This window comes from Polymorphobacter sp. PAMC 29334 (assembly GCF_019431245.1).
GTDB classification, from domain to species: Bacteria; Pseudomonadota; Alphaproteobacteria; order Sphingomonadales; family Sphingomonadaceae; genus Polymorphobacter_B; species Polymorphobacter_B megasporae.
Map to the genome: position 1 here is coordinate 173,015 of NZ_CP080245.1, position 56,887 is coordinate 229,901.

Below are 56,887 nucleotides of genomic sequence, written 5' to 3' on the forward strand. Positions count from 1 at the left end.
GTCGACAGAGTTGCAGCCTGCAAAGCAATGGACGAGCAGGGTTTTGTCGCCCACCCTGATTGATAGGCTCGGGCTCCCATCGTCGTGGGCCGGGCAACGGCACATGCCGCCGCGCGGGGTCCACTTGCCGTCGAGCTGTTCGACGAGCGCCCTGCCCTGCTGTTCGAGCTCGCTGCGCGACACTGTCCGGGCGGTCATGACGGCAGCCCCGCGCGGGCCAGTTCAAGTTGCAGCCGGGCAAGCCATGCTTCAGCGGCGTACTCGCTCGTCCAGGGTTCCCAGGCGACGTAGTCGTCGCGATCCGCGCCGTACATCAGCGGGTCACGCATGAGAGGCGTATCCTCGATCGCCAGCGTGTCGCGGATCTGTTCTGCCGACCATCGAACGACATGGAGCGCCTCGCTGGCCGCGGCGATGCGGTCGGCGGCTTTGTGTTGCTGCCATTCTTGGGGTGACAACGTCGGCAGTTTGTATCGGTCTGCAACCGCGCGCGCGAGGCGGCGGCATAGCTCGCGGAACGGTTCGCCTAGAAACGCCTTCAACGGTGCAATGCAATCGAACGCGATGAGGCCTTCCTCGGCATCGTGCAGAAGTTCGTAGAGAGCTAGGGGTGGCTCAAGTCTGGTGTCGCGCTCGCGTATCGCGAGGACGGTCAGGCTGTGCTGTGCAACCGAAAGCGGGCGTTTCCATGCTGAGTGACCGCCCCAACGACATGTTCTCGCCAGTCCGATCGCCAGATCAGTGTCGGTCCAGCTTGTCGCCAACGGTGCGGCCAAATCGATGATGCTGCCGCTCGGCAGGAGCACGAACGGGCGTAGATGCTGGTGTTTGATCGTGGTGGTCATCATTGGACGCTCCTTGAGTATAAACGCTTCGTCCATCTTCCGCCCCCTCCCCTCCCAGGCCATATCGCGCCTGCCGCAATTTGGTGGCTGTCCGTCGCTTCCGGGTTGACGACGGTACCGGATCGGCGGAATCTTCACCCATGATCGCGCGGCTTTTTATCGTCGGATTGTTGTCGGGCGTGGCGCACGCTGGGACCGTGACGACGGTAATATTCGGCGAGACGACACCTGCCGACGTCATCGTCTCCGACGGCGTCGAGGCGCGGTCGACGGCAGGATTTGTGGTCTATGAGCATGGTGCCTGGGCACCGCGACTATCAGCGCCGCTGTCAAGACCAGTGGTCGACGCCCGGCCTTTAGCGCTCGCCGTTACCGGCTGTGGCTCGGCGACGCCGGCAGCTCACCGCGGTCTTGCGGCAGTGACGTCGGCTGCTCGTGTAGCCTACTGGCCGCTGATCCGTGATGCCGAGTGTCGCCACGCTCTGCCACCTGGCCTGCTCGACGCCGTGGTTTTCCAAGAGTCGCGCTACCGAAGGTACGCCGTTAGTCCCGCGGGTGCCGGCGGGCTTGCCCAATTAATGCCACGGACAGCAAGCGTGCTTGGTGTGGTCGACCGCTCCGATCCAGAGTCGAACATCGACGCTGGAGCTCGATATCTTCGGTCGATGCTCGACCATTATCGGTCAGTACCACTCGCCGTGGCGGCATATAACGCCGGACGGGGCTCAGTCGATCGTTGGGGGGCATTCCTCTCAACGGCGAAACCCCGGAATACGTCCAAAAGGTGCTAGGGTTTTACAACGCTGCCGAGAGCACAGGTGTCGCTGCACCCATCCTGATGGCAGTGCCACATGCTGTCACGTTGAGCTTCGATTCTGCGGGAAATTCCGCAGAGTAAATTCATGCAGTCCAGTCAAGCGTCAGCGCAAATGCGCCAACAATCGCGAGCGTAACCGGCGTGCTGAGCAGGTAGCGTTTCTGCCACCGCCACCAAATCTGCGGAACAAGGACGGCAACCGACCGCACGCCGTCGATCGATTGCCAAGCACGCTCCCGGTAGAGTTCAAGACCGATAGTTGAGATCGACAGGACCATTGCGTAGGCACAACAGACGCCCGTCGCGGCGTAGACCGCTAGCCAGTTACCGATTTCAGCGTGAGTCATTATTGTGGAACGCTTTCCAGCCTTCTCGGTTGCTCGCTGCTTTTGGCAGACCGAGCCCGGCACGTTAAGGGGCGCAAATTCTCAACCGGAGAGCTCTAATTTTCTCTTTTCACGCCTACTATGGATGCGCACTGAGCGCTGGGGCAGCTCGGCACAAGGGAGGTTGGCGTACCTCATCCAAAGAATCAGACAAATCCCCCAAGCAAAGCGCGGGAGGGATACGGTTTCTCTAAGGGTTTCAGGATTCAGGGGCGATTTTGTCGCTTAGTCAATGTCTTGAGGCTGTTTGGTTGGACGGCTTGGGAGGGGCAGCCGGACAGATTGGGAGGGGGCATTACGACTGATCGGGAGGAGTCGTGCGACGGATGGGGAGGGCCGCCTTATACGACAGATTGGGAGGCGGCTGATTGTCTGAGGCCCCTGCCCCTTCCAACCTTTCAATTCCTCTCTCAGGCCATCGAAAATGTCCCGCAATACGTCACGACAACCTGAATAGTTCAGTTTGTGCGGCCAAGTCGGAGGTACGCCAGCAACTCGCGAGCTAATACGACTCATTGGGAGGGTGACCGTCGGGTCTATCGCGACAGATTGGGAGGGGCCCTTCGACGTGTATCGCGACAAATCGGGAGGGGGCAGTTTGAGCACCGGTTTGGACGTATGTAGCACCAATTAGCCGAACTATTGCGACAGATTGGGAGAGCTACACGGTCACCCTATTACGACTGATTGGGAGGGGTCTTGCACGACTCGGAAAGGCGTGTTCTGACACGACGGATTAACAACTAGTCGTGTCGGGGATGGCCAGACCAAAATCAATCGGTCGCACAATGAAGGCGGCCCACCAGCTCAAGCTAGCCGGCAAAGGCGAGCTCGCGATGGCTGTCGAGTTGATCGATGTCCATACGCCAAAAAATCAGGAACTGAGCCTGATTGCAAGACGGTGCTTGTTGATGATGCTTGAGGCTGCGGCGGGTGACGCCTGGAAACCCGAGCCACACCGGATCGCCAAAAAAGACCTGCGCGGAAGTCACAAAGCCATGGACCGCGTTCGACCCGCATTTGAAGAACTGATGGGGGTGTGGTTCAGTCACGCTGACACGCTTGGACAAGCGAAATCGACTCGCATGTTCCATCTGCTAGAGGGCATCAACGACCAGGACGATGAGACGTCGAGCGCATTCGTCGAGTTTAGCTTTACCGCGCGTGCGCGCCAGATGCTTGAGCGTTCCGAAGTCTACGCCCGCCTTTCCCGGGAGGCGATTATCAAGTTCCAGAGCCGCTATAGTTTGAGGCTCTACGAGATTGGCGCCGCGATCTACTGTAAGCGCGATCCAACCTGGGCTGGTGAGGTTGGCGAGCTCCGGAAGCTGCTGCACGTCACGCCCGACACATACCCGAATTTTTCGGATTTTCGGAAGCGGGTGCTGGAGCCCGCACGTCTTGAGATCGCCCAGCTCGCCGAGTTTGACTTTAGTTGGGAAGAGATCCTCAGTGGTCGTCAGGTACGTCGTATCCGGATGACCTTCACGGCGAAACCCGGCCATGCCGCGCTTGCGGCAGCGGAAGAAAACGATCGCCATTCGGCCGGGCGGCGGCCTCGTCGCGATGGCGACGTCGAGCAGATTATCGAGGCGGTTGCCGCAAAACTCCTTGTCTCTGGCCCGACAAAAGCCAGTTCCTCTTCTTCAGGAGAGCTACGCTGGCCGAAGGACGATGACCTTAACGATTACGAGGAGGCGTATCGCCCGCTTTATACAGCCGGGCGGCAGCATGGAGGCGGTCATTCCATCGAGCGGCTGGCCCAGTCCTTTGCGCAGCACATGGGCGAGAAGCGGCATCAGCTTGTCGGCGATCGCCTGATGTCTTCGTGGCAGGGTTTCGTCACAGGCAAAGCTCGCACCTGGGTACCGGTGAGATAATTCAACGAATTAGTGTCGCCCTTAAGCGTTACGTGTAACACATGCCTCGCACGCGACCGTCTCAGAAAGAAATCTTGTTCGACCAGTTTGGGGTAGAAAGCTCCCAATCAGGGTGAGGCCACTCAGAACTGCCCGAGGGCCGCATTGAATTGACTGTTTGTCCAAGATGGTTGCACTGGAAGCCATCAGACGAGTCACGGGCGCTTACAGTGGCGTGGCTCGCCTCGAGGCGGCCATCTTGTCACGGCGTCGCCAGCTCATTCGTAATGGAAGCTTATGGCGCCGGGCTGATAGGTTTTGAATCCGGCCGCCTGCCCTGATCAGTTTTCTTCGGCAGCAAGCGCCAGATCGAGGATGCGTGTTAGCGCTTCGCCTTTGGTAATACGATGCCGCCAGGCAAAGTCGTCGAACCGCGCCCGGTCCTCAGCAGTGGTCCTGATGTGAAAGTTGGTCGTAAATACCGCTGGGCGCGCAGGTGGCCGCGGACTTGCTCGTGACCGCTCGGGTATAAATCCAATCCGTTCGGCCTCTACCTTGGCGACGGCGCGCTGTGCAGGTGTCGGAGGCGAAATGTCGTCGTCAAGGTTGAATCTGGTAAGGCCGGGACGCGGGTTCGGACGATCGGTCATGCGGGCACCTTCTGCTGCAAAGCCGCCAGAACGTCCGCGACGAACGCCTTGGCGTTGTCGCGAGCGCTTTCGAGCGACGCAACTTGTTTAGCATCGAGCGTCGATAACGTTCCGCCGCTGCTGAAAAGCCCTCGAAACGCGCCGCGCTCAGCGAGTGGCGTTGCGATGACAGGGATTCCTGCGTCCTCAAGGTTCAATACGATGGCCTTAAGGTCGCGTGACCAGAGTTTGACGGTGCCGGGGGTCCTTGTGAGAACCGCTGCGTAAGCGATAGGCCGTTCACGAACGCGGGCGGCGCTCCGGACGCTTTGGAATGCGCGTGCGGCTTGGTCTGCATCGAGGCCGGAGCCTTGTATCGGGATCAACGCCAAATTGGACATTAGGAGTGCGTTGGTTGTGCGCGCGCTCGCCCTGCCCTCGAGATCGACGATAACGAAATCGACGCGCTTGCGCGCTTCGTCGATCGTCTCGATGATCTGCTCTTCATCGATTTCTCCGATGACCTCAATATTATCTGGCTTACCGTCGAGGGTCGCCCACTTGAGCAATGGAAAGTTCGGATCAGCGTCGATTAGGGTGACCGTCGAGCCGTCGGCCGCAAGTTGGGTTGCCAGAATCAAAGCGGTTGTCGTCTTTCCGACCCCGCCCTTGGGCGACAGCATTGTTATAACGGGCATCGCAGACGGACTCCAATGACACACATGTGCGACATCTGGCACGTCAGATGATCAACATGTCACACATCTCCTCTGTAACACATCATCTTTTGATGCAAGGGCTGATGATATAGCCAGGAGTTCCATGGCATTCGTAATCGCTGCTCGGAGGCGGTATTAAGGCGCTAGCAGCGAAGCTGCTTAAGCGTGCCAAAAACACATGTGACACATGTCGAACGTGTTACGCATAGCCGACACGTGTAACGTCTGTAACACGTGTCTCATGTCTAACATGTCACTGCCGCGTCTTTGTTTATGCTCTTGCAACGAGGGATGACCGCACACAGCGCACTATTGATATGATTGCCGCGGTCAAGAGACCGGCGGGGACCCGAGAAAGTTTGGAATGTCGTCGTCCAGCAGGCATCAATGCTCCGCAATTACGACAGATTGGGAGGCCCTAAAATGCCTTGCATCCATTCGTATCAGCGTTTCGGTTGTTGTTCGTCGAGCGGGGGAGGGCAGGGGAGGCCGACGGTATCCAGCGGCCAGTCGAGCGCATCGAGCATTCGAGCCACCCAATAACGATAGCGCCTCGTGAATAGACCCCGAGCGCGAGATGCATGAACAGCGCGATCCGCTGTTGGCGATGGCGATATGTATATCACACGTGTTACATATCTCGCATGCGTCGCCTGACTGGACTAAAATCGACCAGTGTATCATCGCGCGGGGAGTAACACCGCGATCGGCGCGAATAAATTGACCAACGCAACCGCAGCCTGGAACCAGTTCGATAGTGGTGTGACGGCAGGAGACAAGTTCTCTCCAGCGTTGCAGCACGCGCTGATAAACTGGGCCCAGTAGGAGAATTATCCTTCGAAGTCAGCGGCAGTGATAAGGATTGGCGGCTCGCCGCCGAGACGTTTAACAAACTCCCGCAGCGCGATGCGATGGATGTCGGACTCGAATTCCACAAACGTCTCCAGAGCCGTGTCGCGGTCGAGAACATCAAAGTCCGGGTCGAGCAGCTGCGCTAGCGCCTCGTTCGTGACGAGGAATTCGACTAGACCGAAGTCGGTCTCGCCGGTGAAGCCAACGCTCTCCCGCTCCTCAACCCAGGTTCCACCGTCGAGTTGGAACCGTACACTGGCCCTTGCCTTGGTCACCTTCGATTATGCCGCGACCGGCGCAGACCCGTCGTGGCCGTCGTTGAGCAGGTCAACAAGCTTGGCGATAGCCGAGCCGCTGAAGGAAGTGGTCGATACCCCGTCGATCTGTACCGGATGCTCTGGCCTCAACGTGGCCCCCGCCTGATGTCCCGGATCGAGTTGCTGCCATGCGCGAACCGCGCCGCGCAGGCTGGTGACTTCTGCGATATCGCTGTCGCCGCGATGGACGCTCTCAAGCGAGGCGCTCATGCGCCAGTTTATCTCGGGGGTCATTGCGGCGTCGCCCCAGGTCGCCTCGGTCATGATGTTCACCTTAAAGTTCAAGCGGTATAGCTTATACTGCCAAGTGTCCTCGCCGCTAAGCCTCCTGCGGCGCGAGCGGAAATTTGTCTTGGGGATGCCTCTCGGTAAACGCCTCACCATTCGGCGCAAGCGACGCCTTGCCGATCGCCGACAAACGGTACACGCCGGGTCTTACCCGGTCGAACCAGCCATAAACGTTGCGACGCAGGATGGCACCTGCGTCGTCGGCAAACCGCTTGAGGTCGCGGGGTCGTAACGAGCCAGCCCGGAGGGCCTCGGCACAGGCTATTGCGCGCTGGCGGTAAGCGGTCATGATCGGCTGCCGGGTTGAACCGCCGCGCGTTGGGTCACCGTGTCGGGCGGCGTGCTCCTTCAGCAAGCGCCGGCGCAGCGGCAGGTCGGCTCGAGGACGATAGGGCAGGGGCTCGACCACAACAGATACCACATCGCGCCTGACGTCGACGATCAGCAGACCGAAGCCGAGCAAACGGCATAAGCGGTGGACTCGGTTGTCCTGGTCGCGCCCGCGCCGCGATCCAGCCACGGCAAGGTAAACCTGATCGGCAGCGCGCATCCTGTCGACGGCTTGCAGCACGAGCTCGAGAGTGAACGAGAGTTTGAGCTCGGTGACGACAATGAGGGGCGGCTCGTCGGCGCGCACGGCGACAACATCGCAATTGCAGATTTCACCTTTGACCTCGAACCCCTGACCTTCGAGGAACGCTTTCAGGGCAGGATATAGCGCCGTCTCCTGCAGCGCGGGCGAAAGAACAGTCGTACTTTCGGCGTCGGCAACGTTCGACGAAGCAGTCCCGGCGGCCTTGCGACTCACGTCCGGCGCACGATTACCGAAAGGTTGTTCGCCGGCATCGGCAGAACGGTCTGAACCTTCAGGCCCGACTCTAACGCTGCAGCTTCAACTGCTGCAAGATCGCGAAGTCCCCAGGCGACATTGCGATCGCGCAGGTCGGCGTCGAATGCGGCATTGCTTGGCGCGAGCATTTTGCCTGCTTCGATAAAGGGGCCGTAGAAGTACAGTAGTCCGCCGGACGGCAGCAGTCGCGCCGCCTCGCGCAGCAATCCCAGCGTCGCCGCCCACGGGCTAATGTGAACCATATTGATCGCAAGGATCGCGTCGGCGGTGGCTACGGGCCACGGTGTGCGGCTTGCGTCGAGATCGAGTGGCGAACGCACGTTGATCACGCGGTCCGCTGCTGTCCACGCAACGATCGAGGCTCGGGCTGCAGGAGATGGATCCGAGGGTTGCCAGTCGAGCGCGGGCAACCGCTCGGCCAGAAATACAATGTGCTCGCCGCTTCCGCTGGCGACCTCGAGCACCAGCCCTGCTGATGGCAGCATCGGCTGGAGCACCTTGAGTATTGATAGCCGGTTGCGGAACACGGCCGGCGAACTGAAACGGGCGTCATGAAAATCGTACATCGTCACCCCAATGGCATTATGCCGAACACCGGCTAGAGTGCGAGCTTGAATACAGAGATCTCGCTGCTAAAAAATTTCGTGACGGACACGATGTCTCGCCTTGGGTCGATACGCTTACGCTTACGCTTACGCTTACGCTTACGCTTACGCTTACGCCTACGCCTACGCCTACGCCTACGCCTGATCGTAAATTCACTTTCAAGAACAAACAAGGAACTTTTGTCAAATCCCTCCTTCCGAAAGCAACACCGGTGCTAGCCTGCCCTTGATACCGCAGCCTAACTTGGAAGCATCGATTGGTCAGTCGCGCGGGTGAACCACGACGCCGAGCGAGGCTAGCATGATGTCAATTTCAGCCATTTCCTCGTCGAATCGCGAGAGTGCCCTCGTATCGGGTTCTGGTGGACGCGGTGGCCGCCCAGCGAGCTGAGCCGCAAATCCAAATTTCACCGCGAGGTCGGGGGCGAGATACGCGCGCCACGCCTGCCGCCCGCTGATCTCGACCACGAGGCCGTGCTGGGCCGCGCGGGCCAGCAGCTTGCCCGCCCCCGAGATGGTCAGCCGCAGCGCCCGCGACACCCCGAGCGGAGTCAGCAGGGGCCGACGCTGCAACAGTGCGGCGAGCGACACCATCTTGCCGGGGCGCAGCGCGGCGGCGAGCGTCGCGGCCCCGCGCATCCGGTCACCCTCGACGGCGTCAAGCCGCTCGAGGCCGTCATCGGCGGCCTTTGTCAGCGCCTTGAGGTATCGCGGGACGATCGCCTGGCGGTCGCGCGGCGCGAAGCGCAGCGCCTTGTCGGCGGCGACGAGGCAGGGGAGGGGGGTCCGGGTCACGCCGAGCGCCTTGAGCAACGACGGCCCGCTGAGCCATGGCGCGGCGCTGCGATCGGCCCGCGCATGGATCGCGGTTAGTTCGAGCGCGCGCAGCAGGGCCGGGCGGTCGCGCCAGTCGGTCGGCAGATCAAGCGTCACCGGCACGAGCTCGCGCCAGTGTCGTCCGTCGGGCCTGGCCAGCGCCGTCTGCCACGAAGAGAGGCCGGCGAGTTCGTCGGCGGCGAAGGAAAGCGGCGGCCGCCGCGGCAGCGCGATCCCACCAGCAAGCGCGAAAATGTCGATTTCGTCGATCTCCGCACCTTGGCCGCGTCGGGCCGCAGCGAACCCGGTCCACGACGCCCGCTCGATCCACGGCAGTCGCACCGGTGTCGCCGATGCACGAGCGTCGAGGCGGCCGATCGCCAATGCGGCCGCTTCGAGCAAGCCGGCAAGCACGGGTGTCCAGTCGGGCGCCGACAGGTCAGGAAGGGATTGTAGCATGCGGTGATAGTAGCGCGAAGCTACCCCCATAGTCTACCGCCGCGGCTGTATCAGTCGCGATAATGAAGCGTTATCGCGACCCTAGCGTTTTTGCTATTTTGAGCGTAATCGTCGTCGATGGCCGCTCCCGCCCTCACGACCCGGCCTCAGGTGGCCTCACTCGCCGTCATCGTCGACGAGGTCACCGCGCTTGCCCCCCAAGCGCCAGCTGCTCGACCCGGCACTTGTCGCCGCCGCCGCGCGGGGGTGGTCGGCGAACACGGTGCGGGCGTTCCTGTCGGATTTGCGGCTGTGGGACACGTGGTGCCGACGCTCGGGGGTCCAGACCGGCAGCGCGACCGCCAACACCGTTGCGGCCTATGTCCGTGCGCTGTCTGGTCAGGACCTCGCGAGTGCCGCGGCGCGCGCCACCGGCGAGCGTGCCGCGGCCACGATCGGGCGGTACCTCGTTCATATCGGCTGGGCGTACCGCATGGCGGGGCGCGACGACCCGACTGCAGCGCCACTCGTCCGGTTCGAGCACAAGGCGGCGCGCAAAATCCTCGGTGTGCGGCAGCGCCAGGCGCGTGCGATCCGGTTTAAGGGCGACGTCACCGACCTCGACGGGCCGCCGGCCGGGGTGTGCCTCGCGACGCTGCTCAAGGCGTGCCGCAAGGACATGCTCGGCGCGCGCGACCAGGCGCTGCTGCTGCTCGCCTACGATACCGGCTGCCGGCGCTCGGAACTGGTCGCGATCGAGGTCGACCACATCGACGGACCCGACGGCGAGGGTGCCGGCACGATTCTCATCCCGCGGAGCAAGACAGATCGGGAGGGGGAGGGGGCGCTCGCCTATCTGTCGCCGGCAGCGATGAAGGCGATAAAACGCTGGCGGGAGAGGGGGCATATCGATCGCGGGGCGCTGTTTCGTCGGGTCGAGACCTACTTCGACGGCGGCGTCAGCACGGTGGGGGAGGGGGCGCTCCATCCCGGCACGATCGCGATCATCTAGGAGTGGCTGATCCGTGCCGCGTTCGACAAGAGGCTGCTCGGGGCCATGAGCGAGGCCGAGCTCGAGCGCTGGGTCAAGGCGGTCTCGAGCCACTCGATCCGGGTCGGAGTGGCGCAGGACAATTTTGCAGCCGGCGAGGGGCTGCCGGCAATCATGCAGGCGTACCGCTGGCGCGATGCCAAGACGGTGATGCGTTACGGAGCGAAACTCGCCGCCAAAAGCGGGGCGAGCGCGCGGCTGGCGAAGCGGTTTTCGGGCGAGTAGCCGGTTTGCTGAATCAATCGCGGTAACATTGCCATGTTCGGCTAAAACCCGTCGCTTGCCCGTTGCTGGCGAAGTGACTCAGCCATCTCACGAAGAAGCTCGTCGAGCGGGCTCTCATCGTTTCGCATCAGTGCTTCAACGTCTTTGATGGCTTCCTCCTCGGGAATAGGCGGGAAAAACGGAGGAATAGGATCGTCCATAATCGCGAAATGCATAGCGGCGATGAGCGTTCCGTCCATAGGGTTGTTCAAGATGTCGCGACCGAGCGATAAAATCGGCCATCAGCCCATGTAGTCGACGGTAAATAAGACTATTATTAAACCGTTAAACTCTCTCGAGTTAGTTGCGGAGTCGTCACAAGCCGAGACAGTAGTTGCCACCCCCAACACAGACTGCATAGGCATATGCGGGACTTCGACAAATACGACTGCGACATACATTACACTCGACTTCGGCGTTGCGCAGGCCGTCTACACCGTGGCGTATCTGTCGTGCCTCGCGTGGGCTGCGATCACGATCCGCATCCGCTCTGCGACAACACAACGGCAGTGCCCACCTTCGATTTCTGAGCGGTACTTCACGTCATTCCCGGGCACGCTCTAGCCTTCGACGCACGATCTCATACGCGGCAAGGTGACGCCGACGCGGCATTTGACCCAGCCGCTTGGCTTCTCGGAGCGTCACGAATGACATCGGTGACGCCCTCATATGGGCGAAAAGTTTTGACCGCAGCTGGAGCATCGGGATTGATTGCCGGTATTACCGTAGCGCCGACGACGACACCGACAGGCGGCTAGAGAGAGCATCCGGATAGCGCCGCAAGGTTCGCGATGACAACAAAATCCTCATTTCAGCCCCTTACGACATCGCCCCGACGCCAAGTCTTACTGTCCGCCAAGCACAGATGACGGTCAAGCCACCTCGCCTGCGACGCGTCCTGCGCCATATTCACATCGTACAAAAAACTCAGGGTTATCGGAACCGATTGAGCAAATCGGAGTCTACGTTACGCTGCATTGCAACAAGCGGAAGTTGTGCATGTCCGTTGTTCTCGTGGATTATGTAGTTCGTTCTGGTAACGGAGTGTCTATTGTCTGGAAGAGAAGTTACGACTCCGAAATATCCTGGCTCAAGTGCGATGAGGTGTCTGAACACGACGATCAGACCGACGCGTTGGAAACGATGCGCGAACTCAACCTACTTAGCTCGTTTGGCGTCTTCCCCATCATGATCCCATTGGCTCAGCGGCGAATTTGACCAGAGGAGGGTCGAGTGGTCTCAAATCATAGTTAATTAACCGAAATGATCTGGACTCGTTATACAGTTTCCGTAAATTATATGTTAATCTTTCGGAGTATTGCTATGTCCGAGACAATCGTGGATTATGTCGTGCGCGGAGTCGACGGAGTTTGGGCCGTCTGTCGGCGCACCCTCTATACGCAACAAGCTTGGCTTCAATCATACGAACTGTCGCGGCACACCGTTCGCGAAGAAGCTATGACAGAGATGCGAACCCTCAACTTTAGTCATAACCGAAACGATCCAGAACCCGCGTAGTTCGGATTTAGCGTGACCGCAGCCTCGACCGAATTCGTGACGCACAGCTCGGCACGGTTTCAGGGCGCACGGTTAGCGTCGTTTACGGCGCACTCAATACGATGGCCTCTGGATGGATATGATGGCTTTCAGCGATAGAGCCCGGTGAAGAGGTCGCCGAGCGAGCGACGATAGAACAGCGTCGCCCAACGCTGCCGACGGTGCTCGCCGCGGTCGTGCTCGAGGTGGCAGCGCTGGCACAGCGCGGCTAGATTGCGGGGATCGTTGTTGCCGGGATCATGATCGAGATGCGCCGTCGCCAGGACGACAAAGGTGCGCGGCAGCGGCATCGCGTCGAACCCGACGAGCGGCGGCTCTACGGCCTCCAGGCGGGTAGGGGAGGGACCCGCTGCGCGGCGACCGCGATGATCCCTCCAGCGAGCGCGAACATCGTCCCACCAGCGGCCGTCGCGGGTATGGACTATCCACTGGCCGTGCGGGCGGGCGCAGTGTTCACAGCGTCCTTTGGCGCGCTCGAAGCGGATGACGTTCGACAGCTCGCGCCAATCGATTGGATAGAACCACTTCTGGTCGGCGCGGATCGGCATGCTGATTCTATGAATCATGCGGTACGAGAACAAAAGAGGTAAAATAATAGGAAAGGTTCGCGGTGACCGGCGTAAGGCTGGCTGCTACCCGGATATGGGGCCAATCTTCCGATTTCGTCCGATAGTACTAACCTGCTCGTAAAGCCTCCGGGTCCGGTCAGAGCCCCTGCGGGAGCCGCCGAGCACAACCATAGTCGCCGCCGCAGAACAAGGGCTTCGGCTCTGAACGCCTACAATCGCGCCCGTCGCCTCCGTATTCGCTATCCGTACGCCTTTAGCGCAATTCAGATAACATCCGTTGCGATGACCTCTACAAGCGGCTGATCCGCGCGGCGTTCGACAAAAAGCTGCTCGGGACCATGAGCGAGGCGGAGCTCGAGCGCTGGGTCAAGGCGGTGTCGAGCCACTCGATCCGGGTCGGATTGGCGCAGGACAATTTTGCGGCCGGGGAGGGACTGCCGGCGATCATGCTGTCGTACCGCTGGCGCGATGCCAAGACAGTGATGCGCTACGGGGCGAAGCTCGCCGCCAAGAGTGGAGCGAGCGCGAGGCTGGCGAAGCGTTTTGCCGCTGACTAGCTCCTAGTGGGACCGGGTGCGAGACTGAAGCCGCGAAGTGGGCGGTGCCGTCGCCGATATGTCCGAAACTTTTTGGTTTCGGACATATCGAGCGCAAGAGCCCAAATCGCTGGCCCGCGGGTCCAACGCCCTGCGCGTCAGGCGATGTTCGACCTCTCAAGCCGGCTGTTCGTCGATCGCCGGCGCGGGCTTGGCGCGGGAGGCGCGGGGCTTTTTTGCCGGTCGGGCCTCGACCGCGGGTGCGGGCGGCGCGACCGGGGCCTTGCGCCCGAGCCCAATCTTCAGCGCCAGACTGCGACGCTTCTCGGCATACGCAGGCGCGACCATCGGATAATCTGCCGGCAGCTTCCACTTGGCGCGATAGGCGTCCGGTGTCATTCCATAGCTGGTCATCAGGTACCGCCTGAGCATCTTAAGCTTTTTGCCGTCCTCGAGACAGACAATGTAGTCGGGCTTGACCGAAGAACGGATCGAAACCGCCGGTTCCTGCTGGACCTTCTCCGGCTCGACCTGAGTGCCGAGACGGGCAAGCGCTGCGTGGACATTGCCGATTAGTCCCGGGAGGTCAGAAAGCGCAACCGAATTGTTCGCAACGTGCGCGCTGACGATGTCGGCCGTCAGGGTCAAAAGTTCATTATCAGACGCAAGATCGTTCACACCAAGTTCCTTGTTTGAGGCCCGTTGCATGTATCAGCTGACCGGTGCGCCGTACTTAGTCTGCCAGACGTCACAATTCCAGTTGAATGACAGATAACTCTGAGCCGCGTCGTGTCGATCTTGACTGGATGAAAATGTGCCTTAATCGTCTGCGCAGCCGGTCTCATTATCAGACATGCCCTCGCGCAAGCATACCGAGGAGCAGCAGTGCACGTCGCGGCTGAAGAGATCAGTATCCTAATCCCGGTCGGGCGCGCCGAGCGGAAAATAGGCGCGATACGGTCGCGCTTCGTCGACGCAGCGCGCAACCGAAGGTCGCGCGAGCAGGCGGGCACGATATTTCTTCAGCTTGACGTGCTCGTTGCCGATAGGATGCACCCAATCGGCGTAGAAGAGCGATGGTGCGGCGGCGCAGTCGGCAAGGGTGAAGTCCGTCCCGCATGCCCAATCGTGTCCCGCCAGTTCACCGTTGAGCCAGGCGTAGATGCTGTCGAGACCGCTGCGCGCGCGCTCGACACCGTAAGGGTCCATGTGTTCCTGCGGGCGCAACGCGTTTCCGACTACCACTGCCATGACGTTCATCACGTAATTGTCGAAGACGCGATCCAACATCCGCACCTTGACCGCCGCGGCGGGATCGGCGGGTATCAGTTTCACCGGTCCGGGATGGACAGCCGCAAGATACTCGATGATCGCCGTAGCCTCGAACACTGCGTCATCACCATCGACGAGCAACGGAAACTTGCCGACTGCCGAGCGACGCGACAGCTCGGCACCATTTTCCGGGTACGCCGGATCGACATTCCGGAATTCGAACGGAATTTCGTTTTCATAAAAAGCGATCAGCGCCTTCCACGTGTAGGACGAGAAGGGGTGGCCGAAGAGCTGCATCACCATGTGCCATCCTTCATTTTGTGCTGGCGCTCGCCTTCACGCGCGCTCGTGGTCGCGCCGAAGGATCCCGTTTCGACCGGACCCGCAGGTTCGTAGGTCGTGATCACGGTGCCGCCGAGTGACACTTGGTGATCTACCAGCTTGAACGAGCCGGGAGGTGTGCCATTGCCGAATAGCCGCTTGCCGCAGCCGAGTACGATCGGGAAAGTGTACAGCATGAGCCGGTCGAGCAGGCCCGCTGCGAGCAGCGACGGATAGATCGTGCTCGATCCCTGGATCAGCAGATCGGGACCATCACCACTCTTGAGCATCGCGACATCGTCCATGCCGTGTATTCGGTGACTGTTCGCCCAAGGCAGCGGCTGCTCGCCGCGCGTCAGTACGTATTTGTTTGCCGTGGTGAACGCCTCACTCATCGCCGCGGCTTCGCCGTCAACGTAGGGCCAGTAGGCGGCGAAAATGTCGTAAGTCCCCCGCCCGAGCAGCAAATCGTACGGCCTCGAGAAGAATTCACCGATCACTGCGCCGACTTGTTCGTCGGCAACGGGAAACATCCAGCCGCCATGCACGAAGCCGCCTGTCGGATCCTCGCTTGGCCCCCCGGGCGCCTGGATCACGCCGTCGAGCGACTGAAATACACCGCCGACGATCTTACGCATCTTTCGTTTCCCCTGCCCGCGCAGCCTCGATCTTGGCGATGTCGATCTTCCGCATTGTCATCATCGCTTCCATCACGCGCTTCGACGCGGCGGGGTCGGGGTCGGCCATCCCGGCCATCAGCGCGCGGGGCACGATCTGCCACGAGAAGCCCCAGCGGTCCTTGCACCAGCTGCACATGCTCTCCGCGCCGCCGTTGCCGACGATCGCGTTCCAGTAGCGGTCAGTCTCCTCCTGCGTGTCGGTGAAGACCTGGAAGCTGACGGCCTCGTTCGGGCTGTAGCGCGAGCCGCCATTGAGTCCGGCGAACGACTGGCCGAGCAAAGTGAACTCGACGGTGATTTCTCCGCCGCGCCTGGTCGACGGGTTGTCTGCTGGGGAAGTCTGCCCCGTCCCGACATGGCTATCGGGGAAAACGCTCGCGTAGAACTCAGCTGCCTCGCGGGCCTGGCCGTGGTCGAACCACAGGCAGGTGGTCATGTTCGCCATGGTATCGCTCCTACTTTCCGCCGACCAGGGCGAAGGCCGCACCCTGCGGGTCGAGGCCCATCACGATGTGCATGCCGCCGGGTACTTCGTGCGGGCCCATCGTCACGGTGCCGCTACCGCCGGTGATCCTGGGGATCGCGGCGTCGATCGAGGGAACATTGAAATAATAGGTCGAGCGCGTCGGCCATCCGGCCCCCGCGGTCATCATCGCGCCGATGCGCTGGCCGGCATGGTCGATGAAACAGTAGTCGCCCATTTCGCCCATCGGCATCGTCTCGTTATTTTCCCAGCCGAACACTTCGCCGTAGAACGCCAAGGCCGCCTTGTGGTCGCTCGTGACCAGTTCGTGCCAGCCGCAATGTCCGGGCGCCGTGACGTGAAACGCCTGTGAATCCTGCGGACTGTCGCCGCGCATGATGTAGAATATCAGTCCCTGTGGATCGGCCACCATCGCGAAGCGCCCCACGCCGGGAATATCCTGCGGCGCCATGTGAACGCTGCCACCCAGCGACTTGATCTTTTCTGCGGTCCGATCGACGTCCTCGACACCGATGTAAGTAAACCAGCTAGTCTTCATCGGCGCGCCGTCGGGGAGCGTCATCAGCCCGCCCACACCCTGGCCGTCGGGCGCGGTCAGCACGCGGTAGTCGCCGGTGCCTGCCATTCCAGACGGCTTGATGCTCCATCCGACGACATCGGCATAGAATTTCTGGGCGCCGTCGAGGTCCGTGGTCATCAGGTCGTACCAGATCGGGGTGCCTTCTGGATTCGCCATCTGCTCTCTCCTTGTTGGGTAACTACTGATCGATGATTGCAGGGAAGCCGACGGAGATCATTTCAAGACTGGTCGGCGTAAAGTGCGAGCTGATCAGCCATCGCCTTGCGATGCGCGGGCCGCGCTTCGCCGCGTTCGACATAAGCAGCAAGACGCGGGAAGCGCTCCAGCTGCCCCGAACCGCGTAGGCCACCGAGCACCGAGATCAGCATCAGATCGCCGACGGTGAATGCATCGCCGTCGATCCATTGGCGCTCGCCGAGCGCGACCTCGAGATCATGGAGCCGACCGTGCAGGTCGTCGACGACCTTGTCATGACGCGTCTTCGACCAGTCGCGGTCGGCCTCGAACATGTCGTTGATCGCTATCGCCATGACATACGGCTCGACCGAATTGAGCGCAGCGACGAGCCACTGGATCGCCCGGCTACGCGCCGCGGGATCGGCCGGGATCAGTTGCCCGGTACGCTCGGCAATGCGCAATACGATCGCACCGGACTCGAAGATCTCGACCTCCTCGTCGCGATACGTTGGCACCTGTCCAAAAGGTTGAAGGCAGCGATGCTCGGGTGTCTTGGCGTCGTGGATCAGGGCGATGTCATAGGGCTGACCAACTTCCTCGCACGCCCAACGCGCACGGATATCGCGGACGAACCCCCGCGCAAACGGAGGAACCCAGGCGAAGGTCGTGATGACAGGAATCATAGGTCCTCTCGGGTTATCGCCGGTGTTTGAGAGATGTTCATGCGAGCGCGACCAGCTCACGCCGCAGCGCATCGGGGTCGACCAGCTCGTCCTCGATCCCCCGGTGGGTCTCGCGCCAGATCGGCACTGCGCTCGCGAGAAGCTCGCGGCCCGCGTCGGTGAGGACGAGCAACCTGCTGCGCTGGTCCGTTGGGTCGACGCGCACCTCGACGAGGCCGCGCCGCTCAAGTGGTTTCAGTGCAGCCGTCAGCGTCGTCCTGTCCATCGCGAGCAGATGCGCAACGGGTGCCATCGGCGGCGGTACAGGCCGATTAAGCGACATAAGTAGCGAGAATTGGCCATTCGTTAGACCTACTGGTCGAAGCGCAGCGTCGAAGCACCTTGCAAGGGCACGGGCTGCGCGCTGCGCATGCAGGCACAAGCAGGAATCACGTACCTCGATCGTCGTTTCGAAAGGGAGAGTAACAGGCATATATGACATATGTTGATATCAACTCTAAGGGTCAAGCCCTTTTGTATTCACGGATGGATATGCAATCAGGCTGGAGCGCATTCTAGATTTGTGGAACGGGGAACGGCCGCGTGCGGCGGCGGTCCTTCGTACCCGGTCATCATTCTTCTGAAGTGCGACGGCAGCTATTGCGCCCATTTCCGGCCGATCGAGACCGCGGCCGACCAGCCCAAAAGCGGTCGTTTGTTCAGATTGCCCGTCGCGGCGGCTGCGCGCCCATTATGCGCCGCTTGAGACCGCCGTCGACCTGCCCCGAAGCGGCCGTTCGTTCAGATTGAGCAATGCGCCGGCTTTGCGCCCATTTCCGGCCGATAAAGATCGCTGCCGACCAACCGAAAAGCGGTCGTTTACTCTTATTGCCCGTCGCGGCTGCTTCGCGCCCCAAAGTACGCCAGTCGAGACTGCGGCCAAATGGCTGAAAAGCAGTTGTGCGTTCAGATTGACCATCGAGCTGGCTTCGCGCCCATAATCGGTAGTTTGGGCCGGCTCCGATCTGCCCGAAAACAGCCGTCGGTTCAAATAACCTGGCAAAGGGCTATGTGGTAGCAGACAACCGAAAGCTCACTGACCACTTCCGGTTGCAAGGTTGAAGGCAACAACCGTATTGAACGATAGAAGTTCGCTTAAGCTTACGGGCAGCGAAAACAGACGCGCGATACAGTGCAGTTATGCGAATAGCCGGGCGGCAGTCGCGCCATAGCCAAGGATGACTGCATAGCACAGCGCCGGGACGATCAGCGCGACCGCAAGGCTCGATTGGTCGGCGACAAAGCCCGTCAGCGGCGGGACGATGGCGCCACCGACGATCGCCATACAGATCAGCCCCGAGCCATCGGCGGCGCGACGGCCCAGTCCTTCGCTGGCCAGACTGAAGATCGTCGGAAACTGGATCGCATTTGCCAGACCGATAGCGAGCAAGGCGACGGCGGCGACCGTCCCGCTGCTGTTGGCGGCCACGAGCAGAAAGGTAATCGCGCAACCAGCAACGATTGCCAGCAGCCGGCCGGGCGCAATACGGCGCAGCAGGGCGGCCCCGACGAAACGCCCGATCAGCGCTCCGCCCCAGTAAAACGGCACGAGCTTGCCTGCGGCGAGTGTCGTCCCGCCAAGTACGCCGGGCTGCGTCAGGTAGCTGACGATCAGCGACCCGATCGCGACCTCCGCCCCGACATACAGGAAGATGCACAGCGCACCGATGGCGAAGCGCGGGCGTTGCAGCAGGTCGAACGCGTCGAACAGATTGACGCCAGCAGCTCGATCATCTGCCAGCCGGTGGCGCCGCGTCCAGACGACGGCCGCGACCGTCAGCAGCGCCGCAGCCAGGCCGATATAGGTTAGGACCACGGTGTGAGTCTCCGAAGTGCGGTACGCATCGAGCGCCGCGCCCGACAGCGTCTTGGGATCGACCGTCGCGAGGCCGCCGAGGATCAGGATCGAGCCGACATAAGGGAAGACAGTCGTGCCGAGCGAATTGAAAGCTTGCGCAAAGGTCAGCCGGCTCGACGCGCTGGCCGGATTGCCAAGCAACGAGATCAACGGATTGGTCACGACCTGGACGATCGTCACGCCGCTCGCGAGCACGAACAACGCGAACAGGAAGATGGCGAACCGCCCCGACTGCGACGCCGGAATGAACAATAGACAGCCAGCGGTCATCACCAGCAGCCCGATCACGGCGCTGCGCAAATAGCCGAAGCGTCGGACGATCGCGGCTCCGGGAAGCGACATGATGAAATAAGCGGCGAAATAGGCCGACTGAACCAGCAGCGCCTCGGCGTAGTTGAGCGTGAACAGTTCCTTCAACTTGGGAATGATGACGTCGTTGAGGCTGGTAATGCCGCCAAAGATGAAGAACAGCGCGAATACGAACAGCTGCAGATCGGGCGCGTTGATGCCGGCCTCGTCGGTGCGGGGCGCGGCAGGGGCGAGAGCCATATGACGTTTCCAATCCTGAGCGGCGTCGTGAGACCCGCGACTTGTGATCGTTATCGTGGAAGCCGCTGCATCGCCACCGCCGCCGCCGCGAACAGCGCAGCAGCGATCAGCATGACCGTTTCGGGCGACGTCGGAAACCATGCCTTAAGCACCCCACCCAAGATCGTCGCGACGGCCAACTGCGGCAGCACGATGAAAATATTGAACAGGCCGACATAGGCACCAAGTTTTTCTGGCGGCGCAGTGCGGGCAAGAACGACGTAAGGCAAGGTCAGGATCGACGCCCACGCGACGCCGATGCCGGCCATCGCCAACAGCAGCCATTCGGGCTGATTCAGACTGAACAGGCCGACGAAGGCCAGCGCGCCGATTCCGAGGCAAAGGCCGTGTGTCCGCGGAATGCCGAGGCGGCGAGCGAGCCGGGGCAGTAGAAAAGCGGCGATGGTCGCGACGCCGGAGTAAGCGGCGAACAGGATGCCGACCCAGTTGCCGGCGTCACCATACGCGGCCGACGCCGCATCGAGGGTGTGCCACGCGGTATGGGCGATCGCCGGCGTGGTGTAGACCCACATCACGATCAAAGCGCCCCACGTCAGGAATTGGACCATAGCTAGTTGCCGCAGGGCGGGCGGCATCGCGACGAGATCACCAACGAGATGCGCGACAACCCCCGGAGCGTCGCCGCGCCACTGTGCCCGGGCCACGGCCAACTGCGCCACGCCGAACGCGACAAGGCCGGCGGCGACGAGCAGCGCTTCGCCCGAACTCGCCAGCCAGCCGGCAAGCTCGCAGCCGAGGATCACGATGCCCAGCGCAACGCCCCCTAAGATCCAGCGCGCGCCATTCGCCGGAACTGTCGGCGGCGCAGACACCGTCGTGGCGACGACCGTCGCCGGCGGGTATTCCCGCGTCGTCACGACCGTCCAAAGAATCGCGCCGAACAACGCCGCCGCCCCGAGATAGAAGCTCCAGCGTACAGTCGGCGCGACCATTCCGGCTGGCACGGTGTTGGCGAGATGGAAGACGTGCTCGAGCAGCCACGGCGTCAAGCTGGCGACGACCGCACCAGCGCCAATAAACGCCGTCTGGAAAGCATAGCCCGCAGGTTGTTGCTCCTCAGCGAGCATGTCGCCGACGAAGGCGCGGAACGGCTCCATGCACGTGTTGAGCGAGGCATCGAGCAGCCACAACGCCACCGCCGCCACCCAGATCGTCGGCGCTTGCGGCAGCATCACCAGCGCCAGCGTCGCGAGGACCGCGCCCGCGAGGAAAAACGGCCGCCGCCGGCCCAGCCGGGTCCACGTCCGGTCGCTGGCATAGCCGATAATCGGTTGCACCAGCAGGCCGGTCAGCGGCGCGGCGATCCACATCAGGCCGAGCTGATCGAGCGGCGTGCCCAACGTCTGGAAGATACGGCTGGCATTCGCGTTCTGCAGCGCGAAGCCGATCTGGATCCCAAAGAAGCCGAACGAGATATTCCACAGCCCCTGCCAGCTCTGCCGGGGGCGAGCGCTGGTCATGCGGCTGCGGCTAGTCGCGCGAGGACCGCGTGGTGATGGGCGAAGTTGAGCAGACAGCCGTCGAGCAGCCGCTGCACGCCTCCACGGTCGACCGGGTCGGGCCCGGGTCGCAGGCGCGCAGCGTCGGGAAAGTTGCCGTAACCGGCGAGAAGGCATTCCCACGACATCGGTGCATAATAGCCGCCGATCTCGCGCGACGCGACTTCGGCGGCAACATCGCCGCCTGTAAACCAGCGGGTGATCACCGCCTTCAGGTCGTCCGACAGGGCGTCGTTGGCCGCGTTGGCGCGCCAGAACGCCGTGTCGTCGCGCCGCGCCATCCGGTAATGCGCGACGATATAGTCGCGGATGCCCTCGATCCGCCGGGCGATGCGAGTGTTGAAGGCGGCGCGTCCCGCCGGGGTGAAGCCCGCCGCCTCCCACGTCGCGATGAACTGCTCGACCGTCGACTGGACGAGGTGGAGCGCGGTCGCTTCGAGCGGTTCGATGAACCCCTGGGCGAGACCGACGGCCAGGCAGTTGCCGGTCCACGCCGTTTCCAGCCGGCCGACATCCATCGTCAGGTGACGCGCTGGGGCATCGGTACCGCCGAGATGTGCGCGGAGTTCGGCCTCGGCCTCGTCGGGCGAGCAGAAGCGCGACGAATAGACATAGCCGTTGCCGATCCGGCTGGTCAGCGGGATCGCCCACGCCCAGCCGCAGCGCAGCGCCGTCGCCCGCGTGTGCACCGCCGGCGGCCCGGCCACCGGCGTCGGGATCGCAACCGCGCGGTTGCAGAACAAGTTGGCGGCGAAGGGAAGAAAACGGACGCCGATCGCCTGCCGCGCGATCACGCCGGCAAAGCCGCTGGCGTCGACGAACAGGTCGGCGGAGACCGTGGCTCCGTCGTCAAGCGTGACGCCGGTCACCTCGCCCGTCGCGTCGACGGTCACCGTGGCGACCCGCGCCGGGCGATGGACGACGCCGCGACCGACGGCATGGTCGCGCAACCAGTCGCCGAGTTTCGCCGCGTCGAAGTGATAGCCGTAGCCGACCTCGAACGGGAATGTCGCGGCGGCGACCGGCGCGCGGCCGGCGGCGGCCAGCCGGCTGGTGAGGAAGAACGCGTCGGGGTGGGCGTCGACGTCGTGGCCGGTCCGCCGGGCGAACGCCGCGGCGTGGAAGGCAGGCTGGGTATGCAGGTCGATCGCGCTGGCGAACGGGTGGAAATAGCTGGCAAAGCCGGGTTCGCGCGACCAGCCGTGGAAGCTGATGCCGGTCTTGAACGTCGCATCGCACGCGGGCATCCAATCGGCTTCGCTAACCGCGAGTTGGGCGAACAGTCCGCGCAACTGCGGGGTCGAGCCTTCACCGACGCCCACCGTCGGGATCGCGGGGCTTTCGATCAGCGTGATCGCCGTCGCCGGCCACGCGCGCGCCATTAGGCAGGCGGTCATCCAGCCGGCGGTGCCACCGCCCAGAATGACGACCGCCGGCGCGCTCATGCCGCCGCCCGAAGAATTCGCGCGGCGTAGGGCAGCAATACGTCGTCGCTCGGGGTGCTGTCGAGCAGCGGGATCCAGCCGGCGGGGGCTTGCCACGCCACCGGTTCCGCCGATAGGTTGAACACACAAAGCAGCCGCTCGCCACCGTCCGCGGCTTCGGCCCGCCGCTCGAACACGACCAGCGATGCCGGCGCCAACAGCAGCTCGATGTCGCCCCAGCGCAGCGCCGGATGGTCGCGCCGCAGCGCGAGGACGCGCCGGGTCCACGCCAGCATCGACCCCGGATCGGCCTCCTGCCGGTCGACCGCCAGCGCGGCGTGGTCGGGGCCGACCGGCAGCCATGGCGTCGCGGACGAGAAACCGAGCGCGGGCGCACCGCCCCGCCACGGCATCGGCGTCCGTGCGCCGTCGCGGGCCAGCGTCCGCGGCCAATTGGCAATTGCCTCCGGATCGCGCAGCTGTTCGAACGGCACATCGACCTGCGTCAGCCCAAGCTCCTCACCGTAATAGACGATGGGGTTGCCGCGCAGGCAGGCCAGTAGAACCAGCTTCATCCGGGCGAATCTATCCCGATGCGCCGCCGCTGCCCAGCGCGATACAGCGCGCGGCGCGTCGTGATTTTCGAACGCCCAGCACGGCCAGCCCGTCCCCGCCGGCCACGCCGCCATCGCGCTGGCAACGACCGCCGGCGTCAGCGCATCGGCGTAAAGGAAATCGAAACCATACGCGCTGTCGAGGCGACCGGCAGCGGTGAACGCCTGCATCTCGCTCGCCGCTTCAGCGCCCCCGACCTCGGCGAGGGTAAAGCGGTCAGGAATTGTGTCGGTCAGCGCGCGCAGCCGCTCGAGAAAGCCCGGGATGCTGGCATGGCTCTGGTTGAAGCGGTGCAGCTGAAAATCGAACGGGCGCAGGCGTGGGCCGTCGTCAGCCGCCGCCGGATTATCGCGCAAGTGCGGATCGTGCATCAGAAAGTTGATCGCATCGAGACGGAAGCCGTCAACGCCCCGATCCAGCCAGAACCGGGCGATGTCGAGCAAAGCGTCCTGGACCACTGGCAAATGCGCGTTGAGCTGCGGCTGCGCGCTGAGGAAATTGTGCATGTAATATTGCCGCCGCCGGGCATCCCACGTCCACGCCGGCCCGCCGAATACGGACTGCCAGTTGTTTGGCGGGCTGCCATCAGCCTTGGCATCGGCCCAGACATACCAGTCGGCGTGCGGGCCGGATCGTGCCTCCCGGCTGGCGGCGAACCACGGGTGGTGGTCAGACGTGTGCGACCACGGCTGGTCGAGAATGACGCGCAGCGACAGACTGTGCGCCCGGGCGACCAGCGCATCGAAATCGACGAGCGTGCCGAACAGCGGGTCGACATCGCGATAATCGGCAACATCATAGCCGAAGTCCGCCTGCGGCGATCGATAGAAGGGCGACACCCATATCGCATCAACGCCAAGGCGGGCGACATAATCTAGATGCGCGGTCACCCCGACGAGGTCGCCGACGCCGTCACCGTCGGAATCGGCGAAACTGCGCAGGTAGATCTGGTAGATGACCGCTCCGCGCCACCACAGCTTCGCGATTTTCACGGGCGTGGTCCAATAGCACAAACGGCAAAACCGAGCGGCAGCAGCGTCACCCGCAGCGAGCCCGGCGCCGCAACCGTGGGGGCGCAGCCGGACCCAGCGAGCATCGTTGCCGTCGTACCCGCGCCAACCTGAACGAGTCGGTCGACGGCGACGGTCGAGGTGTTGAACACGAGCAGCACCTCGTCGCCCGTCGCCGGATCGACCCGCGAGACGGCGAGAAGCCCCGGCTTGTCGCTGGCGAAGCGCAGCCGCTGATCGCCCCGGCGCAGCGCCGGGGTCGCGACGCGCAGCCGGGCGAGTTCGGCGATCTCGCGGAACAGCGGATGGCCGGTGTCGAAGCGCGGCGTCGCCGTCGTCGCCGTGGTGCCGACCAGCGGCGCGTCGTTGTAGCGCGCGACCCGGCTGCCGAACTGGTCCTGCCGCGCGTCCTGGTCGCCGCCGCGTCCGGCGAACCCCTGTTCGTCGCCGGCATAGATCATCGGCACCCCGCGCAGCGTCAGCAGCATCGCGTCGGCCAGTTCGACGCGCGCCAAAATCTCCGCGTCTCTGATATCGGGCCGGGCCTTGCGCACCGCGGCGGCAAAGCGGCCGTCGTCATGGTCGCCGGTGAACGTCGGCAGCGTCGCCGGGTCGCCGGCATAGAGTGGGTCGGCGGCGATCCAATGCTCCCAGACGTCGGTGCCGCGCGTGCCCGCCACCGTTTCGACCACCGCCTGTTCGAACGCGAAGTCGAGCACGGCCGGCAACCGGTCGACGCGGGTATGCGCGGCGAGAACGGCGGGATCGGCGAGGTGAACCTCGCCGAAGATGTGGAAGTTGGGAATGCCGCGGGCCTTGGCGCGCGCCAGAATCGCCGGGACGAACGCCTGCCAGAAGCTGGGCTCGACATGGCGCGCCGTGTCGATGCGGAAGCCGTCGACGCCGAACCTGTCGATCCAGCCGCCGTAGACCGCGATCATCCCGGCGACCACCCGCGGGTTCTGCGTCATCAGATCGTCGAGCCCGGCGAAATCGCCCTCGGTCGAACTCTCGCCGGTAAAGGTCGAGTCGCCGCGGTTGTGGTACAGCGTGATGTCGTTCAGCCATGCCGGATGCTTGGCGTGCGTGTCGCCCGGCGGCAGGTACGGCGTGTAAGCGTAAGTCGGGTCGGTCAGCTTCGCGAAATTGGCGGCCGAGCGGTCGTCGTCGCCAGCAAAACCGGGGTTGATCGGCGGCCCGCCGACGCCGCCGCGGCGCTGATACGGATAGTCGGCGCGGCTGTGGTACGGGCACGGCGACGCCGCGCATTCCCGGTAGTGAATGACATCGGCGGTGTGATTGATCACGATGTCCATGTAGACCTTCATGCTGCGTGCGTGGGCGGCATCGACCATCGTCTTGAAGTCGGCGTCGGTCCCGAAATGCGGGTCGACATGCTCGAAATCAGTGATCCAGTAGCCGTGGTAGCCGGCGCTCTCATGCCCTTGCGGACCCTGCACGGCCTTGTTACCGAACACTGGGGCCACCCATACCGCCGTCGCGCCGAGAGCGGCGATGTAGTCGAGCCGGCGGACGACGCCCTTGAGGTCGCCGCCATGGTAAAACCCTTTGTCGGTCGGATCGAAGCCCGTTGTCAGGCGGTCGCCAGTCAACCCGCCACGGTCGTTCGACACGTCGGCATTGTCGAACCGGTCGGGCAGCAGGAAATAGATAACCTCGTCCTGCGGCAGCCGCGCGCGGAAGTCTGCTGCCGACACCGGGGCCGCCAGCGCGAGGGCGCCAGCGGCTAGCGCCCTGATCCGTCTGCTGCGCGGCATCGATCCCCCCGCCGGTACTCCGGTCGCCCGTGAACGATGGGGTTTCCCCACCCGCAATGAAAGGCGAGCGAATACGTATTCTTGCCCCTGCCCGTTTGATTTACATAGGGAGGCAAGAATTGGGAGCACCGCGCCGATGGCGGCCGGAGACAGGGTTACATCGTTCGACATCGCGGCGCTGGCCAAGGTGTCGCAGCCGACGGTGTCGCGCGCGCTTCGCGGTGACCGGACGGTCAGCGACGCGACGCGCAAGCGAGTCGAGGCCGTCGCCCAGCTGCTCGGGTACAAGGTCGACCGTGCGGCGTCGTCGCTGCGAAGCGGCCACAGCAATACGCTGGCGCTGCTGTTTTTCGAAGACCCTTTGCCCGACGGATCATTTATCAATCCCTTCTTTCTGTCGATGCTCGGGTCGATCCTAATGACCTGCGCCCATCGCAAATACGATCTTTTGACCTCGTTCCAGCAGCTGTCGAGCGACTGGCATGTCGACTTTGAGGACAGCCGCAAGGCCGACGGACTGATCCTGCTTGGCTACGGCGACTATGCCATCTATCGCACCCGGCTCGACCAGCTGGCGCGGCAGGGGACGCATTATGTTCGCTGGGGCGCAGCTGAAACGAGCATCGGCGACACTGTGATCGGCTGTGACAATACCGCCGGCGGGCGGCAGGCCGCGCGCCGTCTCGCTGCGCGCGGCTGCCGCCGGATCGCCTTCCTCGGAGATGCGTCGGACCATTATCCCGAGTTCCGAGACCGCTACCTCGGCCTGTGCGCCGGTCTCGCCGAGGCTGGCTTAACGGTGGATCCACGACTGCAGGCCGACTGCCTATCGGTCGAACCCGCCGGCTATGGTGCGACGCAACGACTTATCGCCGCCGGAGCCCCCTTCGACGGACTGTTCGCCGCGTCTGACCTTATTGCGCTGGGTGCCCTTCGGGCGCTGGCCGAAGCCGGCCGCCGCGTCCCCGGTGACGTCGCGGTGATCGGCTTCGACGACATCCCTGCCGCCGCGCTCGGCTACCCGCCGCTGACCACAGTGGCGCAGGACTATGGCAGCGCCGGGCCGTTGCTGGTCGATGCCCTGATCCGGCGGGTCAACGGCGAGGCGCCCGAAAACCGGGTGTTAACTCCGCACCTCGTCGTCCGCGCGTCGGCCTGACGGCTACCGCGCCGCGCAGTGGCGCGCGATGAAGTCGGCGTGTGCCGGATAGCGCTGCGCTTCGCGGGCATAAAGCGCCGGGATCGTTGCCATATACTCGGCGAGGTCCGGTTCGGCGATCATATCGGCGAGCGGCGAGTAGGCCGCGGCCGCGAGCCCCTGGCCTTCGAGTACCTGCAGCCAGCCGACTTCGGTGAACAGCTCCTCATGTTCGCGGACGATATGACCGGTCGAGCGGTACAGGTCGATCCGCGTCGCGAGGCTGTCGGGCAGCGGTTGGGCGCGCACCGCTCGCCAGAACGGCTCGTCGCGACGATTGGCGTGGTAATGGAGGATGATGAAGTCGCGGACCGCCTCGAGCTCGAAGTCGGTCTGACGATTATATTCGCGGCGTTGCGCCGCGGCGGTGGTATGGCCGGGAAGCAGCTTGAGCAGCCGCGCGATGGCCGACTGCACGAGATAGATGCTGGTCGATTCGAGGGGCTCGAGGAACCCGCTTGCGAGTCCCATGGCGACGACGTTCCCCGCCCATGCGGCGCGGCGGCGGCCGGCGGCGAAGCGCAGGCGGTTCGGTTCAGCCAGCGGCGCGCCGTCGACGGCGGCGAGCAGCCCGGCCAGCGCCGCCTCGTCGTCCATGAAGGCGCTGGCATAGACGTGGCCGTTGCCGACGCGGTGCTGGAGCGGGATGCGCCACCGCCAGCCGGCCGGCATCGCGATCGCCTGCGTGTACGGAACGAGGTCGCCGTGGCTCGCGGTCGGCAGCGCCACGGCACGGTCGCACGGCAGCCAGTGCGCCCACCCCTCGAAACCCACCCCGAGCGCGCCCTCGATCAGCAGCGCGCGAAAGCCGGTGCAGTCCAGAAACAGATCGCCGGTAATCCGTTCGCCTGCCTCGAGCAGCACCGCAGCGACGCCGTCGCCCTCGCGCTCGACCGCGACGATCCGCCCCTCGGTACGGACGACGCCTCGCGCCTCGGCGAAGCGCCGGAGCCATGCCGCATAGCGTCCAGCGTCGATGTGAAAGGCATAGGGCATCGGCGGGACCGACGCCGTTGCCGGCGCGCCGCGATGCATGCGCCGGGTGCGGGCGGCGGTTTCGTTCAGCGAGTAGGCGCCGAGCGGCGCGGCCAGCCCCGCCGCGCGGGCGCGCTGCCAGTAATGCTGGAACGGGATCAGCCCGACGTCGCGGCCGATGTCGCCGAAGGCGTGCATGTAGCGCTCGTCGGGCGCACCCCAGCCGACGAACTCGATCCCCAGCTTGAACGTGCCGCCGCAGGCTCGAAGCATCGCGTCCTCGTCGAGGCCGAGGGCGTGGTTGAACGTCCGCATCTGCGGAATCGTCGATTCGCCGACGCCAACGGCGCCGATCGCGTCGGATTCGACGAGCCGAACGTCGAAGCCGTGCTCTAGGAAGCGGCCGAAGGCGGCGGCGGCCATCCATCCGGCCGTACCGCCGCCGGCAATCACGATGCGCAGCGGCGCCCGGCTTCCTCCCACATTAGATGCCATCGCCAGATCCTTCGGAGCGACGGGCTGCCGCGCAGCGCGTACCGTCGTCAGAACTTGTATGCGAAGCCAAGATAATAGTCGCGACCGTAGCGTTGGTAGTCGATCAACTGCCGGCGGTCGTTGTTCTGGTAGGTGATGAAGGGTCGGTCGGTCAGGTTCTTGGCCTGGGCGAGGATCGACAGACCTTTGAGGAAGCCGTTCTGGAACTCGTAGCCGACCTGGGCATCGAGGATACCCTCCGACACGACGTTGCGGTAGGTCGGCGCCGCCGACAGGCCCGCGACCTCGCCTAGGAAGTCGGAACGGTATCGGTACACCGCCCGCACCTGGATGCCGTTCTTCTCGTAATAGGCCGTGCCGCTCCAGACATACTTCGATAGGCCGGGCAGCGTGATCGGGATCGGGTTGGTGCCGAGCTTGATCTCGCTCTTGGTATACGTCCCAGTGGCGAACACGCCGAAACCGTCGAGGACGTGGGTGACAAGGCTAAATGGCACCGAAACCGTGCCCTCGACGCCTGCGAGATAGCCGCGCCCGTCGTTGTTCGGTTGATTGTTGAGGCCGGTGAGGTTGCCCGGCGCAAACACCGTGCCGGCCGGGAACAGTGACGTGTAGGTGGAGAAGTCGGTGAGCGTCGAGGCGCTGGCATCGACGTAGTTTGTCAGTCGCTTGAAATAGCCGGCGACGGCGACATAGCCACCCTTGAAATATTTTTCGAAGCTGATGTCCACGTTGACCGAGCGGTACGGGCGCAGGTTGACGTTGCCGCTCTGGTAGCTGAACGGGCGGTTGGTGATCGGCTGCGGCACCGCGGTGACGACCGAATAGTTGACATCGAGTTCCTGGTTCACGCGCTCCTGGTCAAGGCGTGGCCGGACGATCGTCTCCGACGCGCCGAGTTTGGCGAAGAAGCTCGGCCGCAGCTCGATCGACAGCGTGCCGCTTGGCAGGAAATAGGTATATTTCGAATTGTCGGTCAACGGGAAGATGTTAACCACGCCCGTGGCGGGGTTGAAGGTCGAGGTCGTGCCGTTGGACGACTGGTCAGTGTGGATGACTTGGAAGCCGAGCGAGCCTTTGACCGGGGCATCGCCGGCGACGGTGTCGATGTTGAGCTTGGCATAGCCTGTGTAGACGTTCTCGATCACCATGTTATCGCGGACGAGCGACACCGGCCGGTTGTCGAGCACCGAGTTGTAGGCGTTGTCGTACAGATACGTCGGGTTGAGTGCGATGACCGCGGGCACGCCGAGATAGCCGAGCGGAACCGAGCCGATGACCGCCGCCGCCGGGATCGCCTCGCTCGTCGGCGTGCCGCTAGCGACCGTGCATCCCGTGCCGCCGCCCTTGGGGCAGAGGAAGTACGAGGTGTAGGCGCTGGTCTTCTCGCGGCGGCTGAAGTTGAAGCCGGCCTCCCAGCCCTTAAACACCGTATTATCGAACTCGCCGTTGAGACTGGCGCGGATCGACTTCAGGTCGTCCTTGAAGCTCGGGCGGTTGAGGAAGCCCGACTGCACGACGGCGGTGGTCCCGTTATAGCCCCAGCCGCCTGGATCGGTGATCTTGAACAGCGTTGTGTTGGTATAGTCCTGCGTCGGTACGAGGTTGAACGTGCCGTTGGCGTTCTGGCTGAACTTCACCGTGTCCTTTGGACCGCTCTGGTTGTAGCCGGTGCCTGTATAGTCCTCGAGCAGGAAGTCGGTGCGCTTGGCGCGCGACCAGCTGGCGTCGATGTTGAGGTGGACCTTCTCTCCAATCTTGAAGTCGTTGTTCCAGCCGAGCGAGAGGTCGTCGGCGTTGCGCCGGTTATAGTCGTTCCGCTGCACGGCGAAGTTCGGGGTGAAGGTGCCGCTGGTAACGAAGCCGTTGCTGAACGTCGCGTTGGCCAGCGTTGCGCCGCCGAACGAGAAGGGGAACTCGATGCCGCGCAGGTGCTGCGTGTCCTCGAAATGACTGTACAGCGCGTCGAACGTCGAGTGCCACGTCTCGGAAGGCTGGTATTCAATCGTGGCGACGCCGCCGTAGCGCTTCAGCAGCTCGGAATCGACGTACGGCTTGGCGCCGCCGAGGATGTACGGGTCGGTCGCGGTGCCGCTGCCGGAATAGCCCCAAGCATTGTAGCGCTCGTTCTGCGTCGGCGCCTGCGTCGCGGCGACGCCGATGGCGATGCCCAGCGTATCGTCGAGAAACTTGTCCACGTAGGTTGCCGAGGCGCGGTAGCCGGCGCGCGGGCTGTCGGGGTTGAGCGCCTTGATCTCGTTCAATTGCCCGCGGGCCGACAGAGCGATGACGCGGTCGGGGACGCTGAGCGGACGTATCGTGCGGAGGTCGATCGTGCCGGCGACGCCGGCGGCGATGAGCGCGGCGTCGGCGGTTTTGTAAACGTTGACGTTCTTGAAGAATTCGGACGGATACTGATCGAATTCGACGCCGCGATTATCGCCCGTCGTGACTTGCTCGCGGCCGTTGAGCAGCGTCGTCGAGAAGTCGGGGCCGAGACCGCGGATCGACAGGTTCTGGTCGCGCCCGTCGAGGCGCTGAGCGGTGACGCCGGGGAGGCGAGCCAGTGAGTCGGCGATCGATACGTCGGGGAGCTTGCCGACATCCTCTGCCGACACGGATTCGACGATCAGAACGGCGTCGCGCTTGGTCCGCGCGGCATTGGCGAGCCCGGCGCGAAGGCCGGTGACGACGATCTCGTCATTGGCGACAGCGGCGTCGGCCACCGTTTTTCGATCGACCTCATGCTGATTGGGAGTTGGCACCGCCGATGCCGGCAGCGCCCCGGCCTGGGTCGTTACCGCCGACGTCGGGTCGACGTTCGGCGTGGTCGGGGCGGTGGTCTGCGCTCCAGCTGCTGCAGCGATCAGGCCGAGCCCGACGGCGGTACCGTGCAACAAGCGGGCACGAATGCATGAACAGCCAGCAAAATTAGACATCGTCTGTTACCCCCAAGGTGCGGCCTGCACGCCAGATTTATCTTGCCGATGGTCGTGATCGCCATCGCTCGTGCATCCGATTAGCCCGCGTCGCGATTGTCGTAACAGCATCCGGCATACGTATTCACGCGAAGCCGGCACAACTGTGTCGGTTCAGTTACACTTAGCGGAGCTCGAGGAACGTGTTCACCGTCAACCGTCCTGCGCCGGGATCGGGCGAGAAAATCTGGTCGGCGGCGATTGCGGCGCAATGCAGCGTATTGCTGCGGTAGAGCAGCGCCCGGTTGAAGCGGCCAGCATAACACGCGATCTGTTCGAACAGTGGCGTATCGCCGGCGATGTACCCTGGCGGTGGCAGCCCGTTGCGGGCAAGGTCGGCATCGAGAGCGCTACGGTACGCCGACAGGCGGCCAGCGTCGAGGCTCTCCCACCCGGTCGTGCGGTGACGGAAGAAAGCGGTCCCGCTCGCCTCGTCGCGGCTGAGAAAATGGAGCAATGCCAGCCGGCGTGGTGACGTCTCGTCGACATGCGGCAACCGCTGGATCGGGGCGAGGGCGGCAGGCGGCGTCGTCACCAGCGAATACAGCGCATCGACGACCGACGGCTCGCCGGGTCCGAACACCTCGGCGATCGTCGGGCGCAGGGCGTCAAGCAGCGGCCTCAGCAGCGCTTCGGGCGCGCGTGCGCGAATGCCCGGGTAATGTTCGCCCATTGGACCGAAGGCGAGGAAGGCGGCGTCGTCGACGAACTGCTGCGGCTGCGGCGCGAAACCGTCGATAACGACGACCGACTGCGCCTCCGTCCCGGCGCGCGCGATCTGAAGCCGCCAGCCGGCGCGAATCGCCGCAGCGTCGCTCACCGGACGATCGTGATGGTGCCCGCGTGCGGCTGATCGGGTAGAACGAAGGCGAGCGTTTCGGTCGCGGTGTCGGCATGCACCGGTACCGCAGCCTCCGCCACAACATGCGCCGTCCCGCGCCAGCCGTGGACGGTCACGGCAATCGCGTGCCACCACGGGGCGAAACTGCCGTCGCGCGGCAGGAACTCGATCGCCAACCCCGCCGCTGTCATGCGGCAGCGGATTTCCTGGCGGAGGAACGCCCCACGGCGGTAGGCGAGCGAGTGACCGTCATCGAGGTACAAGGTGCCGTTGCAATCGTCGCCGGGATAGACGTCGAGCTGGAGCGGCCCGTCAGGCGTCACGATCGTCGACTGCACCACGGCCTGACGCGGCAGGATGGTCCCGGCGCGAACGAATACCGGCAAGTAATCCAAGCGTGGCGTCGCCTGCACCCGCTCGCCCGACGCGCGCGCTTCACCGGTCGCCTGGCTTGCCGATTGTACGGCCCCACCCGCGCCGATCGGCGTTCCGGTGACCCGCCGCCCGGTCCAATAGTCGAACCAGCCGCCGGCCGGCAGGCAGATATCGTACGTCTGCGGGCTTTCCGGCGACGGCGGCGGCGCGACGAGCAGGCTGCGCCCGACGGTGAAGCTCCACGACTGATCGCACGGCAGCTGCAGCGCGGTCGGATAATCATAGAATACCGGGCGCAAGACCGGGTCGCCCCGCCGCGCGTTGGTATCCGCCAACGCGTAGAGATACGGCAGCAGGCGGTAGCGCGCCTCGACGAAGCGGCGACGGATGGCGAGTTGCTCCGGCCCGTCAACCCACGGCTCGACGCGCGGGGTGCCGGTCGCGCTGTGATCGCGGAAAACAGGGTAGAAGGAGCCGATCTCAAACCAGCGGGTCAGCAGGTCGGCGCTCGGCCCGCCCGCGAAGCCGCTGACGTCGGCTCCGCTCCACGCGAAACCCGACAGGCCGAGGTTGACGATCTGCTGCACCGACAATTTGAGATGGTCCCACGTCGCCAGATTGTCGCCGGTCCACGTCACAGCGTAGCGCTGCCCGCCGGCGTACGAGGCGCGGGTCATGACGAATGGCCGTTCGTTGGGGGCGGCGCGGGCGAGACCGTCGAACGTCGCGCGGGTGTTCTCCATGCCGAAAACGTTGTGGATTTCGGCGTGGCTGGCGGCACGCGGGGCAAAGCCGTCGCCGGCGATGCGATGGACGGTGTCGAGCGGCATCGTCTTGGTCGGCGTCTCGAACACCGCCGGCTCGTTCATGTCGTTCCAGCTGCCAGCGACGCCGATATTGACCTGGCCGGCGAACAGCCCGCCCCACCATTCGCGGACGCGCGGCAGAGTGAAATCGGGAAAGACCGACGCCCCCGGCCAGACCGGGGCGACATAGACGTGGCCGTCGGCGCGGTGAACGAAGGCGTCGATCGCGGCACCGCTGTCGAACGGCGGATAGCTGCCCGCCGGGCGGTTGGCGGCGAGGTGGAGATCGGTGATGGTGACGACGTGAAAGCCGTCGCGCGCGGTGTCGCGGATCAGCTCGGGCAGGTCGGGAAACGCCGTCCGGTCGACGGTGAACGGCGTATCATGGTCGAGGTAGCCGATGTCGAGCCACAGCACGTCGGTCGGCACCTTGTCGGCGCGCAACCGCGCAGCGACGGCCTTGACCTCGGCAGCGGTGCCATAGCTATAGCGCGACTGCTGGTAGCCGAGCGCCCAGCGCGGCGGCAGCGGGGCGCGACCGGTCAGATCGCTGTAGCGGCGGACAACCTCTGCCGTCGTCGGGCCCGCAATCAGGTAATAGTCGATAGGGCCGTCGTTCGCGCCCACCGCCAGCGTGTCGGCCTCGCGCCGCCCGAAGTCGAAGAAAGCGCGCCACGTGTTGTCAAGAAACAGCCCCCAGCTGCCGCCGGCCCCGCCAACGCCAATGACGAACGGCACCGATTTATAGATCGGATCGGTCGCGCCGGTGAAGCCGAAAGCGTCGGTGTTCCAGTCGACGAAACTGCCGCCGCGCCGGTCCATCCCGCCAGTCTTGTCGCCGAGGCCGAAATAATGCTCGGCCAGTGGCATCGCCTTGCGTAGGGTGAAGGCGTGCCCGTCGAGCGCGACCGGCTCGGTCGTGTCGTCGAGAATAATCGCGCCGGCGCGATCGGTGACCGTCAGGCGCAGCGTCGCCGGATCGAGGTGGACCGCGAGAGCGGCGGTGCTGAAGCCGTCGGGCGTCGCCGTGACCGTGACTGCCTGCTGCCGCACCGCTGCCGGCACCGCCCAGCTCGCATCCTCGGGCAGGTCGCCATCGCGACCAATGCGGACGCGGAGTATCGTGTCGGTCAGTGCCACGACCGATTCTACGACTGCCCCCCGGTGAACGGCGACGCCGTTCGGCGTTCGGTCAGACCCCGGAGCAGCGGCGGCGGCAGTGGCGAACAAGATGCCGGACAGAAGCATGGCGAGGCGCAAGCGGCGGCTCCGGAAACGGGTACGGGGCCGTGACATGCCACAGGCCCGGGCTGACGGCCAGCCTTGCCGGTGGTGACGCGGCGATGCTAGACGATACCTCATGCCGACGCCGGTCGCTGAGTATCACGCTGTCGACCGCGCGCGCTTTGAGGCCGAGATCGTCCCCGCGGGCCGCCCGGCGGTTCTGCGCGGATTGATCGACAGCTGGCAGTTGCTGGCTGCCGCGCGCGCGGGTCAACTCGGCGAATGGCTCAAGACGAACGCCAGCCTCGAGCTCGGGCAGGTGTGGCTCGGGCCGCCGGCGATCGCCGGCGGTTTCGGATTCACCGACGATCTGAGCGGCTACAACCACGAACGCCGAATGGCGACGGTGATGCAGATCGTCGACCTTATACTCAGTCAGCGAGAGGACGATGCCCCGTGGGCGATCTACGCCGGCGCACTGCCGGTCGATCGCCATTTGCCCGGGTTTCGCGCGAGCCACCCGATGCCGCTGCTCGCGATCGACCGCGAGATGCTGGTGTCGTTGTGGCTCGGCAACCGGGCGCGGACGGCAGTGCATTGGGATCTGCCACAGAATCTCGCCTGCGTTGTCGCCGGTCGGCGGCGCTTCACGCTGTTCCCGATCGAGCAGGTCGGCAATCTTTATGTCGGTCCGCTCGACCGGACGCTTGCCGGGCAGCCAGCAAGCCTCGTCGACCTCGCTGCGCCGGACCTCGCGCGCTTTCCGCGCTTCGACGCCGCGCTCGACGCCGCCGAGACCACCGAACTCGGTCCCGGCGATGCGCTGTATCTGCCCAGCCTGTGGTGGCACGGCGTCGAAAGCCGCGACGACTTCGGCGCGATGGTCAATTTCTGGTGGCGCGACGGCCCCGCTGCCGTGCAGGTCTCACCGCTCCAGTCGCTGCTCCATGCGCTGACGACGACGTCGGGTTTGCCGGCGGCGGAACGGGCGCGGTGGCAGGTGCTGTTCGCGCACTATGTGTTCGATGACAAAGATGTGGCCGCGCACCTGCCGGCAGGGGCGCGCGGCATCCTCGGTGAGCGGTCCTAAGTGACCTTGGCGGCGCCGCGCCTATTGCATCCGCCGCCGCGGTAGGTTCGACAAATTGATATCCATCGGTCTTCGATCAGTCCTTCGGTCCAACCGGCAACTTCTTCTCTCTTCGAATCCAGTAGCAGCAATACCGCTTTCGGCCCCACAACTTGAAAGCAGTGATCTATCTTAGTGAGAACGGTTGCAACGCTATCTCACTTTCGCAACTCGCAACTGGCGCTACGATGCTTCGCAGAATTTCGATGTCATTTTGCAGGGTTACGGCATCAAATCCCTCGAATGCGGTGAGCGCGGTCTTCAACCAGCTACTCGCGTGCGGGCTCTCGAGCATTGATGCAATCATTTGATTGGCCGCGACAAGAACGGGGTTGGATCGATGTTCCACAATGTCTTCCAATTCCGGACTGTAATACCGAGGTTAATTTGGCTGCAGCGCGTCTCGACCGAAGCGCCGCCTCTGATCTCACGCAGCAATGTCCGATACGATCGCTTCAGCGTCGATCGTTGCTTCTGGCTCCCAGCGTAGATCGCCAGCGTAGCGCCAAGCCATCCGCCCGGTGTCGTCTAGCGCGAACAGGTGCAGCCAGCGGTTATCGAACAGGTCGCGCAGGCCGGGGTGGCGCTCGAGTATTGCACTCATCGCGTCGCGGGGGGCGGCGATGGCGACGGTTAGGCGCAGCGGCTCGTGAACAAACCGGTGGCCGTCGTGCACCGACTGCCACGGCAGCCCGGTTCGCAAGGTGCCGCCGTTGCCCTCGACGACCCCCATCCCGCCGACGACGTTGTGAATGAGCTTGTTGCCGCCGCCGAACAACGAAGGGGCGACGACGGAGCCGTAATATTGCAGGCTGATCCAGCTGGCGACGACGACCGGCGCCGTCAGGATCAGCTCGAGCACGCCGAAGCCGCTATCTTTGTGCCAGTCATAGTCGTGAAGGAAGGCCCGCCCGGCGAGGTCACGGCCCGTCGTGCGCGTGCGCGGAGCGGCGATGAACGCGCTGCATCCGGCGAGTGCCCATTCAGGCCGCGTCTCGGCCCAATCGCGGCTGCGCCGGACGACACCTGCGGCACCCGCCGCGCGGGGCAGGCGCAGCGCCCTCTCGCCGCGGGCGATGGCACCGGCGGCGGCAAACCAGCCGCAGGCGTCGGCGAGCGCTGCGGCCGGGGGCGGAATGGCAGCGTCAGCGGCATAGAGCTCAACAGCATCCGTCGTGGTGTCGTGGAGCGCCGCGATGAAGTAGGTTGTCGCGGGGATGACGATACCGTGATCCGCGAGCCCGGCGCGGACGTCGGCACCACTTAGTAGGGCGGCGAGCAGCCGGGCATTGACCTCCCCCGAATAGCCCCCGCACGCGCCGCAATGGAGGGCGCTGGCGTGCGGGTTATTGACGACGCTGGCCCCATGCCCCGCGAGCACCACCAGCGGCGCGAAGTCGTCGGTCAGCCCCATCGCGCGCAATATGGTCGCCGCCATCGTCACCCGCGCCGCCGGGTCGATCGCCGGGTCGGGGTGCGGCGCGGGGTCGGCCTGCGCCGCCGCGTACTTCAAGCCGAGCGCATCGCCGACGAGCTTGACGACATAGGTGGGTGCGGCGGCCTCAACGAAGGCGAACGACGAGATGGCCGCCAGCTTGAAGCGCTCCCACGCCCGGGTGACGCGAACCGCGAGACGGGTCTGCGTATCGGCGGGGCGGTCGGCCTCGTCACCGGCCCGCGTGACGAGGCCGGGATTGAGCAGCACCGGCAGGCGGTGCTCGGCGACATCCGAGCCAAGCCGATAGTGCGACGCGGTCAGGCCAAAGAAGCCGGCGAAACCGAGCGTCTGGATGCCCGGGTCGACCGCTTCGAGCGCGCGGCGGATGACTTCCGACCGGACGTCGATGCAAAACGCGACCTGCAGTGAGGGTCGCACGGCGACGGCCGGGGGGCGAGTGTCCGCGAGGGTGGTCGCCAGTGCGCGTTGCCCGGCGCGCTCGGCGGCGTCCTGCAGAATCGCATCGACGCGCTGGCCGACCGTCGGAATTAACGGCGCCGCAAACGCCGCCAGTGTCACCGCCCACTGCTCGCCGATCTGCTCGCCGTACTGCCCCAATAAGGCGGCGTCCCAATGCAGACGGATGGCGAGAAAATCGTCGATCGTCGCGTCCTCGCCGCCGCCGAGCTCGGCCTGCCAGCGACGATAACGCGCCGCCTGCGCCCAGCCGCCGAGTGTGGTCAGCAGCCGGTGAAAGTAGCTCGCCGCTGCCGCCGCCGGGACGCCCAGACGCTCCGTCGACTTGCGCAACGCCGCAGCCGGAGCTTCGGGGGCCTCTGCCACGGTCGCCGCAAAGCCGTGCGCCCCCAGGATTTCCGGCGTCAGATCGTGGGTCGCTGCCGCCCGCCACGCGGCATAGGCCGATCGCCCTTGCGGCGCGGCCCACAATGCCTGCCCCTCGTCGAACCACCCGGCCGCCCAAGTGCCGAAGCGATCGGCGACGATTGCCGGCCAGTCGATTCCTGAGGCGGCGGCGGCAAGGTCGGCGACCGTCGGCAGAGCCGCGGGCAGCGGCCTAGGTTCGCGGAGCGCCGCCTTCAGCGCGGCGACGCTGGCGGGGCGCTGGGCCGGGCTGGCCACCGCCAGCGCCGCCGCGAGATCATCGTCACCGATGGTGCCGGCGGCGATGCGGTCGGCGTACCACGCACGCGGCATAGTTACCGACACCCCGGCGACTCGGTCTAGCCGTGCGGCGACGTACGCCAAATCCTCGCCCGACTGGCCGAGGAAGGGATTGACGGCGACCGTCGCGGCAAGAGGCCACGCCGGTGGAACGGCGTCGGCGGCGGCCCTGACTGCGCCGGTGAGGTCATCGGTCGTTGGGACAAATGTCATGCTGCAAGGCCTTGCGGTAAGGTGGAGCGGAGACGCCAGCCGCCGAGCAGACGATCGGCGAGGGCGTTGACGTACAGTCCGTGGCTCAGGTGGACCCGCAGGCCGGCCGCCGCCGGGTGATAGGCCCACAACGGAAACATCGCCTGCGCGACCGCGACCAGCCCGAAGCTGATGACCGCGAGGACGATGAGCACCCATTCTAGCGGTCCGGGAACCGGAGGTGGCGGTACGGTGCCGCCGAGAAGCCACTCAGACGAGAGGTGAAGGGCGAAATAGCCGACCGCCGCTCCGGTCGCGAGCGCTGCCAGCCGTCGGGTCAACGCCCGCGGGGCCGCGTCGGCGAGCCCCTGCGCGAGCAGGTAGGCGATGCCGAAGATCAGGATCGCGCCCAGGGCCAGTGCTTGCGCCGACTGCCCGAGGATCGCCGCGGCGGCACCGCCGATCACGCCGTAGATGGCCAGCGCGATCAGGAAAGCGCGGCCGACCGCGGCCGGGCTCGGCACCGCGACACGTCCCGGGCGGCGGAACATGGCGATCCGCTCGACAGCCCCGCCCGAAGACAAAAAGGCGTGCGCCTTGTACAGCGAATGCGCGACGATATGGAGGAGCGCGAGCGGAAACAGCGCCAGCCCGCACTGCATCGTCATGAAGCCCATCTGTGCGATCGTCGACCACGCCAGCGAGGTCTTGACCGCAGATTGTGTCAGCATGACCAGCCCGCCGAACAGCGCGGTGAAGCCCCCGACCATGACCAGCGCGGCCAGCACCCCAGGCGACTGCACCATCACATCGGCGAAGCGGATCAGCAGAAACCCGCCGGCATTGATCACCCCCGCGTGGAGCAGCGATGATACCGGGGTCGGGGCCTCCATCACTTCGGTTAGCCAGCCGTGAACCGGGAATTGCGCCGACTTGAGCATGGCTGCAACCGCGAGCAGGGCCGCGGCCAGGGTCATGCCGCCGCCTGCCCGCGCGCCGGCTGCAATGGCGACGACGTCGCCGGTGCCGAAACGGACCGCCAGAAGCACCGCCGCGATCACCAACGCGCCGTCGCTCAGCCGGGAAATAACGAACTTCTTGCGCGCGACCCGCCGAGCGGCCGGGCGATCGTGATAGAACAGCAGCAGCCTCGTCAGACCGAAGCTCGTCAGGCTCCACGACGCGACCAACACCACGAGGTTGCCTGCGATCACCAGCACCAGCACGCTGGCGAGGGTGAGGCACAGCCAGGCCATGAACCGGCCCTGCCGCGCTTCACCGTCGAGATAGGTCAGGGAAAAGCGTGCGACGATCCAGCCGACGAACGTCACAAGCAGAAGCATCACCGCGCTGACGACATCGAGGCGAATTGAAAGGCCGAAGCCGTCTACACCGGCCAGCGGGCTCGTCCCCGGACCGACTGCAACCAGCAATGCCACCGCCGCAACGGCGAGCGTCAATGCGGAAAGAAGCAGCGCCTCGATGATATGGCCGGCAGAGGACGGCAGCCGGCCGCCCCAGCCGGCACCGACCGCGGCCGCGATCAGAACCAGCAACGGTGCCCCGAACGGGATAAGATAGATCATCGATGCGTACCCGTTGCCCTGAACTGACCACCGATTTAAGGCGCTGCCTGACGGGCTAAAAATACATTACATCGCAATGATCATTCTTCTTTGGAGAACGATCGATGGCCGAGTTGAATTACAACCATCTGCGCTATTTCTGGGCGGTGGCGCTCGACGGCAATCTCACGCGGACGGCGACGCGGCTCAACGTGTCGCAATCCGCGCTGTCTACGCAGATCCGGAAGCTCGAGACGCGCCTCGGGGTCGATCTGTTCGAACGGCGCGGCAAGGCGCTGCATCTGACCGAGGCGGGTCGGGTCGCGCTCGATCACGCCGACGCGATTTTTACCGCCGGACAGGATCTACTGGGGACGCTGCATCAGACCGGGACCGCCCGCAAGGCGGTTCGGATCGGCGCGCTGGCGACCCTGTCGCGCAACTTTCAGATCGGCTTCCTCCAGCCCCTGCTGCGCCGCACCGATACCGAGATCGTCCTCCGCTCCGGCAGCAACGACGAGTTGTTACGCGGCCTGCAATCGGTGAACCTTGACGTCGTCCTGACCAATCAGCCGCCGGATAGCGACGCGCTGACACCCTTCATCGTTCATTATCTGTCGGCGCAGCACGTCGGCCTGATCGGCGCGCCGGCGCTGCTCGGCCAGACGCGGCGCATCGCCGATCTGCTCGCGGCGCACCCGGTCATCCTGCCGACGCGGGGGAGCAGCGTCCGCACTGGCTTCGATGCGCTCGCCGACCGACTCGGCATTCGCCCGCAGATCGCCGCCGAAGTCGATGACATCGCGATGATGCGACTGCTCGTCCGTGAAGGGGTGGCGCTCGCCGTGCTGCCGCCGATTGCGGTGCAGGACGAGCTCGCGTCGGGGTCCCGCCTGCGACCGCGCCATGCCGAGCGTCCTCGTCAGATGGGTCGGCACCCAGGCCGACAACGCGTAGCTCGCAACGACGAACATGCTGAAGCTGAGGAAATGAAAGAGGAACGGCTTCGCCCGATGGCGGACGTATCCAAGCACCGCACGTATCGGCAACGTCGTCTTGCCTCCTGCAGACAGGACGAGATCGCGACGGCTGGGTTCTTTGATTAACAGCAGGACGAGCGCCACGAGCAGGCCCGGGGCGCCGACCAGGATCAGCACCAGCTGCCATGTCGACCGTCCTGAGAGCAGTGGGATCGAAGGTATGCCGCCGTGTCCCGCCAGCGCTATGATCGTGCCACCGAAAACGAAGGCGAGACCGCTGCCGAGATAGATGGCGGTCGCGTAAGCTCCGATCGGTCGTGCGCGCTTTGCTGGGGAGAAACTGTCCGCGATGAGAGAATTCGCCGCGGGGAAAAGGACGGCCTCGCCGACCGCCACCCCGATCCGGGCGAGGAAGAGGACCAGAAACGTCTCGGCGAAGCCGCTGAGCAGAGTCATCAGACTCCAAAGCGCGACACCTGCGGCAGCGAGGCGGATTCGATGCACCGAGTCGACCATCCGACCGATCGGGAGCGCAAGCGCCGAGAAGAAGATCGCAAACGTCGGTCCGATAAGCAGGCTGATCTGTATGTCGTCCACGTGCAGATCGTGCTTGATCGGGTCGATCAGCAGACTGACGATCTGGCGGTCGACGAACGAGAACACGTTGGCCAGCATGAGAATGGCGACCATCGTCCACGCTTGCCGTGCCGGAGGGTAGGACCGGCCCTGGCCATCGGCGGCATTGGCGGACGTGGCGGAAGCAAGCACGGCATCTCCGTTGATCAGGTGCCGGCGTCGGGACCATGCTACGAATCTGGTCGATGGCGAAGGTGACGGCAAATCGCGGCGAGCTATCATTTAATAGCATGGGACTATATCAGGCGGCATGCGGAAGACGATTTCTGAAAAGGAACGGTTCGACGTCTCGCTCGAGGACCTGCAAACGTTCCTCACGGTGGCCGATCTGCGGGGCTTCAGCCGGGCCGCCGAAAGGCTCAGCCTCTCTCGACCTTCGGTCAGCAATCGCGTTCGTCGTCTGGAGGACAAGCTCGGCGTGCGCCTGCTCGACAGGACGACACGCCACGTCGAGCTGACGAAGGACGGCCTCAGGCTGCATGCGCGAGCTTCGGTGACGCTCAATGGCCTCAAGGAGTTGTTGCGCGACTTCGACGCGGAGGTAGGCACCAAGCGCCTTCAAATCGACGTCGCGGCGACGATGATGGTTACCACGATAGCTTTGCCGCCGGTCGTGCAGACGTTCGCGGGCACCCATCCCAGGATTTCGGTGAGGCTGTCGGATCGTTCTCCGGCCGGGGCGATAGCAGACGTGGCGAAGCATCGCGTCGACATGGCCATCCTCGTCGCCGAAGATCTGCCGCCGGAACTACAGTTCGAATTGCTGCTGGCGGATAGATGCGTGGTGGTCACTTCGCTCGGGCATCCGCTCCTCAAACGCGGCGAGGCGACACTTGCCGAAGTCCTCGGTCATCCCTTGCTCAGTCCGGATGGTCACGTGGCTCTCCGTAGAGCCGTCCAAGTCGAGGCAGAGGCCCGCGGCCTGACGATGGACCTCGCTGAACCCGCGCTCGGAGTCTCGAACGCGATGACGCTGCTTGCCATGGCGGCGGCCGGACTGGGCGTCCTTATTCATCCGCCCTCGCTCATACCGCCTGAGTTTCTCCCGACGATTGGCACTTTGCGGCTTTCGGATTGCGACATCGTCCGCTCTTTTGGCATCGTCACGGCGAAGGATCGGACCCTATCGCTGCCCGCTCGCGCTTTCCGCGACCACCTGCTCGCGTCGGTGACCGCGGGCTCCTTCGGATCAGAGCCGACCTAATTTCGACAGAGAAGCGGGCGTCGGGTTCGCGGAGCGGGATCGCGCAGGAATCGGCTCGTGCGGCCTTTCCGGGATGCCACGCCGCTCCACGATATCGATCCTAAACCCTGGGATGCTGACAAAAAGCTTGACGGCGTTCGTCAGAAGTACGGCATGGTGAATACCGAGTTCGACCAGGAACTGAGCGCCGACCCCGTACTCGCGGAGCTCGATCGGTGATCGAGTCTCTGTGCGCGAACGCGCGAGTGAACGATTGGGAAACAGGACTACCGAGGACGACGACGACCCCAATCCCCGCATCCGCTTTATCGGGCGACTTTCTGTGGGAACGTGCTGCCGAGGCAAGCGGTCGAAAGGCGCTATCCAGCCCGCGCAGAAGCGCGCCGCGTATTGTTCTTCAATCGTTCTCGCTTAGCGTTATTTAGCGTACGTTTAACTCGCTGCCCTCAACGTCGAGCGCATCCCCGGCAAGTTGTCATCTCCGTGCACAATTGACCCGAACGCCGGAGACGCCGGAGAGTCGGATCGCACCGAGGAACTGTTTGTCCGGCCCGCACCTAGGCGTGCATCTGATTGGAGCACGTGTAGATCAGCCGCTCCGTCATGACCGGGACGAGGCAAGCTCCGCGGTCAGTCAGGTTCGGACACATCTCCGACGCCTTCGACGGCGTCGCGCACGCGACGCGCCTCGGCGACGCTCATGCCGAGGATGCGGAGTTGATATTCAGCCGCCCGGGCGGAGACGTCTGGGCCGGCGCCCGCCAGCCGGGCGATAACGCCGGCGCGGAGGATCGCGAGGTGCGCATCGATCACGAATTCGTCCAAAGGCTCCGCGAAGCGTGACTGCTCGATACCCAGCGCGACGTCCATCCGCATGTAGTGCGAGACATCCTCCTTGATCGATCCGAATTCAGTGAAGGCCGATACAAGCAGTCGGCCCCAGACGGGTTCGGCCGCCGCGATCTCGATGAACTGCTGCGTTCCGAAGGCAACCCGCGCCGCTCCGTCCTCGAGCGAAAGGCGCTTGCCCGTCATATCGTCGTGCATCGCCCGGGTGACCGCTTGACAGACGACCGCGACGATCTCGGCCTTGTCCTGAAAGTAGAGATAGAAAGTCCCATTGGCCAATTCGGCCTCCGCCGCGATCTCGCTGACCGACGTCGCGCTGATGCCGCGCTCCGACATCAGCCGGAGCGCGGCATCGGTCAGCCGCGCCCGGGTCCGCGCCCGCTTGGCGTTGTTCGACGAAACACGGGGAGATCGCTCTTCCATTTGCCCGCAATAGTCGATCACTCGGCAACGTGGCAAATCGTTGACGCATCTCTCAAAATGAGATACCCCTCACTTACGAAATGAGAACCGCGGATCAATGCGGCGGACGGAATGGCAGCGGTCCACCGGTGCGTCGCATCGTGGAGGGGAGGGGCGGATGATCACGCACATCGTGATCTTCAGGTGGATCGGCGGCACGACCGCCGAGCAGGTCGCGTCGGTTCGAGGCGCGCTCGACCGGCTGGCGTCGGAACTGGTCGATCTCGCGTCGATCTCCCACGGTCCCGACCTCGGAATGCGCGATGGAAACGGAGACTACGCGCTCGTCGCGAAGTTCGCCAATAGTGACGGATGGGGTGCCTACCAAGGTCACCCGGCGCATCAGGTGTTCGTCCGCGACTTCGTCGCGCCAATCCAGGCAAGTCGCATAACGGTGCAGTTCTAGCATGCCCGAAGCATCTCTAACCGGCGAGGTTCACGAGCGGGCGGACGGCAACGTCTTCAGCCTGTTCGAAGCCGCGGCCGTCGCCAACGCGGAGCGGCCGTTCCTCGTGGTTCCGGGCGGTCCGCTGCTGACTTACGGCGGGATGCTGGCCGAGACCGCACGGGCCGCGGCGTGGTTGCGCTGGCTCGGCGTGGATCGGGGGGATCGCGTCCTCGTCCAGGTCCACAAGTCTCCCGCTGCCGTGGTCCTATACCTCGCTTGCATTCGTGCAGGCGCCGCGTTCGTACCCCTCAACACCGCCTACCAGGCCAAGGAGCTCGACTACTTCGTCGCCGACTCCGATCCGGCGCTTATCGTCGCAAGCCCTGGACTGTCCGCCGAGGTCGTCGAATCCGATCGCCCGCGGATCGCGCTCCGAGGCGATCTCGAAGCCGCACCCTGGGCATCTGCGGTCGACCTGCTCGGCACGGTGGCGGTAGCTCCGAGCGACTGTGCGGCTATCCTGTATACCTCGGGGACGACGGGGCGGTCCAAGGGCGCGGTGCTGACGCACGGGAACCTCTCCTCGAACGTCGAAGTCCTAGGGCGCGCCTGGCGGTGGCAGGAGGATGACGTCCTCCTGCATGCCCTGCCGATCTTCCATGTGCACGGCCTGTTCGTGGCGCTCCACTGCGCGCTGCTGCACGCATCGCCTATTCTGTTCCACGAGCGTTTCGAACCGGCCGCGGTGCTCCGCGACCTGCCGGCCGCCACCGTCTTCATGGGCGTGCCAACGTTCTATACGAGGTTGCTCGCCGAGCCTGCGCTGGATGTCGACGTGTGCCGCGGAGTCCGCCTGTTCGTCAGCGGCTCGGCGCCGCTGCTCGACGCGACGTTCGACGAGTTCGCGGAGCGGACGGGACATACGATCCTCGAGCGGTACGGCATGACCGAGGCGCTCATGGTGACGTCGAACCCCTACGATGGACCGCGCATCGCCGGCAGCGTCGGGCCTCCGCTCAGCGGCATCTCCGTCCGCGTGGTCGCCGATGGCCATCCCGCCACGGCGAATCAGCCGGGGGTGCTCGAGATCAAGGGCCCCAACCTTTTCTCCGGATACTGGCGCAATCCGGATAAGACCGCCGAGGATCACACCGCTGACGGCTTCTTCGTCAGCGGCGACATAGCGACGATCGACGAGGCCGGCTTCGTCCGCATCGTCGGCAGATCGAAGGACCTCATCATCTCCGGCGGCTACAACATATATCCGAAGGAGGTCGAGATGGCGGTCGACGCGCTTGAAGGCGTCGCCGAGAGCGCGGTCATCGGGATCGCGCATCGCGACTTCGGCGAAGGCGTCGTCGCGGTGATAGTGCGCGCTCCGGGCAGCGATCTCCGGCCGGAAGCCGTCAGAAGCGCGCTGGCGACCGAACTCGCCGCCTTCAAGCGTCCCAAGATGGTGGTGATCGTCGACGAACTGCCCCGCAATGCGATGGGCAAGGTGCAGAAGGCCGAACTACGCGAACGCTACAAGGATGCCTTCGCCGCCGGCTAGCCCCGCCTACTGCGATTGTTCTGGAGATCACGATGCAACTTCCCAAGCCAGTCTACCGACCCGCATTCAACGTGACGCGGGCCAGCCACCTCGTCTCCCGGGTCCGCGATCTCGAGGCCAGCCGCGCCTTCTACTGCGGACTGCTCGGCCTCGTCGTCAGCGACGAGGACGCGACGACGCTCTGGCTCCGGGGTCTCGAGGAGGCTTGTCACCACAGCCTCGTGCTGAAGGTCGGCGAGCCGTCCGTCGAACGCGTCGGCATGCGCGTGCTGACGGAGGAGGATCTCGATCTGCTCGAGGCGCATTTCGCCTTGGCCGGCTTCCCGACCGAGTGGGTCGAGGTGGCGCACCAGGGCAGGACCCTCCACACCACCGATCCGGCCGGAACGCCGCTCGAATTCTGCGCGACGATGGAGACGCGCGAGCGACTGTTCGCCCACGCCGACCGCTACCACGGAGCCTGCGCCCTCAGGCTGGATCACTTCCAGATCGTGACGCCCCTCGTCCGCGAGAGCCTCGACTTCTACAACGGCATGGGCTTCCGACTGTCCGAATACGTCATGAAGGACGGCAATCTCGAGATGATCTTCCTGCAGCGCAAGGGGAATCCCCACGACATCGTCTTCGCCAACCGCACGGGCCCGCGTCTCCATCACTGCGCCTACCAGGTGCCGGAAACGCACCATCTCATGCACGTCTGTGACCTGTTCGTCGTCGGCGACAAGGAGGGGCAGGTGGAGTTCGGTCCCGCACGGCACTTCAGTCCCGGGCTGGCGCGGTTCCTTTACCTGCGGGATCCCGACGGCCACCGGATCGAGCTGTTCCCGAGCCACTACCACACCATCGACATCGAGGACGAGCCGGTCGAATGGGAGGCGCCCGGGTTCAAGGTCGGCGGTTGGATCATCCCGCCCGATCGATGGTGGAACGACACCATGGCGTTCGCCCCGACCGGCCGCTGACCGTCCAGGAGTCCTGACATGCGCATCGTGACCTTCTCGAGAAACGGCCGGATACAGCACGGAACGCGGGATGGCGGCCTCGTGCGCGTCCATCCCTCCGCGACCTCGGCCGTGGATCTCGCTATACATCCCGCGCTCCATCCGGTGGGTGAGGAGGTCGCGCTCGCCGACGTCACGCTGCTGTCCCCGGTGCCCAGTCCCGGCAAGATCATCTGCATCGGCTTGAACTACCGCGCCCATGCGATGGAAGGCGGTTTCGCGATACCAGATTATCCGGCGGTGTTCATGCGCTGCACCACTTCGCTCGCCGAACCGGGGTCCGACCTGCTCCTCACCGACTGTTCTGACCAGTTCGACTTCGAGGCCGAGCTCGCGATCGTCATCGGCCGCCGGGCCACGCGCGTCGGTGCGGCCGCCCTCGATCACGTGGCGGGCTATTCGTGCTTCAACGACGGATCGATCCGCGACTACCAACGAAAGTCGACCCAGTGGACCATGGGTAAGAACTTCGATCGAACCGGGGCGTTCGGGCCGGACCTGGTGACCGCCGACGAACTACCACCGGGCGCTGCGGGACTACGCATCCAGTCGCGCCTCAACGGCAAGGTCATGCAGGACAGCGACACCACCGACATGATCTTCGACGCCGCCGCGCTCGTTTCGGTGCTGTCGGAGGCCATGACGCTCGAGCCGGGCGACGTGATCGCCGCAGGAACACCGTCGGGTGTAGGTTATGCCCGAAAGCCGCCGGTCTTCATGCGCGCCGGAGACCGGATCGAGATCGAGATCGAGCGCATCGGAACGCTTTCGAATACCGTCGCCGCACCGAGGGTCCGGTCTTGACGCCGAACGCTAAGGGCGAGGCCGCAGTCGCGCCGCGCCGCCGGCTGCTCGCGGTTTCCGGAAGCCTTCGCGCGGGCTCCTTCTCGACCGCGATCTTAAAGGCGCTGGCGACCGCCTCAGCATCACGCGCCGACTACGATTTCGCCGACATCGGCGCGCTCCCGCACTTCAACCAGGATCTCTACGTCTCCCCTCTGCCCGAATCCGTCCGCATCTTCCGCGATCTGGTGACCAGCGCGGATGGGCTCGTCATCTCGTCGTCGGAATTCAACCACGGCGTTCCGGGGGTCCTCAAGAACGCTCTGGACTGGGCATCGCGGCCGCACAACTCGTCTCCGCTCAAGGCCAAACCGGTGCTGATAATCACGTCGTCGCCGGCGTTCACCGGCGGAGTGCGGGCGCAATACCAGATCCGCGAGACGGTGACGTCGGCACTCGCCCGCCCCGTCGCCACCCCCGAGATCGTCGTCGGCAGCGTGGGAACGAAGATGTCGGAGGGCGAATTCGAGGACGATGCCACGATGCAGTTTGCGCTCGCCGGGCTGGAGGCGATGTATGCGGAGATCGACCGCAACCGCCAGCCACACTAAGTCCCTTCGGCTTGTGGAACGCGGACATGATCCGAGGGCCGCGGTCCGTCGACATCGTCTTTCTGGGTCCGCCGGGAGCAGGGAAGGGTACGCAGGCGGCCCGACTCGTGGCCTGGGATGGCGGCGGCCTTGCCAATTATAGAAGCGGTCCGGTCCCGATCCGACCGAATCGAGAGAGGAATGCGCGATGCCTAACGATCTGCCGATCTACGTTCCCGCCTATCCGGATTCCGAAGATTCACGCGGGCTGTTCAGCGGCTTCGAGCCTGGTATCCGGACGCTGCCAGCGGGTTTTCAGGTCAGTCCGAACTTCCTTCCCTTGCCGGTAGACATCGTCATGGAGAAGGATGTCGCGGTCACGTTGCGGGATGGTGTGACCATTTATGTCGATGTGCTGCGACCTTCCGGTTCCGCAAGGGTTCCGGTGATCGTGGCATGGAGCCCGTACGGCAAGAGCCGGGGCAACGCTGCGCAATACGTGCAGCTCTTCGGACTACTCGGGATGGACACGCGCACATTGTCCGGGCTGATGAAGTTCGAAGGTCCCGACCCCGCCTATTGGTGTGCGCACGGTTACGCCGTCTGCAACCCGGACCCCCGCGGTGCCTACGGGTCGGAGGGCGACATTAGGGTGTGGAGCCGCGAGGAGGGGGAGGATTTCCACGACCTGATAGAGTGGCTCGGCGTTCAGGAGTGGTGCAACGGGAAGGTCGGGACGAGCGGAAATTCCTACCTCGCCATCTCGCAGTGGTTCGCAGCCGCCGAGCAGCCCCCGCACCTCGCCGCTATCGCCCCATGGGAGGGGATGAGCGACATCTACCGCGATCTTGTCATGCGCGGCGGCATACCCGATCTTCCCTTCCCGCGTCGACTGGCGACGGCGTTCGTTGGCAACAACAACAGGGAGGACCTCGTCGCGGAGGCGGAAGCACATCCCCTGATGGATACTCTGTGGATCTCGAAGATACCCGACTTCGAGAGGATCACCGTCCCGGCCTACGTGGTCGCGAGTTACTCGAACAGCATCCATACGCCAGGGACGTTCCGCGGCTGGCGACGCATGGGGTCGGAGGCGAAGTGGCTGCGCATCCACAACACGATGGAGTGGCCCGACTACTACGAGGAGGCCAACGCCAATGACCTGCTGCGATTCTTCGACCGATACCTGAAGGACATCGAAAACGGCTGGGAGTCGACGCCCCGGGTCCGGTATTCGGTGCTGGACCTTGAAGGTGGCGACGAGATCAACCGACCTGCCGATGAATTCCCGCCCCACGATGCCGTCGAGACGAGATACTACCTCGATGCTACGAGCGGATCGCTGATCACGGAGTCTCCTACGACGGCATCGTCGGCCGCTTACGATACCGGGTCGGAAGGCTGCGTCTCGTTCGTCTTCCGCGTAGAGGCTCCGATCGAGTTCGTCGGTTATCCAAAGGCGACCCTCTGGGTCGAAACCGACGGGTCCGACGACATGGACGTGTTCGTCTTCCTTCAGAAGCTGAACGCCGACGGCGTGCAGCTGGAGCAGTTCAATGTGCCGAACCAAGGGCCGCAGATGCAGGCAGTGACGAAGGACGGCGCGGCGATACTGAAATACAAGGGATCAAACGGTCGTCTGCGCGCCTCGATGCGTCGGTTGGACGAGTCGCAGTCCACGGATGCGATCCCCGTCCATTCCTTCGATCGGGTAGAAAAGCTCGCTCTGGGAGAGGTCGTGCGTCTTGATATCGACCTCTTCCCGATCGGCCTCGCACTTCAATCAGGCGAGCAGCTGCGGCTCGTCGTCGCCGGTCATCACATCCTCGGGGGCGTCATGCCTGGCAACGACAACGTCACAGCCGAAAACCGCGGTCGGCACGTCATCCACACCGGCGGGGGTCATGCGTCGCATCTCCAGATCTGCACGAGATCCCGACGCGACGATTGATGTTGGCGGGTGAGCGGGGAGAAGGCCAGTGCGGTGAGCTGCTTCGCGGCGTAGGATCACGCCAAGGGCCTCGAGATCGCGTCCGGAAGCTGGTCAGGAAGCGCATCTTTCCGAATGCGGACGAACAGTCTCGAAGACCGGACCGACTTTGCCCATCGCGACCCAACCTCGTAAGCGGATCTTACCGAGGTCGATTGAAATCTCCGCCACGCCGAAGCTGGCGGGCAGTTCACCGGCCTGATGTCGACGGTATTTTCAAGATTGCATCCTTGGTTCCAAGTTGGACGATGCAACATTCCGCGACGTTCGTGTCGCGCCTACCTGCGAAGTCAAACCGATCAAATCGCCAGCGGTAGCCAGCAGGTGGTCGACCCCGTCGGACTTCGCGGTGCCGAACACGTAGAAGTCGGGTCTGACCAGGATGGCGTCCGCGCCGAGCCGATCGAACCAGTCGGCGTATGTGTAGTCAAGGTCGACCGTATGCGATCCATCACCGAAGTCCGCGACGGAAATCTCGAGACGCTGCAGGACTTCGCGAGCGCGCTCACTGAGCTTCGACCCGTCCATGCGGGATCGCAGCAAGAGGTGCCAGCCGGGTCCGATAATATCGTCGAACAGCCCCTCGCGCCCGTCTCGGCGTACTCGTCCTTGAACGCCCAGCGAACCGGCATTCGGGTCCTCGCGGAGAAACGCGCCGCCGTCACCCAGCTTTGGCTCTGGCGGTGGCCGCAACGCCAATGCCGGGTCCCTCATCGCGGCCTTCATCCGCGCATCCCGATCGGCGACCTCGTCGGGATCCAGCATGCAGATCAGCCGGCCGATCTCGACTGCCTGATCAATGATCTCCTGCACGTGGGCACTGCGTTCGGGGCCGTAGGAAGCGAGTAGGCTGTCACCGGCTTCGCCGGACAGCACCAGCGGCAGACGCCAGCCCAACGCCATAACGTCGCGCATGCCCGAACAAAGGCCCTGGCCTAGGAACGGCGGCATGAGGTGCGCCGCATCACCGGCGAGGAAGACGCGTCCCTTTCGCCATTCGTCCGCCCACGCGCCCCGGAAGGTGTAGACCGCGTGTCGCTCGACCTTGGAATTCTCCGGCCGGATGCCCCACGGCGCAAGCAGCTTCCATGCCATCGCCTCGGTGTTCAGATCGGAGACGCTCTCGCCAGGCATCCGCATGAACTCCCAGCGCCGCCGGCCCGGCCCGCTTCCGACGAGGGTGGTCGGCCGCGCAGGATCGCAGTGCTGTACTACGTATGGCTCCCAGACCCGCCCCTCAGGTGGCACAACGTCGACGACGAGCCAGTCGTAGGCGAACCCAAGGTCCGTCTGACTAATTTCCAGGAGATCGCGCACGGTACTCCTCGCACCATCGGCCCCGATCACGAACCGGGCGTCGACATGTGCAAGGCCCGAGGCTTCGTCCGGAGCCGCGAAAGTCAGCGTGACGCAGTCGTCATCTTCGGCAAGCGAGACAAGCGCTCGTCCGCGTCGAATGACGACCCGCGGTGACGCTTCGAGGTGGCGGAGCATCACGCGCTCGAAGTCGGGCTGATAGAACATGTTCATCTGCGCCCAGCCGGAAGCGCCAGGACGGTTCCAGTCGATCTTAAGGAGCGTTTCGCCATGCTGATCGAGGAACTTGTAGGTCTTGTCGGGCCCGATCACGGGATCGAGGAGGGGGGACATCTCGTCGGCGAGCCCGATGCTCTGAAGCTGGCGCACGATCTCGTGATCCACGCCGCAGGCGCGAGGCAGAGGGTAGAAATCCGGCCAGCGCTCGAAGAGCCCGACCGACAGTCCGCGGCGCTCAAGCAACATAGCCGCGAAGAGGCCGACGGGGCCCGCGCCGACGATCGCTACGTCAAACATGATCTGCACCTTGCATGAAGACGGTCGCCCATTCTGCGCGGGGCGATGGATCCGATGACGCCACCGGTCGTTTGACGGCGGGCGGAAGACCCGATGACATCGCCGGCCGCCGATCAGTTCGACCGCGTGCGGCCAGACGTGTTGCCGACCAGATTCGGACCGCAACGGTATCCGAGCTCCGAACGCATTGGGTCATCGGACATTTCCCTCCAGATTAGCGGCATCGTCGCTGATCTCGTTGGACTGCCGGGCACCGCCATAACCGCCGCGCAGAAAGACCATCGGCCGACCGGAGCACTCGACGTCCAGCGCACGGACAAGGCCGATCGCGATGAAGTGGTCCCCAGCCTCGTGTACCGCATGCAGCCTGCAGTCGATCCACGCGACCACGCCGTCGAGGATGGGTGATCCGCCGACCGACTGGCGATGAGGGATCGCGTCGAACCTCCTTCCCTCCTTTGAGGTGAGCATCCCACACACCTCGCGTTGTCCTTCGGCGAGGACGTTCACGCAAAATGAGCCGACCGCCTCGATCTTCGGCCACGTCGTGGACCGGCGGTCGGGGAGGAATGCGACAAGCGGCGGCTGGAGGGAAACCGACGTGAATGATCCGACGACCATGCCGATTGGGCCGGCGGGCCCAGCCGCCGTCACGACGCACACGCCCGTCGGGTAGTGCGACAGTATCCGGCGGAACTCGGAACTATCTACATCGAGATCGGGAATGCCGTCCAATTCTTGATCCCTCCCGGCCTCGGCGACCGTGGTGCGGATGACGGCCCTATTGTCGTCGGAACGCCTTGACCGCTACGACTTCGGTCTACTAAGTCACCGGGTCACCTTGTCAATGCGTGGCTGTGAAACAGTTGAGCCGTTCGAGCCACGGAACGGACCAAAGGAGATCGAAATGGACGTCGTCAGGTTCGCGGATGCTCCGTTCTACAGTGCTCCGGACCACGACGACGTGCTGGCGCGTAGACTTCAGGGCGGTGAAGCCAGCTCGGCCGACTTCGCTCTCGTGGGACACTCGACCCTGATCGCCGGCGCGGTCATTCCCATGGATGCGGCGGTGATCGGCAAGATCTACGTCGTCACGGACGGCGTGATCGTGGTCGAGCAAGAGGACGGTGCGCTGCATGAGCTTCGGGTCGGGGATAGCATCTTCGTGCCGGCGGGCGAAGCGAGAGCGGTCTTGAATCTCACCGATACGCCCGCGGCGATGATCGTCGTCACACCGTCACCATCGCTCTAGGCGATCGGGCTGGCTGATGAGCGCCAATCGACCCCGCACGACGGGATCCCCCGCGCCGTCCAAACGGTGCCGCCCACTCGGGGCCCGTGGTCGAGTGGGACGGGCCACGGCTCGGAAAACGCCCTGCGCGAGCGAAGAGCCGTGACCTTCAATCGAGAAGTCGTGGAGCAGCACCTCATGTTCGCGCCCCGACGGGCGCGGCCTCGTCCTGCCGCGCTCATGCTTCCTCTGGATAGGAACGTCAGGGCCCTCGTCGTCGAACTCCATGGCAGTGGTCTGGACGCACGCCGGCAGCGCGAACTCAGTGGTCTCGCGGAACGTCTACTCGCCCAGGGCATCGCCGTTCTCTTCCCCCAGGGCGTCATTCCCTTCCGGATAACAACGGCGTCGGCACCCGGCTTCGCCTGGGCGGTTCCGGGAGCGCCGCTGCCGGGCGGGAACGGACCCGCGCCCACCGGCGTCGACGACTGCGGCTGGATCGAGGCACTCGTCGAAAAGGTCCAGGGTGATCTGAGCATCGGGGCGAAGCCGTTGTTCATCGCCGGCTATTCAGGCGGAGCCCGACTCGCCTCGCATCTCGTTGTCCGAGGACGATCCCGCTGGTCGGCTGCGGGTCTAGTGGCCGGGCTGCGCGCCGTCGCTGGCGGGCATCGCGCTCCGCCGCCGACGATCACGTTCCACGGCGTGGAGGACATCGTCAATCCATATCATGGCGCTGACGGCGACCGATGGGACATTGGGGTCGAGGCTGCAGGCGAACGCTATGCGGCGATGCAGGGTTGTCCTCACACGCCATCCGACGTCCCGGTCGTCGGAGGCCGCCTTCGGCGATATTCGACCGCATCGGCGACTATGTTGACGATGTATGGTCTCGTCGGAGCCGGCCATGCATGGCCCGGAAGCACCGACGCGGATCACCTGCGGATGTTCGGTCCCATGACCGGGCCGATGAACGCCTCCGATTTCATCTCCACCTTCTTCGCTGGACACCTGGCGATCCATGAGGGACGGGACCGTTCCGGTGACGGACGTGGCCGGGCGCGATCAGTCGAGGCGTCGGGTCGCGACACGCTACCTGCATCGGAGGATCGACGCTGATGAGCGTGAATGTGCTCGGTCCGGCATATGTGCAATACCAGCATCCGTCCCTGGCGGAGGCCGAGCGCTTCCTCAGCGACTTCGGCTTCACCGCGTGCGGGGGGACGGGGGCGACGCGCTACTTCCGTGGAGTCGAGGCGGGCGGCTACTGCTACGTCGCTCACGAAGGACCTCGGGAGTTCATCGCCGGCGGCTTCGAAGTCGTGGACGTCGATGCGCTGATCGGGGCGTCGCGAACAATAATCGGCGCTTCGCCGGTGAGGCCGCTGTCTGGACCCGGTGGAGGATCGTATGTCGAACTACGGGATCCCGACGGTTTCCGCATCGACCTGATCGCGGGACGCGAAACGCTGGAACCCCTTGCGGGAACCGACGCGACGATCGTCAATTTCGGCGACAGGAAGCAGCGCTTCGGGCAATTCCAGCGCTTCGAGCGGCGCCCGGCGCGCGTCCGCCGGCTTGGCCACTTCGGCTTCAACGTAAGCAGCTTCGAACGCAGCTTCGCCTGGTATCATGACAACCTCGGCATGACCGCATCGGACACTCTGCACGCGGGGCCTGCCGGCGACGATGTCGCGGCATTCATGCGGGTCGATCGCGGCGTCGAGTGGGTGGACCACCACAGTGTCTTCTTCCTCGCGTCGCCGACGACGCATGTCCACCACTGCTCGTTTGAGGTGCAGGATCCCGACGAGGTAATGATGGGCAATGAATGGCTCAAGGCGCGAGGGTGGAAGCCGTTCTGGGGCGTCGGACGCCACATTCTAGGGAGTCAGGTGTTCGACTACTGGCGCGACTGCTCGGGCTTCGTCATTGAGCACTACGCCGACGGCGACATCCTCCACCGAGGACACCGATCGGAACGGCACGACGTTGCTGACGAGGCGCTTTCGGTATGGGGCCCCCCGCCACCATCGGACTTTCTCGACTAGATCGGTTCGAAACGCACTGCTCTATCGTGGATAAAATAAGAACACCGCCACCTGCAACCGCCAACACCGGCCAGACCCAATAAACCTACGTTGACGGCTATCTCATAATGAGGTAGCTCTCATTACAAGTCCCGGCATCAGGGACAGCTTGTTAAGGGGAGGGGCGGATGCTCGGCATTCCGGCGGACTCGCATTCGATGAAGTTAGTCAAACGTGTGGCCTCGCTCGGTAGGCCGACCAGCACATCCGTCTTCGCGCTGCTCATGTGCGCGTCGTTTCCCGCAGCGGCCCAGATGTCAGCCGCAGCGGCACTGAAAGAAGCGGCGCCGGCCTCACCCGCCGTGGCTGCAAGCGGCACGGACCAGCTCAGCGACATCATCGTCACGGCGCGGCGTGTGCAGGAGCGGCTTCAGGACATTCCCGCCAGCGTATCCGCTGTGACCGGCGAACAAGTGGCGACGATGAACTCGCTGGCAGACATCCAGGCGCTGGTCTCCGGCGTCACGTTCAAG

Annotated in this window: 51 protein-coding genes and 3 pseudogenes (2 of these 54 cut by a window edge); 19 read left to right on the plus strand and 35 right to left on the minus strand. The window is 64.4% G+C overall.

Annotation, left to right across the window (positions count from 1 at the left end; genetic code table 11):
• Together KZX46_RS21975 and KZX46_RS21980 are read right to left on the minus strand one after the other, a co-directional pair.
• Nucleotides 1–198, minus strand: partial view of a toprim domain-containing protein gene (locus tag KZX46_RS21975; RefSeq protein WP_219777195.1) — the 5' end (the start) only. Its footprint begins 693 nt before the window's first position; 198 of the gene's 891 nt are visible here — the first part of the coding sequence; its start codon is at nt 196–198; its stop codon lies beyond the left edge, outside the window.
• Nucleotides 195–848: a phosphohydrolase gene (locus KZX46_RS21980; protein ID WP_370647565.1), complete on the minus strand. Its 654-nt coding sequence runs from the start codon at nt 846–848 to the stop codon at nt 195–197. Before KZX46_RS21980 ends, KZX46_RS21975 begins: the two co-directional genes overlap by 4 nt.
• A gap of 137 nt (nt 849–985) precedes the next feature.
• Here KZX46_RS21980 and KZX46_RS21985 point away from each other — a divergent pair, with 137 nt between their 5' ends.
• A complete protein-coding gene (locus tag KZX46_RS21985) occupies nt 986–1,636 on the plus strand; it encodes a lytic transglycosylase domain-containing protein (RefSeq protein ID WP_226896323.1) in 651 nt (216 codons plus the stop codon).
• Between the two features lie 109 nt (nt 1,637–1,745).
• On the opposite strand, the gene KZX46_RS21990 is transcribed toward KZX46_RS21985, so the two are convergent.
• On the minus strand, nt 1,746–1,940 hold the full coding sequence (locus KZX46_RS21990) for a hypothetical protein (RefSeq protein ID WP_370647566.1): 195 nt from the start codon (nt 1,938–1,940) through the stop codon (nt 1,746–1,748).
• Between the two features lie 896 nt (nt 1,941–2,836).
• Between KZX46_RS21990 and KZX46_RS21995 the strand changes: the two genes are divergently transcribed.
• Entirely contained in the window at nt 2,837–3,928 is a 1,092-nt protein-coding gene (locus KZX46_RS21995; RefSeq protein WP_219777197.1) for a replication initiation protein, read from the plus strand.
• Nucleotides 3,929–4,248: 320 nt separating this feature from the next.
• On the opposite strand, the gene KZX46_RS22000 is transcribed toward KZX46_RS21995, so the two are convergent.
• The 7 genes from KZX46_RS22000 to KZX46_RS22030 form a co-directional block, all read right to left on the minus strand.
• Complete coding sequence (locus tag KZX46_RS22000) at nt 4,249–4,557, minus strand: hypothetical protein (protein ID WP_219777198.1); 309 nt, start codon at nt 4,555–4,557, stop codon at nt 4,249–4,251.
• Entirely contained in the window at nt 4,554–5,219 is a 666-nt protein-coding gene (locus KZX46_RS22005; RefSeq protein WP_370647567.1) for an AAA family ATPase, read from the minus strand. The genes KZX46_RS22000 and KZX46_RS22005 overlap by 4 nt, the downstream gene beginning before the upstream one ends.
• An 866-nt stretch (nt 5,220–6,085) precedes the next feature.
• Nucleotides 6,086–6,382, minus strand: a complete 297-nt coding sequence (locus tag KZX46_RS22010) for a DUF1488 family protein (protein WP_219777200.1) — start codon at nt 6,380–6,382, stop codon at nt 6,086–6,088.
• A gap of 6 nt (nt 6,383–6,388) precedes the next feature.
• The gene (locus tag KZX46_RS22015) at nt 6,389–6,688 is read right to left on the minus strand and encodes a hypothetical protein (RefSeq protein ID WP_219777201.1); all 300 of its coding nucleotides are present in this window, start codon (nt 6,686–6,688) and stop codon (nt 6,389–6,391) included.
• A 55-nt stretch (nt 6,689–6,743) separates the two neighbouring features.
• Nucleotides 6,744–7,520, minus strand: a complete 777-nt coding sequence (locus tag KZX46_RS22020; protein ID WP_226896324.1) for a DUF2161 family putative PD-(D/E)XK-type phosphodiesterase — start codon at nt 7,518–7,520, stop codon at nt 6,744–6,746.
• A complete protein-coding gene (locus KZX46_RS22025; RefSeq protein ID WP_219777417.1) occupies nt 7,517–8,128 on the minus strand; it encodes a DUF938 domain-containing protein in 612 nt (203 codons plus the stop codon). Before KZX46_RS22025 ends, KZX46_RS22020 begins: the two co-directional genes overlap by 4 nt.
• Nucleotides 8,129–8,428: 300 nt before the next feature.
• Entirely contained in the window at nt 8,429–9,442 is a 1,014-nt protein-coding gene (locus tag KZX46_RS22030; RefSeq protein WP_219777202.1) for a hypothetical protein, read from the minus strand.
• A gap of 190 nt (nt 9,443–9,632) precedes the next feature.
• On the opposite strand from KZX46_RS22030, the gene KZX46_RS22035 reads away from it, so the two are divergent.
• Both KZX46_RS22035 and KZX46_RS23565 read left to right on the plus strand, forming a co-directional pair.
• Nucleotides 9,633–10,433, plus strand: coding sequence for a tyrosine-type recombinase/integrase (locus tag KZX46_RS22035; protein ID WP_370647568.1), 801 nt, complete (start codon nt 9,633–9,635; stop codon nt 10,431–10,433).
• Nucleotides 10,434–10,478: 45 nt separating this feature from the next.
• Nucleotides 10,479–10,697: a hypothetical protein gene (locus tag KZX46_RS23565; protein WP_370647569.1), complete on the plus strand. Its 219-nt coding sequence runs from the start codon at nt 10,479–10,481 to the stop codon at nt 10,695–10,697.
• Nucleotides 10,698–10,738: 41 nt separating this feature from the next.
• On the opposite strand, the gene KZX46_RS22040 is transcribed toward KZX46_RS23565, so the two are convergent.
• The gene (locus tag KZX46_RS22040; protein ID WP_219777203.1) at nt 10,739–10,936 is read right to left on the minus strand and encodes a hypothetical protein; all 198 of its coding nucleotides are present in this window, start codon (nt 10,934–10,936) and stop codon (nt 10,739–10,741) included.
• A gap of 1,446 nt (nt 10,937–12,382) precedes the next feature.
• The gene (locus KZX46_RS22045) at nt 12,383–12,841 is read right to left on the minus strand and encodes a hypothetical protein (protein WP_219777204.1); all 459 of its coding nucleotides are present in this window, start codon (nt 12,839–12,841) and stop codon (nt 12,383–12,385) included.
• Between the two features lie 308 nt (nt 12,842–13,149).
• Here KZX46_RS22045 and KZX46_RS22050 point away from each other — a divergent pair.
• A pseudogene (locus KZX46_RS22050) lies at nt 13,150–13,419 on the plus strand (integrase); the annotation flags it as partial.
• A gap of 156 nt (nt 13,420–13,575) precedes the next feature.
• Here the strand turns inward: KZX46_RS22050 and KZX46_RS22055 are convergent.
• The 12 genes from KZX46_RS22055 to KZX46_RS22110 form a co-directional block, all read right to left on the minus strand.
• The gene (locus KZX46_RS22055) at nt 13,576–14,076 is read right to left on the minus strand and encodes a MucR family transcriptional regulator (RefSeq protein ID WP_304610434.1); all 501 of its coding nucleotides are present in this window, start codon (nt 14,074–14,076) and stop codon (nt 13,576–13,578) included.
• A 237-nt stretch (nt 14,077–14,313) separates the two neighbouring features.
• Entirely contained in the window at nt 14,314–14,973 is a 660-nt protein-coding gene (locus tag KZX46_RS22060) for a glutathione S-transferase family protein (protein ID WP_219777206.1), read from the minus strand.
• Nucleotides 14,967–15,629 (minus strand): dihydrofolate reductase family protein, encoded by a 663-nt coding sequence (locus KZX46_RS22065; RefSeq protein WP_219777207.1) that lies wholly within the window; start codon nt 15,627–15,629, stop codon nt 14,967–14,969. The genes KZX46_RS22060 and KZX46_RS22065 overlap by 7 nt, the downstream gene beginning before the upstream one ends.
• Entirely contained in the window at nt 15,622–16,116 is a 495-nt protein-coding gene (locus tag KZX46_RS22070) for a VOC family protein (RefSeq protein ID WP_219777208.1), read from the minus strand. Before KZX46_RS22070 ends, KZX46_RS22065 begins: the two co-directional genes overlap by 8 nt.
• Before the next feature lie 10 nt (nt 16,117–16,126).
• Nucleotides 16,127–16,891, minus strand: a complete 765-nt coding sequence (locus KZX46_RS22075; protein WP_219777209.1) for a VOC family protein — start codon at nt 16,889–16,891, stop codon at nt 16,127–16,129.
• Between the two features lie 62 nt (nt 16,892–16,953).
• Nucleotides 16,954–17,595, minus strand: a complete 642-nt coding sequence (locus KZX46_RS22080; RefSeq protein ID WP_219777210.1) for a glutathione S-transferase family protein — start codon at nt 17,593–17,595, stop codon at nt 16,954–16,956.
• Between the two features lie 37 nt (nt 17,596–17,632).
• Nucleotides 17,633–18,067, minus strand: coding sequence for a MarR family winged helix-turn-helix transcriptional regulator (locus tag KZX46_RS22085; RefSeq protein WP_219777211.1), 435 nt, complete (start codon nt 18,065–18,067; stop codon nt 17,633–17,635).
• A gap of 705 nt (nt 18,068–18,772) precedes the next feature.
• Nucleotides 18,773–20,041: a sugar MFS transporter gene (locus KZX46_RS22090; protein WP_219777212.1), complete on the minus strand. Its 1,269-nt coding sequence runs from the start codon at nt 20,039–20,041 to the stop codon at nt 18,773–18,775.
• A gap of 50 nt (nt 20,042–20,091) precedes the next feature.
• The gene (locus KZX46_RS22095) at nt 20,092–21,561 is read right to left on the minus strand and encodes an MFS transporter (protein ID WP_219777213.1); all 1,470 of its coding nucleotides are present in this window, start codon (nt 21,559–21,561) and stop codon (nt 20,092–20,094) included.
• On the minus strand, nt 21,558–23,045 hold the full coding sequence (locus tag KZX46_RS22100) for a tryptophan halogenase family protein (protein ID WP_219777214.1): 1,488 nt from the start codon (nt 23,043–23,045) through the stop codon (nt 21,558–21,560). Before KZX46_RS22100 ends, KZX46_RS22095 begins: the two co-directional genes overlap by 4 nt.
• Entirely contained in the window at nt 23,042–24,631 is a 1,590-nt protein-coding gene (locus tag KZX46_RS22105) for an alpha-glucosidase (protein ID WP_226896325.1), read from the minus strand. The genes KZX46_RS22100 and KZX46_RS22105 overlap by 4 nt, the downstream gene beginning before the upstream one ends.
• On the minus strand, nt 24,628–26,427 hold the full coding sequence (locus KZX46_RS22110) for an alpha-amylase family glycosyl hydrolase (protein ID WP_219777215.1): 1,800 nt from the start codon (nt 26,425–26,427) through the stop codon (nt 24,628–24,630). Before KZX46_RS22110 ends, KZX46_RS22105 begins: the two co-directional genes overlap by 4 nt.
• A 136-nt stretch (nt 26,428–26,563) precedes the next feature.
• On the opposite strand from KZX46_RS22110, the gene KZX46_RS22115 reads away from it, so the two are divergent.
• A complete protein-coding gene (locus KZX46_RS22115; protein WP_219777216.1) occupies nt 26,564–27,586 on the plus strand; it encodes a LacI family DNA-binding transcriptional regulator in 1,023 nt (340 codons plus the stop codon).
• A 3-nt stretch (nt 27,587–27,589) separates the two neighbouring features.
• Here KZX46_RS22115 and KZX46_RS22120 read toward each other — a convergent pair whose 3' ends face one another.
• From KZX46_RS22120 to KZX46_RS22135, 4 genes are all read right to left on the minus strand, one after another.
• Nucleotides 27,590–29,095 carry a tryptophan halogenase family protein gene (locus KZX46_RS22120; RefSeq protein ID WP_219777217.1) on the minus strand — a complete coding sequence of 502 codons (1,506 nt, stop codon included), beginning with the start codon at nt 29,093–29,095 and terminating at the stop codon, nt 27,590–27,592.
• A 47-nt stretch (nt 29,096–29,142) separates the two neighbouring features.
• Nucleotides 29,143–32,034, minus strand: a complete 2,892-nt coding sequence (locus KZX46_RS22125) for a TonB-dependent receptor (RefSeq protein WP_219777218.1) — start codon at nt 32,032–32,034, stop codon at nt 29,143–29,145.
• A gap of 163 nt (nt 32,035–32,197) precedes the next feature.
• Complete coding sequence (locus KZX46_RS22130) at nt 32,198–32,893, minus strand: DUF6445 family protein (RefSeq protein ID WP_226896326.1); 696 nt, start codon at nt 32,891–32,893, stop codon at nt 32,198–32,200.
• The gene (locus KZX46_RS22135) at nt 32,890–35,343 is read right to left on the minus strand and encodes a TIM-barrel domain-containing protein (RefSeq protein ID WP_219777420.1); all 2,454 of its coding nucleotides are present in this window, start codon (nt 35,341–35,343) and stop codon (nt 32,890–32,892) included. The genes KZX46_RS22130 and KZX46_RS22135 overlap by 4 nt, the downstream gene beginning before the upstream one ends.
• 112 nt (nt 35,344–35,455) lie before the next feature.
• On the opposite strand from KZX46_RS22135, the gene KZX46_RS22140 reads away from it, so the two are divergent.
• The gene (locus KZX46_RS22140) at nt 35,456–36,409 is read left to right on the plus strand and encodes a cupin-like domain-containing protein (RefSeq protein ID WP_219777219.1); all 954 of its coding nucleotides are present in this window, start codon (nt 35,456–35,458) and stop codon (nt 36,407–36,409) included.
• Nucleotides 36,410–36,875: 466 nt separating this feature from the next.
• On the opposite strand, the gene KZX46_RS22145 is transcribed toward KZX46_RS22140, so the two are convergent.
• Together KZX46_RS22145 and KZX46_RS22150 are read right to left on the minus strand one after the other, a co-directional pair.
• On the minus strand, nt 36,876–39,281 hold the full coding sequence (locus KZX46_RS22145; protein WP_219777220.1) for a YbcC family protein: 2,406 nt from the start codon (nt 39,279–39,281) through the stop codon (nt 36,876–36,878).
• Nucleotides 39,278–40,846 carry a proton-conducting transporter membrane subunit gene (locus tag KZX46_RS22150; RefSeq protein ID WP_219777221.1) on the minus strand — a complete coding sequence of 523 codons (1,569 nt, stop codon included), beginning with the start codon at nt 40,844–40,846 and terminating at the stop codon, nt 39,278–39,280. The genes KZX46_RS22145 and KZX46_RS22150 overlap by 4 nt, the downstream gene beginning before the upstream one ends.
• 104 nt (nt 40,847–40,950) lie before the next feature.
• Here KZX46_RS22150 and KZX46_RS22155 point away from each other — a divergent pair.
• Nucleotides 40,951–41,715, plus strand: a pseudogene (locus tag KZX46_RS22155) (LysR family transcriptional regulator); the annotation flags it as partial.
• A 72-nt stretch (nt 41,716–41,787) separates the two neighbouring features.
• On the opposite strand, the pseudogene KZX46_RS23570 reads toward KZX46_RS22155, so the two are convergent.
• Nucleotides 41,788–42,663: pseudogene (locus KZX46_RS23570) on the minus strand (MFS transporter); the annotation flags it as partial.
• A gap of 28 nt (nt 42,664–42,691) precedes the next feature.
• Here KZX46_RS23570 and KZX46_RS22165 point away from each other — a divergent pair.
• Nucleotides 42,692–43,645 (plus strand): LysR family transcriptional regulator, encoded by a 954-nt coding sequence (locus tag KZX46_RS22165; protein WP_219777224.1) that lies wholly within the window; start codon nt 42,692–42,694, stop codon nt 43,643–43,645.
• Here KZX46_RS22165 and KZX46_RS23575 read toward each other — a convergent pair.
• On the minus strand, nt 43,631–43,945 hold the full coding sequence (locus tag KZX46_RS23575; RefSeq protein WP_226896328.1) for a hypothetical protein: 315 nt from the start codon (nt 43,943–43,945) through the stop codon (nt 43,631–43,633). The genes KZX46_RS22165 and KZX46_RS23575 overlap by 15 nt on opposite strands.
• 330 nt (nt 43,946–44,275) lie before the next feature.
• Entirely contained in the window at nt 44,276–44,917 is a 642-nt protein-coding gene (locus tag KZX46_RS22175) for a TetR/AcrR family transcriptional regulator (RefSeq protein ID WP_219777226.1), read from the minus strand.
• 157 nt (nt 44,918–45,074) lie between these two features.
• Between KZX46_RS22175 and KZX46_RS22180 the strand changes: the two genes are divergently transcribed.
• The 6 genes from KZX46_RS22180 to KZX46_RS22205 all read left to right on the plus strand — a co-directional run bounded on the left by KZX46_RS22180 (nt 45,075) and on the right by KZX46_RS22205 (nt 51,221).
• Nucleotides 45,075–45,362 carry a Dabb family protein gene (locus KZX46_RS22180; RefSeq protein WP_219777227.1) on the plus strand — a complete coding sequence of 96 codons (288 nt, stop codon included), beginning with the start codon at nt 45,075–45,077 and terminating at the stop codon, nt 45,360–45,362.
• 1 nt (nt 45,363) lies between these two features.
• Nucleotides 45,364–46,896, plus strand: coding sequence for an AMP-binding protein (locus KZX46_RS22185; RefSeq protein ID WP_219777228.1), 1,533 nt, complete (start codon nt 45,364–45,366; stop codon nt 46,894–46,896).
• A 32-nt stretch (nt 46,897–46,928) separates the two neighbouring features.
• A complete protein-coding gene (locus KZX46_RS22190) occupies nt 46,929–47,858 on the plus strand; it encodes a VOC family protein (RefSeq protein WP_219777229.1) in 930 nt (309 codons plus the stop codon).
• Between the two features lie 18 nt (nt 47,859–47,876).
• Nucleotides 47,877–48,701 carry a fumarylacetoacetate hydrolase family protein gene (locus KZX46_RS22195; RefSeq protein ID WP_219777230.1) on the plus strand — a complete coding sequence of 275 codons (825 nt, stop codon included), beginning with the start codon at nt 47,877–47,879 and terminating at the stop codon, nt 48,699–48,701.
• A complete protein-coding gene (locus KZX46_RS22200; RefSeq protein ID WP_219777231.1) occupies nt 48,698–49,291 on the plus strand; it encodes an NADPH-dependent FMN reductase in 594 nt (197 codons plus the stop codon). The genes KZX46_RS22195 and KZX46_RS22200 overlap by 4 nt, the downstream gene beginning before the upstream one ends.
• A 187-nt stretch (nt 49,292–49,478) precedes the next feature.
• Nucleotides 49,479–51,221: a CocE/NonD family hydrolase gene (locus KZX46_RS22205; protein ID WP_219777232.1), complete on the plus strand. Its 1,743-nt coding sequence runs from the start codon at nt 49,479–49,481 to the stop codon at nt 51,219–51,221.
• A gap of 255 nt (nt 51,222–51,476) precedes the next feature.
• Here the strand turns inward: KZX46_RS22205 and KZX46_RS22210 are convergent, their stop codons facing one another.
• Together KZX46_RS22210 and KZX46_RS22215 are read right to left on the minus strand one after the other, a co-directional pair.
• Entirely contained in the window at nt 51,477–53,093 is a 1,617-nt protein-coding gene (locus tag KZX46_RS22210; protein ID WP_219777233.1) for a bifunctional 3-(3-hydroxy-phenyl)propionate/3-hydroxycinnamic acid hydroxylase, read from the minus strand.
• Between the two features lie 192 nt (nt 53,094–53,285).
• Complete coding sequence (locus KZX46_RS22215) at nt 53,286–53,828, minus strand: flavin reductase family protein (protein WP_219777234.1); 543 nt, start codon at nt 53,826–53,828, stop codon at nt 53,286–53,288.
• Nucleotides 53,829–54,000: 172 nt separating this feature from the next.
• On the opposite strand from KZX46_RS22215, the gene KZX46_RS22220 reads away from it, so the two are divergent.
• From KZX46_RS22220 to KZX46_RS22235, 4 genes are all read left to right on the plus strand, one after another.
• On the plus strand, nt 54,001–54,345 hold the full coding sequence (locus KZX46_RS22220) for a cupin domain-containing protein (protein WP_219777235.1): 345 nt from the start codon (nt 54,001–54,003) through the stop codon (nt 54,343–54,345).
• A gap of 177 nt (nt 54,346–54,522) precedes the next feature.
• Nucleotides 54,523–55,443 (plus strand): PHB depolymerase family esterase, encoded by a 921-nt coding sequence (locus KZX46_RS22225; protein ID WP_219777236.1) that lies wholly within the window; start codon nt 54,523–54,525, stop codon nt 55,441–55,443.
• Nucleotides 55,443–56,375: a VOC family protein gene (locus tag KZX46_RS22230; protein WP_219777237.1), complete on the plus strand. Its 933-nt coding sequence runs from the start codon at nt 55,443–55,445 to the stop codon at nt 56,373–56,375. Before KZX46_RS22225 ends, KZX46_RS22230 begins: the two co-directional genes overlap by 1 nt.
• A gap of 167 nt (nt 56,376–56,542) precedes the next feature.
• Nucleotides 56,543–56,887, plus strand: partial view of a TonB-dependent receptor gene (locus tag KZX46_RS22235; RefSeq protein ID WP_219777238.1) — the 5' portion only. It continues 2,067 nt past the right edge of the window; the window shows 345 of its 2,412 coding nt (coding positions 1–345); it begins with the start codon at nt 56,543–56,545; its stop codon lies beyond the right edge, outside the window.

What these genes read in the sequence shown, in the direction of transcription:
- KZX46_RS22095 (WP_219777213.1), bottom strand. Translation starts at nt 21,561, where the DNA reads ATGACCAGCGCTCGCCCCCGGCAGAGCTGGCAGGGGCTGTGGAATATC.
- KZX46_RS22015 (WP_219777201.1), bottom strand. Translation starts at nt 6,688, where the DNA reads ATGACCGAGGCGACCTGGGGCGACGCCGCAATGACCCCCGAGATAAAC.
- KZX46_RS22075 (WP_219777209.1), bottom strand. Translation starts at nt 16,891, where the DNA reads ATGGCGAATCCAGAAGGCACCCCGATCTGGTACGACCTGATGACCACG.
- KZX46_RS22120 (WP_219777217.1), bottom strand. Translation starts at nt 29,095, where the DNA reads ATGGCATCTAATGTGGGAGGAAGCCGGGCGCCGCTGCGCATCGTGATT.
- KZX46_RS22220 (WP_219777235.1), top strand. Translation starts at nt 54,001, where the DNA reads ATGGACGTCGTCAGGTTCGCGGATGCTCCGTTCTACAGTGCTCCGGAC.
- KZX46_RS22045 (WP_219777204.1), bottom strand. Translation starts at nt 12,841, where the DNA reads ATGCCGATCCGCGCCGACCAGAAGTGGTTCTATCCAATCGATTGGCGC.
- KZX46_RS22085 (WP_219777211.1), bottom strand. Translation starts at nt 18,067, where the DNA reads ATGCCTGTTACTCTCCCTTTCGAAACGACGATCGAGGTACGTGATTCC.
- KZX46_RS22040 (WP_219777203.1), bottom strand. Translation starts at nt 10,936, where the DNA reads ATGGACGGAACGCTCATCGCCGCTATGCATTTCGCGATTATGGACGAT.
- KZX46_RS22205 (WP_219777232.1), top strand. Translation starts at nt 49,479, where the DNA reads ATGCCTAACGATCTGCCGATCTACGTTCCCGCCTATCCGGATTCCGAA.
- KZX46_RS22225 (WP_219777236.1), top strand. Translation starts at nt 54,523, where the DNA reads ATGTTCGCGCCCCGACGGGCGCGGCCTCGTCCTGCCGCGCTCATGCTT.
- KZX46_RS22025 (WP_219777417.1), bottom strand. Translation starts at nt 8,128, where the DNA reads ATGTACGATTTTCATGACGCCCGTTTCAGTTCGCCGGCCGTGTTCCGC.
- KZX46_RS22080 (WP_219777210.1), bottom strand. Translation starts at nt 17,595, where the DNA reads ATGATTCCTGTCATCACGACCTTCGCCTGGGTTCCTCCGTTTGCGCGG.
- KZX46_RS22060 (WP_219777206.1), bottom strand. Translation starts at nt 14,973, where the DNA reads ATGGTGATGCAGCTCTTCGGCCACCCCTTCTCGTCCTACACGTGGAAG.
- KZX46_RS22190 (WP_219777229.1), top strand. Translation starts at nt 46,929, where the DNA reads ATGCAACTTCCCAAGCCAGTCTACCGACCCGCATTCAACGTGACGCGG.
- KZX46_RS23565 (WP_370647569.1), top strand. Translation starts at nt 10,479, where the DNA reads ATGAGCGAGGCCGAGCTCGAGCGCTGGGTCAAGGCGGTCTCGAGCCAC.
- KZX46_RS22145 (WP_219777220.1), bottom strand. Translation starts at nt 39,281, where the DNA reads ATGACATTTGTCCCAACGACCGATGACCTCACCGGCGCAGTCAGGGCC.
- KZX46_RS22210 (WP_219777233.1), bottom strand. Translation starts at nt 53,093, where the DNA reads ATGTTTGACGTAGCGATCGTCGGCGCGGGCCCCGTCGGCCTCTTCGCG.
- KZX46_RS22165 (WP_219777224.1), top strand. Translation starts at nt 42,692, where the DNA reads ATGCGGAAGACGATTTCTGAAAAGGAACGGTTCGACGTCTCGCTCGAG.
- KZX46_RS22110 (WP_219777215.1), bottom strand. Translation starts at nt 26,427, where the DNA reads ATGCCGCGCAGCAGACGGATCAGGGCGCTAGCCGCTGGCGCCCTCGCG.
- KZX46_RS22135 (WP_219777420.1), bottom strand. Translation starts at nt 35,343, where the DNA reads ATGCTTCTGTCCGGCATCTTGTTCGCCACTGCCGCCGCCGCTGCTCCG.
- KZX46_RS22005 (WP_370647567.1), bottom strand. Translation starts at nt 5,219, where the DNA reads ATGCTGTCGCCCAAGGGCGGGGTCGGAAAGACGACAACCGCTTTGATT.
- KZX46_RS22090 (WP_219777212.1), bottom strand. Translation starts at nt 20,041, where the DNA reads ATGGCTCTCGCCCCTGCCGCGCCCCGCACCGACGAGGCCGGCATCAAC.
- KZX46_RS22150 (WP_219777221.1), bottom strand. Translation starts at nt 40,846, where the DNA reads ATGATCTATCTTATCCCGTTCGGGGCACCGTTGCTGGTTCTGATCGCG.
- KZX46_RS22125 (WP_219777218.1), bottom strand. Translation starts at nt 32,034, where the DNA reads ATGTCTAATTTTGCTGGCTGTTCATGCATTCGTGCCCGCTTGTTGCAC.
- KZX46_RS22100 (WP_219777214.1), bottom strand. Translation starts at nt 23,045, where the DNA reads ATGAGCGCGCCGGCGGTCGTCATTCTGGGCGGTGGCACCGCCGGCTGG.
- KZX46_RS22180 (WP_219777227.1), top strand. Translation starts at nt 45,075, where the DNA reads ATGATCACGCACATCGTGATCTTCAGGTGGATCGGCGGCACGACCGCC.
- KZX46_RS21995 (WP_219777197.1), top strand. Translation starts at nt 2,837, where the DNA reads ATGAAGGCGGCCCACCAGCTCAAGCTAGCCGGCAAAGGCGAGCTCGCG.
- KZX46_RS22195 (WP_219777230.1), top strand. Translation starts at nt 47,877, where the DNA reads ATGCGCATCGTGACCTTCTCGAGAAACGGCCGGATACAGCACGGAACG.
- KZX46_RS22115 (WP_219777216.1), top strand. Translation starts at nt 26,564, where the DNA reads ATGGCGGCCGGAGACAGGGTTACATCGTTCGACATCGCGGCGCTGGCC.
- KZX46_RS22030 (WP_219777202.1), bottom strand. Translation starts at nt 9,442, where the DNA reads ATGCTACAATCCCTTCCTGACCTGTCGGCGCCCGACTGGACACCCGTG.
- KZX46_RS22140 (WP_219777219.1), top strand. Translation starts at nt 35,456, where the DNA reads ATGCCGACGCCGGTCGCTGAGTATCACGCTGTCGACCGCGCGCGCTTT.
- KZX46_RS22070 (WP_219777208.1), bottom strand. Translation starts at nt 16,116, where the DNA reads ATGGCGAACATGACCACCTGCCTGTGGTTCGACCACGGCCAGGCCCGC.
- KZX46_RS22230 (WP_219777237.1), top strand. Translation starts at nt 55,443, where the DNA reads ATGAGCGTGAATGTGCTCGGTCCGGCATATGTGCAATACCAGCATCCG.
- KZX46_RS21980 (WP_370647565.1), bottom strand. Translation starts at nt 848, where the DNA reads ATGATGACCACCACGATCAAACACCAGCATCTACGCCCGTTCGTGCTC.
- KZX46_RS22000 (WP_219777198.1), bottom strand. Translation starts at nt 4,557, where the DNA reads ATGACCGATCGTCCGAACCCGCGTCCCGGCCTTACCAGATTCAACCTT.
- KZX46_RS21985 (WP_226896323.1), top strand. Translation starts at nt 986, where the DNA reads ATGATCGCGCGGCTTTTTATCGTCGGATTGTTGTCGGGCGTGGCGCAC.
- KZX46_RS22175 (WP_219777226.1), bottom strand. Translation starts at nt 44,917, where the DNA reads ATGGAAGAGCGATCTCCCCGTGTTTCGTCGAACAACGCCAAGCGGGCG.
- KZX46_RS23575 (WP_226896328.1), bottom strand. Translation starts at nt 43,945, where the DNA reads ATGCGGGGATTGGGGTCGTCGTCGTCCTCGGTAGTCCTGTTTCCCAAT.
- KZX46_RS22185 (WP_219777228.1), top strand. Translation starts at nt 45,364, where the DNA reads ATGCCCGAAGCATCTCTAACCGGCGAGGTTCACGAGCGGGCGGACGGC.
- KZX46_RS22065 (WP_219777207.1), bottom strand. Translation starts at nt 15,629, where the DNA reads ATGCGTAAGATCGTCGGCGGTGTATTTCAGTCGCTCGACGGCGTGATC.
- KZX46_RS21990 (WP_370647566.1), bottom strand. Translation starts at nt 1,940, where the DNA reads ATGGTCCTGTCGATCTCAACTATCGGTCTTGAACTCTACCGGGAGCGT.